Raw genomic sequence first — 50,890 nt, 5'->3', positions numbered from 1 at the left:
CGCACCGCCCGCCTGAAAATCCGCACAGGTTACTCGGGCGGGCGTACCCCGCGAGGTGAACAGCAGGTGAAGCCTCGCGACCACGCCGGGACGCCTCCCGCCACGGGAGCATCATGTCTGCGTGGATCCCTTCATCCTGCTCGCGCTCGTCGTCGTCACGGCCCTCGCCTTCGACTTCACCAACGGCTTCCATGACACGGCGAACGCGATGGCCACGTCCATCGCGACCGGTGCCCTGAAGCCCCGCACCGCCGTCGCCCTCTCGGCGTCGCTGAATCTCGTCGGTGCGTTCCTCAGCATCGAGGTGGCGCTGACCGTCACCAACGCGGTCGTGAAGATCCAGGACTCCTCCGGCGCACCCGATCCGGCCCTGCTGGAGGACGGTGGATCCGCTCTGCTGCTGATCGTGCTGGCCGGCCTCATCGGCGGCATCGTCTGGAACCTGCTGACCTGGCTGCTCGGTCTGCCCTCGAGCTCGTCGCACGCCCTCTTCGGCGGCCTGATCGGCTCCGCTCTCGCGGGCCTCGGTCTCAACGGCGTGAACTGGGCCGGCGACGGGACCAAGCTCGACGGCGTCGTCGGCAAGGTGATCCTCCCGGCGCTGATGTCGCCCGTCCTCGCCGGAGCGGTCGCGGCGATCGGCACCTGGCTCGTCTTCCGTGTGATCGGGAACCTCGCCGAGAAGAGCCTCCACCGCGGCTTCCGCTTCGGGCAGATCGGCAGCGCCTCCCTCGTCTCGCTCGCGCACGGCACCAACGACGCGCAGAAGACCATGGGAGTGATCACGCTCGCGCTGATCGCGGCCGGCGGCTGGAGCGACACCGAGTCGGTCCCCTTCTGGGTCAAGCTCAGCTGCGCGCTGGCCATCTCGCTCGGCACCTACATCGGCGGCTGGCGGATCATCCGCACCGTCGGCAAGGGCCTCGTCGAGATCGACACCCCGCAGGGCATGGCCGCCGAGAGCGCCTCCGCCGCGGTCATCCTCGCCTCCAGCCACCTCGGCTTCGCGCTCTCGACCACCCACGTCGCGACCGGCTCGATCCTCGGCTCCGGAGTCGGCCGACCCGGCGCGCAGGTGCGCTGGCGCGTGGCGCTGCGCATGGTGATCGCGTGGGTCATCACGCTCCCGGCCGCCGCCCTGGTCGGCGCCGTGATGTGGTGGATCGGCCACCTCGTCGGAGGCGCGGCCGGCGGCCTGCTGATGGCCGCGGTCCTCATCGCCGTCGCCTCCTTCATCTACATCCGCTCGCGCCGCGACAGCATCGGCGCGCACAACGTCAACGACGAGTGGCAGGACGCGGCGGCACGCCCCGCGCCCGAGACCGCCGGCGTCTGAGCGAAAGGATCCGCACCGTGCTCTCCCTCTTCCTCTCCGCCGCCGGCCAGGTGGCCCTCGTCGCCGTGCTCCTCGGAGCAGGCCTCCCCGTGCTCTTCGCCGTCGGCGTCCGCTCCTTCGCCGTCGCCGCCGGTGCTCCCGCCTCGGGCGGGTCCGACGCCCCCTCGGTCCGGAGCGGTCTGCCCGCACCGGTGCTGCGCGGGATCGGCGTGCTCTGCTTCGCGCTCGTCGTGGGCTCCGTCGTGATCGGCCTGAGCGTCATCATCGCGACGGGCCTGGGCCAGTCGGTGAGCTTCGAGCACGTGATCCCGACCTTCGTGCCCAAGGGCTGAGCATGGCCTCGACCGATCCGATCGCGGCGCGGGAGGGGATCGTCGCCCGCGTGGTCGGCTGGCTGCGCGCGGGCTACCCGTCCGGCGTGCCGGAGCAGGACTACCTGCCGCTGCTGGGCCTGCTGCGCCGCAGCCTCACGACCGACGAGGTCGAGCAGGTCGTCGCGCAGCTCCTGTCGGAGTCGGAGCGGGCCGAGACGGTCGTCTCGCGGGCTGTGGTGCGCGAGCGGATCGAGCAGCTGCTGCTCGGACCGGCGATGCCCGAGGACGTCGCCCGCGTCTCCTCGCGGCTCGCGAGCGCGGGCTGGCCGCTGGCGGGTCCGGATTCGCTGGCCGAGCCGGACACCCGCGAGGGCCTGGTCACGCGCATCGTCCGCTGGCTGCGCGCCGGCTACCCCGCCGGGCTTCCCGAGCAGGACTTCGTGCCGCTGCTGGCTCTCCTCCGACGTCGTCTGAGCGACGAGGAGGTCGCCGAGGTGGCCGCCGGTCTCGCCGCCGACGCGCCCGCCTCCCGCGCGGACGTCGGCACCGCGATCGCCGGAGTGACGTCGGAGCTGCCCTCGGAGGAGGACATCGAGCGCGTGCGCCGGTCGCTGGCCGCGCTGGGCTGGCCGGAGGAGTTCGCGAGCTGACGCGCCGCGGCCCCGGTCTCCGGCCGGAAGAGCCTGAGAGCCGCCCCGCCGCGATCCCGGGCGCTCGAGCAGGCGGAGCCGGCGCGTCGACGCGTCGCGCCCTCGGACCTCCGGCCGGCGGAGGGTGACCCCGCCGGGACCAGGACGCGGACGCTGCAGCGGGCCGGGCCCGCCGTGAGCGGGCGGGACGAGCGCTGGAGGGTGTCCTCGGGCGGGCGACAGGCGGCCGCCCGGTCGGCAGGGGAGTCGCGGGGTCACGACGCGCGCCGTCCGCCGCCCTAGGTTCGGCCCGGGTCCGGATCGGCTGCGCAGTCGGCTGCCGGACCGCAGACCGACCGGAAGGACAGACCCATGACCGCACCCACCATCGTCCTCGTCCACGGGGCGTTCGCCGACGCCGCGAGCTTCGCCCCGGTCACGCGGATCCTGCTCGACGCCGGCCACGCGGTGCGCGTCCCGGCCGTGCCGAACCGCAGCCTGCTCGGCGATGCGGAGTACCTCCGCTCCTTCGTGGAGCAGCTCGACGGGCCGGTCCTGCTCGCGGGCCACTCCTACGGCGGCGCCGTGATCACGGTGGCGGGCGCCGCGGAGAACGTGGTCGGCCTCGTCTACCTCGCGGCCTACGCGCTCGAGGAGGGGGAGAGCCTCGGGCAGCTGCAGGGAGCCTTCCCCGACTCCGACCTCCCGGCGAACCTCGTCTACACCCCGTTCCCGATCGACGGAGCGGAGCCGGGAACGGACGTGTCGGTCGCGGTGTCGGCGTTCCCGGAGGTGTTCGCGGCCGGGATCGATCCGGCCGAGGCGGCGGTGCTCGCGGTCGGCCAGCGCCCGCTCGCGGCTCTGGCGTTCGGAGAGGCCGCCCCGGTCGCCGCCTGGCGGACCCGGCCGAGCTGGGGCGTCGTCGCGGCCGCGGACCGGACGATCAACCCGGACGTCGAGCGGTTCGGCTACCGGCGGGCGGGCGTGCGGTCGGTCGTCGAGCTCGACGCGCCGCACCTGGTGATGCGCTCGCACCCGGAGGAGGTCGCGCGGGTCATCGCCGACGCCGCGGCGGAGCTGAGCTGACTGCGGAGCCGGCCCGACCGCGGAGCCGGCCCGACCGCGGAGGGGGCCTGACCGCGGAGGGGGGCGCCGAGTGCCGGTGCGCTCCTCCGCACCCCGCCGCGCACCGCCGCCGCCGCCACCGCCACCGCCCGGACGTCTCCGCCCCGCCGATCTAGGTACTCCCGCCGCGGATCTAGGTCGGCGTCCCGTGGAGCCGGGCCCGCCGCCTCCCTAGCCTCGAGGGGAGAGAAGGGCGGGATCGTGGACACGGACACCGCGCGGCTCGGCGCCTACCTCCGGGGGCACCGCGACCGGCTGCGCCCCGATGAGGTCGGCCTGGGGACCGACGGACGTCGCCGGGTCAGCGGGCTGCGCCGGCAGGAGGTCGCCGTGCTCGCGGGGATCAGCCCGGACTACTACCTGCGGCTCGAGCAGGGCAAGGACCGCCGCCCCTCGGCGCAGGTCCTGGACGCCCTGGCCCGCGCGTTCCGCCTCGACGCGGACGGGCGCGACTACCTCTTCCGGCTCGGCGGGCACGCCGCGCCGCGGCGCTCGCCGGGGTGGGCGCAGGCCGCGCCGACGCCGGCGCAGATCGGCAGCCTGACGAGCATGGTCTCGTCCTGGACCACGACGCCCGCCTACGTGGTGGACCGCTACCAGGACCTCGTCGCCGTGAACGAGCTCGGCCGTCTGTTCCTGCCCCTGGTCTGCGAGCAGGGGACCAACATGATCGAGGCCGTCGTCGACGCCGCGGCGCTCGAGACCGACGCCGCCCGGCACGAGGACTGGGACCGCACGATCGCCGTGATGACCGCGGCCCTCCGCTTCCACTCCGACCCGGCGGACCCGCGGCTGCGGGTGCTGGTCGCCTCGCTCGGGGGGCGCTCGCGGGTCTTCCGCCGCGTCTGGGCGAGCCAGGAGGCGTATCCGCTCCGCGAGGGCTCGTCGCCGGTGCGCGTCGACCCCTTCGGCTTCATCGCCTTCCGCTGGCAGACCCTGGAGGTGCACGGAGGCGACCACTTCCTGACCTCCTTCTTCGGCGCCGCCGGCAGCGCTGCGGCCGCCGCGATCGATTTCATCCGGGCCCGCCACCGGGTCGAGGAGTGTCTGCGCGAGGGTGCGATACTCGACGCGTGAAGCGGGACGCGCTCGTCGTCGGTCGGGGATCGGAGCTCGCGCGGCTCCGCCTGATGGTCGACCGCATCGCCGCCCACGGGTCGGCAATCGTCATCGACGGAGACGCCGGGGTCGGCAAGACCACCCTGGTCGAGGACGTCGTCGCCTACGCGCGCTCCCGCGACGTGCGGGTGCTGCGCACCGCGGGCTCCGCAGCGGAGTCGGGAGACCAGTACGCGGCGCTGCAGCTGCTCCTGCACCCGCTCCGCCCGGGCCTCGACGGCCTGCCCCTTCCGCAGCGGGACGCGCTCCGCGTCGCCTTCCATCTGGCGGAGGGAGTGCAGCCGACGCCGCTGCTGGCGGGCCTCTCGGCCCTGACCCTCCTGAGCGACGCCGCCGCCGATCGGCCCCTGCTGGTCGTCGTCGAGGACCTGCACCGGATCGACCCGGAGTCGGCGTGGGCGCTGCGGATGCTCGCCCGGCGCATCGGGGAGGACCGCGTCGTCGTCGTGATGACCACGAGGGACCGGCCCGAGGAGGACTCCGGCCTCGAGCACCTCCACCTCGGGCCGCTGTCGGCCGCCGACTCGGCCGCGCTCCTCGACACGCTCCCGCATCCTCCTCGCGGCGCCGCTCGGCGCGCTCTGCTCGACCTCGCCCGCGGGAATCCGCTGGCCCTGGTGGAGCTGACCGGGCGCGACCCGTCGGCCGACGAGGCGGAGGACCGCGCGGTGACCGGACGCCTCGAGTCGGCCTTCGCCGAGCGCTTCGCGGAGCTCGACCAGCCCTCGCGGCTCGCCGTGCTGGCCGTGGCGCTGGGCGACGTCGCGACGGCGGAGGAGGCGAGCCGGCTGGCGAACCTGGCGCTCGGACGCCACCCCGATCCCTCCTGGATCGACAGAGCCGTCGCCGCGTCGCTGCTCAGCTGGACCCCGGGGAGCGGCCTCCGCTTCCGGCACCCCCTCGTGCAGTCCGCGGTGACGAGCGTGAGCCGCCCCTCCGAGCGCGCGGCCGTGCTCCGCACGCTCGTGCAGGAGCACCGCGACGATCCGAGCCGGACGCTGTGGTGGCGCTCGGAGCTCGCGACGGGCTCGGACGGGCCGGTGGGCGAGGAGCTCGCCGGTCTCGCGGCGTCGGGCCTGGCGACCGGCGACGTCGTCCTGGCGGCCCAGGCGATGGAGCGGTCCGCGGAGCTGACCCCCGCCGGGCCGCTGCGCGTCTCGCGCCTGATCGACGCGGCCGAGTACTCCGGTCTCGCCGGCCGGACCGCGGAGGCGGCGCTGCTCGTGCACCGCGCGGCGGGCGAGACCGTCGATCCGGTGCTCACCGCCCGCGCCGCCTGGACGCGCGAGACGCTGCCGACCGGGCGGACGGCCCTCTCTCGGGGCGACCTCTCGCCCGCGCTCGCCGCGGTGACCGCGCTGCAGAGCAGCGGAGCCGTCGACGCCGCCACGGCCGCGCTCCTGCACCTCGCCGCCATCGCCTGGGACCACAACCGCGAGGCGTCGCCGGGGGAGCCGATGATCCAGGCGGTGCGCGCGCTCGCCCTCGACGACTCCGATCCGCGCGCCGTCCTGCTCGCGGCGGTGACCGAGCCGATCGCCCGCGGCGACGAGGTCGTCCGGCGTGCGCTCGCGGCGGCCGGCGGGGCGAGCGGTCCGGAGGAGGCGTGGTGGCTCGGCTACGCGCTCAACACGGCGGGCGAGGTCGAGGTCGCCCGGGAGCTCCTGGAGGAGGCGATCACCGGGCTGCGCGCGCGCGGCGACATCCGGATCCTCCCGCAGGCGCTCCTCGCCGCCTCGATGACCACGTCGCTCGCGGGCCGCTTCTCGCGCGCCCGCTCCTTCGCGGAGGAGGCGCTCGTCCTCGGCAGCGACCTGGGGGACGTCGGCTTCGAGACCGCGTCCCGGGCCTGCCTGGCCTGGTTCGACGCGATGGAGGGCGTCGCGCCCGATCCCGAGGCGATCAGTGCGGGCAGCGCGATCGGCGCGGCCGTCCTCTGCTCCAGCGTGATGCGGGCGACGCTCCGCGGATCGAGAGCGGCGGTGGCGGTCCTCGAGTCGCGGCCGGGCGACGCCGTTCCGGAGCTCCTGCCCCTCCTCGATACGGACGACGACTCCCTGAACCCCGGCTTCGCGATCCTGACCACGCCCGACCTCGTCGACGCGGCTCTCGCGACCGGAGACGTCGGAGTCGTGCGCCTGCACGCCGCGAGGCTGGATTCGCTCTTCGAGCGCTGGCACCAGCCGATGATCGAGGCGGCGGTCCGCTACGCGCAGGTCGCGGTGGCGCTCGCCGATGGAGCGCCGGACGCCGCGGCCGGGCTGCTGCGCCGGACTCCGCCGCCGCTCCCGTACGTGCGGGCGAGGGCGCTGCTGCTCGTGGGCGACGGGCTGCACAGGGCCGGCCGGGCGGCGGAGGCGCGCCCCCTCCTCCGCGAGTCGCTGGCGATGCTCGAGGAGCTGCCGATCCGCGCCTGGGCCGATCGGGCCCGCGACGCGCTCCGGGCCGCCGGAGGGAGGATCGCGGACGCGCCGTCACCGGCCGCGGCCACGCTGACCCCGCAGGAGCTGCGCATCTGCGCTCTCGCGAGCACGGGGCTGTCGAACCGCGCGATCGCGCAGAACCTGTTCCTCTCGCCGCGCACGGTCGGCGCGCACCTGTACTCGGCGTACCGCAAGCTCGGGATCGGCGGGCGGGGCGAGCTCGCCGCGGTGCTCGGCAGGGACGCCGGCGCCGACGCCTGAGGCGGGGGCCGCGGCCGTCCCGGTGTCCGCCCGTGGGCGCCCCGGCCCCGCAGACGCGCCCCGGAACGGCCGGGACGCGCCTGCGAGCGGCCCGCGCTACTCCTGGATGAAGGCCAGCAGGTCGGGGTTGATGACGTCGGCGTGGACGGTCAGCATGCCGTGCGGGTAGCCCTCGTAGATCTTCAGCGTCGAGTTCTGCAGCAGCTCGTGCTGCTTGAGCGCGGCGTCCTTGTAGGGGACGACCTGGTCGTCGTCGCCCTGGGTGACGAGGACGGGGACGGTGATCGCCTTCAGGTCCTCGGTCTGGTCCGTCTCCGAGAAGGCCTTGATGCCCTCGTAGTGCGCGAGCGCGGATCCGGTCATGCCCTGGCGCCACCAGTTGTCCACCACCGGCTGCGAGAGCTCGACGCCCTCGCGGTTGAAGCCGTAGAACGGACCCGCCGCGACCGCCTGGTAGAACTCGGCGCGGTTCGCCGCGAGAGCGTCGCGGAATCCGTCGAACACCGAGATCGGCGTGCCCTCGGGGTTCGCCTCGGTCTGCACCATCAGCGGCGGGACCGACGAGACGAGGACGGCCTTGGCCACGCGGCCCTGGGGCTCGCCGTACTTCGCGACGTAGCGCGCGACCTGGCCGCCTCCGGTGGAGTGGCCGATGTGGACGGCGTTCTGCAGGTCGAGGTGCTCGACGACCGCGTTCACGTCGCTGGCGTAGTGGTCCATGTCGTGTCCGGTGCCGACCTGCGTCGAGCGTCCGTGCCCGCGGCGATCGGTCGAGATGACGCGGTAGCCGTGCGCGTGGAAGAACAGCATCTGCGCGTCCCAGTCGTCGGACGACAGCGGCCAGCCGTGGTGGAAGACGATGGGCTGCGCGTCGGTGCTGCCCCAGTCCTTGTAGTAGATCTCGACGTCGTCGTCCGTGGTCACAAACGGCATCTTCGAACCTCCGTGCTCGTGTCGATCCCGAGCCCGGCCCGGGTCGTGTCCAAGGTGGTGCCTCCCCGGATGAGGGTGGGGAGCGGCTCCACGATAGGGGCGTGGGAGCGCTCCCTGAAGAGCGCGGGGAGATGTTCCGACGATCGTCCAGACCTGGTCGCCCGGGCGGTTCCGGGGTCGCCGGCCGCGCTCGTCGAGTGGGGTCGGATGACTCGTGACCGGCACCGCGGGCGCTGACAGGATCGCGGCGGACGCGCCCTCCCGCGGCGCGCGGACCGGAGGTCGCGATGCCCACGACGATGCCCCTGACGACGCCCCTGACGACGACGCCCCGGCCGGCGGTGCTCCGGTGACCGTCGAGGACCGCGTCCCGATCGAGCCGCAGGCGGTCGTCGCTCCGCTCAGCAGGTCCGCCGTCTTCCTCTCGCTCGACATCGTCGGCGGGCAGGACGCCGCGGACCGCGTGCGGGACGTCGTCGCGGACGTGGGCGGGATCCTCCGCGCGGTCGGCTTCCGCGACCTGGGCCTGCGCCTCTCGTGCCTGGTCGGGATCGGGAGCGACGCGTGGGACCGCTTCGGCGGGGAGGGGCGCCCCGCGCAGCTGCACCCGTTCCGGGAGGTGGTCGGCGCGGCGCACACGGCGGTCTCGACCCAGACCGACCTCCTGTTCCACATCCGGGCGGAGCGCGACGACGCCTGCTTCGAGTTCGAGCGCCTCCTGCTCGACGCGCTCGGCGAGGACGTCGTCGTCCGCGACGAGGTGGTCGGCTTCCGCTACTTCGACAACCGCGACCTGCTGGGCTTCGTCGACGGCACCGAGAACCCCACCGGGGAGGCGCTGCCCCGCGTCGCACTGATCGGCGCGGAGGACGCGGCGTTCGCGGGCGGCAGCTACCTGGTCGTGCAGAAGTACCTGCACGACCTGACGGCCTGGCACGCGCTCACCACCGAGCAGCAGGAGCGGGTCATCGGCCGGAGCAAGGCCGACAACGTCGAGCGCGAGGACGATCCGGCGCAGCTCTCGCACAAGGGGCTCGCGACCGTGGTCGACGCCGGCGGGACCGAGCACGACATCCTCCGCGACAACATGCCCTTCGGCCGACCCGGCAAGGGGGAGTTCGGCACGTACTTCCTCGGGCTGGCCGCCGACCTGTCGGTGATCGAGACGATGCTGACCCGGATGTTCGTCGGCGTGCCCGCGGGCCGGCACGACCGCCTCCTCGACTTCTCGACCGCGACGACCGGCGGGGTCTACTTCGTGCCCTCGCGGGACGTTCTCGAGGGCCTGGGCGGCTGACCCGGGCCGGTCGACGGGACGCGCGGATCGAGTCGGATGACCGTGGTGCGTCCCGATCCGGAGCGGTGGGATCGGAGCAGCGCAGGCGCGCAGGACGATCAGCAGGGAGAACGCCGTGGAACCCGACGACAGCACCGCTCCGCACCACGAGACCCCCGGATTCGGAGACCCGGACCTCCCCCAGGAGGGGATCGTGAACACCGAGGGCGATCCCTCGGCGAACACGATGACCGGCCCGCAGAACCGCGTTCTGGAGGGACTGTTCCCGAACCAGATCGCGGCGCCCGCGACCGACATCAGCACGCAGCCGTTCTTCTGGTCCTCCTTCAACATCTCGCCGCGGCGGGTGCAGCGGGGAGGCTGGGCGCGCGAGCTCACGCAGGCCGACTTCGCGATCTCGAACGAGATCGCCGGCGTGAACATGTACCTCGAGGCCGGCGGGATCCGCGAGCTGCACTGGCACCAGAGCGCCGAGTGGGCGCTGATGACCAGGGGGAACTGCCGCATCACCACGCTCAGCCGCACCGGCCGGCCCAGCGTCGACGACGTGCAGGAGGGGGACCTCTGGTACTTCCCGCCCGGGCTGCCGCACTCCCTGCAGGGCCTCGGCCCGGACGGGGCGGAGTTCGTGCTGGCGTTCGACGACGGCGAGCAGTCCGAGAGCAACACGCTCCTGCTCACCGACTGGTTCGCGCACACGCCGCCCGACGTGCTGGCGAAGAACTTCGGCGTCGCGCAGGAGGTCTTCCGCGACATCCCGCTGCACGACCTCTGGATCTTCCCGGGCGACGTGCCCGGCGACCTCCAGGCCGACCGGGCCGCGGCCGGGGTGCAGGACGGCGACGAGGCGGTGATCTTCCGGCTCTCCCGGTCCGAGCCGGTGCACCAGAACAGCGGCGGCCGGATCCAGATCGCCGACAGCACGAACTTCCCGGCCTCGCGCACGGTCTCAGCCGCGCTGACGACCGTCGAGCCCGGCTCGATGCGCGAGCTGCACTGGCACCCCAACGCCGACGAGTGGCAGTACTACCTCCGCGGATCCGCCCGGATGACCGTGTTCAACACGGGCCCGCACGCCAACACGACCGACTTCCACGCGGGCGACGTGGGCGTCGTGCGCCGCAACTTCGGCCACTACGTCGAGAACACCGGCGACGACACGCTCGTCTACATCGAGACCTTCAAGAGCTCCCGCTACGAGGAGGTGTCGCTCGCCCAGTGGCTCAGCCACCTGCCGCCGTCGCTGGTCGCGCAGCACCTGAACATCCCGGAGGAGGTGCTGGCGACCTTCCCGCCCGGCACGCAGGGGATCACTCCGCTGCGCTGAGACAGGGACGCGCGGAGGGGACGGGGGACGGGGACATGGCTGAGGATCACGAGGCGGCGCTCCTGCCGTGGGCGGGGAGGGCGGCGGTGCTGCTGGACCGGCACCTGCGGGTGCTGGCCGCGACTCCGCTCGCGCGGGCGCTCTCGCCCGCCTTCGCCGCAGGAGTGAGCATCGCCCGCTTCACCTTCCTGGACTCGTCCGAGGTCGAGGACCTGCCGTGCTGGGGTGCCGCCGCCGATCAGGTCGCGGCGATGCTCCGGGACTCGCTCGACCGGCACCGGGGGGATCGGGAGTTCCTGACGGTCGTCGGGGAGCTCTCGGCGAGGAGCCCGCGGTTCGCGGACTCGTGGGCGGTCGGGGCGGAGGCCGACGCGCGCGGGTCGGTCGTGTTCCTCGACACCGCGGTCGGCTCCGTGCCGATGGACTACCGGCTGGTCCGGGACGGCGCGCGCCTCCTGCTCCTGTTCGAGGCGGGTGGCGCGGCGGGTCGCGAGGCTCTCGCGCTCCTCGCCGCCACTGGTCAGGCGCCGGCCGGGGCGGTCAGCGCGGTGCCCGCCTCCGGAGCGGGCCGCAGCGAGGCGAGGTAGTCGACGGCCGCGGCCGCCGGAGTCCCCGCCGCCGCGAGGTAGGTCACGACGTACCGGCCCGGAGCGCCGGCGAGCTCCAGGGTCTGCATCTCGAGGTCGAGCCAGCCGAACGGCTCGACGTGGACGCGGATCCACCGGTGGGTGAAGGGGCGGACCTGGTACTCGGCCCAGATCGACCGGAACAGCGGATTCCCGACCGAGCACTCGCCGACGATCTCGTGCAGCCGCGGATCGTCGGGGTCGCTGTAGAACCGCAGCGCGGCGATCAGCTCGCGGAAGACCTGGCCCCACGCCTGCAGCTGGTCCGGCGGGTCGCCGTCCGCCACGGCGCGGGCGAAGCCGCGGGACGTGGAGAGCAGCATGTTGGCGTCGGGCGCGCCCTTGTCGGGGGCGAGACGGCTCATCAGATCGTTCGCGCCGAGGACGTCGAGGTTGCGGTCGAACGCGTACGCCGGCGTCCTCGGCCAGTGGGCGAGCAGCGACTCCACGCCCTGGCCCGGCGGAAGGGAGGCGGGATCGCGCGCGCCGGGGCGCAGTCGGGCCAGCCGGAAGAGGTAGGCGCGCTCGAACTCGTCGAAGGCGAGCGCCTCGGCGAGGGCGTTCAGCACCTGGTCGGACGGGGCGACGGCGTGCCCCTGCTCGACGCGGAGGTAGTAGTCGCGGCTGATGCGGGCGCGGTCGGCGACCTCCTCGCGGCGCAGACCCGGCACCCGTCGCCGGGTGCCCGCGGTCGGCACGCCGACCTGCTCCGGCTGCAGCGCCGCCCGTCGAGCGCGGAGGAACTCCGCGAGGGGGCTGCGAGAGCTCATCGTGCGACTCCATCGGTTCAGCCGCCGGGTCGAGCGGCGGTCGTGCGGGGGTGGGGCCGTACCGGTCGTCCGGTGGGACACAGAGTACCGTCGGGCACCCGCCGGGCCCACTGCCCAGCTGTGCCTGCTGTGCCCTCCTGCCTTCCGGTGCCCGGCCGCGCTCCGGAGGATCGCGACAGAGGGAGGAGAGCCCGGGAGCGCCCGAGGGTTCCGACAGAGGGAGGAGAGCGCGGCAGTGCCCGGCGGTCAGCATGGGGTCCTCGGAACCCGTCCCTCAGGAGTCGCGATGACGATCAGTGCCCTCTCCTCGCCGCCCGCGCAACCGAGCGCCCCCGAGGACGTGGTGGTCCGGATGCTGAGCTCGGCGTCGCCGGCGCGGGAGCGGCTCCTGGTGGTCGAGGGTGGGATCGGCTCGGGCCGGACGCACATGCTGCGCTCCGCCGCGGCCACCGCTCGGGCCGCCGGCTGCGAGGTCGTGGAGGTGCGGCCGGACCGCGGCGACGCCGTGATCGGCGCGTCCTCGCTCGCGCTGTTCGCCACGCTGATCGGCCGTCTGCAGCGGGTGCGCGACTCCTCGGCCTCGCCCTGCGACCCCGGCTTCCTGATCGTCGTCGACGACTGGGAGCGGTTCGACGTCGCCGCCCGCGAGACCCTCCAGGCCCTGGTGACCCGGCTGGTCGACGAGGTCGGCGCCGCCTGCCTCCTCGCCACCGGCGACCGCCGCGTCCTCGCCGGCTGGGAGGGCCTGAGGCACCGGCGCACGGAGCCCCTCGACGCGGAGGCGGCCCGCGGCTTCCTGCGCGCCCACGGCTGCCGGCGGCCGCTCGCCGTCGAGGCGCGCCTGCTGCGGGTCGCGGAGGGGAATCCGCTGCTCCTCGACGTCCTCGGGCGGGCCTGGGCCGACGAGGACGCTCCCTCGCACTTCCCGGTCTACCCGCGGCTCGAGCAGGCCGAGACCAGGGTGCTCGACCTGCTGGCTCCGCTGTCGGAGACGTGCCGGGAGGCGCTCCTGCTCGCGGCGGTGGCGGGCGCCGAGTTCCCGGAGGCGATCGGGTCGGCCCTCGGCGACGGGGACCGCGCCCTGGTGCAGGAGGGGATCCTGACGGCGGGCGGCCGTGCGTTCCGCGACCCGGTGGTCCGAGCGGTGGTGCTCTCGACGGCGTCGCCCCGAGCGCTGCGGACGGCACGGAGGCGTCTCGCCGATCGCCCGGAGTCGGCCCCGCACCTCCGCCTGCTGCTCGCGGCGGACGACGCGGCCGGGCCGGAGGAGCGGGCGCGGCTCCTCGAGGACGCGGCGGAGGAGCGCCTCCGCGCGGGCAGGCCGCAGGAGGCGCTGCTCCTCCTGGCCGAGGCGCGCTCGGGTGCGCGCGGTGGTGCTCTGCGGGAGGCGCTCGAGGCGCGCGCGGCCGCCGTCGCGGCCTTCACCGGCGATGCGGCGGCCCTCGAGCGGGTGGTGGAGCGCTCGCGGGAGGACGGCGCTGTTCCCGGGGCCGCCGTCGAGGCGGCCCGGCTCGCCGACGCGCTGCTCCGCACGGGTGACGTGGGCGGGGTCCGCCGCGCGGCCCTCCGGGCGCTCGGCGCTCGGGTCGGGCGTGGGGGCTCGTCTGCGGGCGGTGATTCGCCTGTCGGCGGTGACTCGCCTGTAGACGGTGCCTCCCGCGAGGACGGCGGCGGACTCCCCGCCGACCACGCAGCCCCGCGCGACGACGCCGCCGACCTGCTGGCGACCGTCCTCCACACCGCCTGCGTGCTCCGCGGCGATCCCGCGTGGTGGCAGGAGGCGCTCGCCGTCGGCGAGGAGCACTCCCTCGATCCCGTCCTGCGCCTCGTGGAGGCCAGCGCGCGACCGGTCACACACGAGGAGTGGGAGCGCCGCCTGCTGCTCGCCGAGGACTCCGCGGTCACGGGCGACCCGTGGAAGACGGTCGCGCTGCACCTCGCCTGGTCGCTGCTCGAGGTCTCGGACGAGCGCCGCGACCGCCTCGCCGGGCTCCTCGACCGCGGCGAGGAGGCGGACGGCCTGCCCGGCACCCTCGCCCTCCTCCGCCGCGGCACCACCGCCCTCGACCGCGGTCGCCTCGATGACGCCTCGGCCGACCTCGACCGCGCCGCCGCCCGCGTCGACGAGCTGCCCGCCGTCCGTGCGCTGATCGACGCGGCTCGAGCCCGGGTCCACGCGGTGCAGGGCGACCGGGCTCGCACTCTCGAGTGCGCCGAGCGAGCGTCGGCCTGGGCGCTGCGGCACGGAGCGGCGTCGGTCGCGCGCGCCACGGATCACGCCCTGTGCTCGCTCGACCTCGGCGGCGGCCGCTTCGAGGAGGCGCACGCCCGCTCCTCCTCCCGCGCCGGCCGCGACCCGCTGGAGCTCCTCGACGCCGCGGAGGCCGCCTCGCGCCTCCGCCTGCCCGGGCACTGCGCCGAGCTGGCGGCGGCCGCGGCGGAGCTCGCCGAGCGGCCCCTCGCTCCTCGCGGGCGGATGCTCGCCCTGGCGGCGACCGCGGTCCTCGATCCCTCCGGCGGCGCGGGCGCCCTCTTCGAGAGCTCCCTCGTCCCGGCCTCCGAGGAGTGGCCGTTCGAGCGGGCGCGCGTCCAGCTCTGCCACGGCGAGTGGCTGCGCCGCCGGATGCGTCCGCTGGAGGCGCGCACCCGGTTCCGCCAGGCCGCCGCGGGGTTCGCCGCGGTGGGGGCGGAGCTCTGGCTCGCCCGTGCCCAGCACGAGCTGCGGGCGGCGGGCGGCGCGGGGGAGGCGCCGGTGGCCGCCGACCTCAGTGAGCAGGAGCGGCGCGTGGTCTCCCTCGCCGCCGCCGGGCTCTCGAACAAGCAGATCGCCCAGCAGCTCTTCGTCTCGCCCCGCACCGTCAGCGGGCACCTGTACCGGATCTTCCCCAAGCTCGGGGTGACCTCGCGGGCCGGGCTCCGCGACGCGCTCCTCAGCCTCGAGGACGCCCGGAGCGCGTGACGGAGCCGCAGGATCGAGTCATCCGACCTGGTGCCTGCCGCCGCGGGAGGCGCATGCTGAGCGCATGACGTCGCAGCAGATGATCGACCCCTCCGTCCCGCCGAGCGGCCCCGGCTGCGTCGAGTGCGAGCAGTCCGGCTCGTGGTGGCTGCACCTGCGCCGCTGCGCGCTCTGCGGGCACATCGGCTGCTGCGACGACTCGCTGAACCGCCACGCGTCGGCCCACTACCACTCGACCGGCCACGCGGTCATCCGCAGCTTCGAGCCCGGCGAGGACTGGTTCTGGGACTACCGGACCGACGACTACGCCGACGGCCCCGCCCTGGCCGACCCGCAGAGCCACCCGGCGAGCCAGACCACTCCGGGGCCGAAGGACCGCGTGCCGCGCGACTGGCAGTACCTCCTCGCCGAGCGCGCCTGAGCCGTACCCCCCCCCGCGACAGCGCAAGAGTTGTCGCACTGGGCATGCGACTGCGACAACTCCTGGACAGTCGCGGCAGCCGGAGCCGCCGACGCCCAGCGCTCGTCCGCGAGAGCGCAGGAGTTGTCGCACTCGCGACCGACGACGACTTCCGGATGCTCGCGGCGGCCCGCCGGGGAGCGAGGGCCACGAGAGTCCAGGAGTCGTCGCACTGGGCATGCGAGTGCGACAACTCCTGGACAGTCGCGGGAGCAGTCGCGGGAGCAGTCGCGGGAGCAGGTCGAAGCCCGCCGACCGGCCGGCGGACGACGCCGGCCGGACCCCGTCACCGCCTCTCGACTCCGTCCAGCGCCTCCGCCTCGGCGATCCGCAGCCGCATCTGCCGGTACCGGTGGAACTGGTACACCCCGTGCAGCACCGCGAGGACGACCGCGGCCGCCATGCCGCACGCGATCGCGGGGACCTCGTCCGCGCCGCTCTGCGTCAGCGCGAGCGCGACTCCGGCGCCCGCCACGATCGAGTTGACCATCGCGATCGCCGAGGACATCGTGAAGAAGATGCCCCGCCAGCTCTGCCGCCGGCCGATCTCGAGCAGCTCGTTCGGCGCGTGGCGGCCGCGCGGCACCGCGAAGTAGGCGCCCGCGCCCGGCAGCAGGGTCCCGTAGTAGCGGCGGATGCGCTGGATGGCCGTCAGCGCGGCGATGTCCTCCATCGAGGTCTGCACCAGCCGCTCGTAGGTGAACACCCCCAGCAGCACGACGACCGGGATGATCACCGCGAGGAACCCCATCGCGTACCGGGTCGGGGCGAGGAAGCCGAAGGCCACGAGCGAGCTGGAGAGCATCGTCAGGTAGAGCGAGGCGCGGCTGCTCGACTCCGTCACGGTGATCCCGCGCGCCGACTCCAGGACGAAGTGCTCGGTCAGCAGAGCGTTGAGGAACGCGGCCGGCCGGTCGGGGAGCGACGCGGCGGAGACGGCGGCCTCGGGCAGCCCCGGCGTGCGGGGAGGCTCCCCCTCGTCGAGGCGGTCGCCCGGCTCCGGATTCACGACCGCGCCTCTCGCGAGGACGCCCCGCCACGTCCGCTCTTCGAGTCATCCGACTCGCGCACCGGCTCCACCCGCGCGCCTACCGTCGGACGCGACGCCGAGCACCGCCACCGGGGCGCGTGCTCTGACACCGAAGGGCCGTTCATGACCGACACCCGCCACCTCCACTCGAACCAGCGAGACACGCTCGAGCGGCTGCTCGAGGACTCGCCCAGCCACAACGTCCTCTGGGCGGACGTGCTGACGCTGCTCGAAGCCGTCGGCACCGTCCACGAGAAGCACGACGGCGCCTTCTCGGTGACGGTCGGCTCGACCACCGAGACCCTCCACCGGCCGCACCACAAGGACGTGGACGAGCAGCAGCTCGTCGACCTGCGCCGCCTGCTCCGCGGAGCGGGGTACGGCGCATGAGCGCCGGGACGCCCGCCGACCTCACCGGGTCGGCCGCCGAGCGCCTCCGCCGGCTGGACGCGCTCGACGCGGGGGCGCTGACCGAGGAGTGGCTCCTCCGCCAGCTGCGCCTCGCGCTCGGGGATCTCGCCGCGCTCGAGCCGGCCGCCGAGGCCGAGCAGGAGCGGCGCGAGGACTTCTGACGCGACGGGCGGCCGTCCGGGGTGCACACGGCCGGCACTCCGACGGCCGCCGCCCCGCAGCCTGAGCCCCACGCAGCGCCGCCCCGATCCGCCGCTCATCGCCCGGCCGCCGCGCTGCGGGCGCGCAGCAGCACGCCGGCCGTCGCGGTCGCCGCCAGCACCAGCGCCGCGAACACCGTCAGCACGGTCGTCGCGGCGACGAGGTTCAGCGCCGCTCCCGCCGCCAGCGCGGGCACCGCGAGCCCCGTGTAGGCGACCAGGAACACCACCGCCAGGGTCTCGCCCCGGCGGGCCGGATCCGCGAGGGCGACCGCCGTGCCGATCGATCCCTTGAAGAGCAGCCCCACCCCGAAGCCCGAGACGACGGCCCCGGCGAGGAACACCCCCAGCTGCGGAGCGATCGCTCCGGCCGCGACCGCCGCGAGCCCGGCCGCGCAGCCCGCCACCGCGATCGAGAGCTGCAGGCGCACCGCCACCTTCACGAGCAGCAGCTGGCCCAGGGCCGCGGAGGCGAACACGGCGAAGGACGTCGCTCCGGCGAGCAGGTGGTCGCGGACCTGGAACGTCTGCACCAGGAACGTCGGTGCGAGCGAGGTGAAGAGGCCGAGGACGGAGAAGGCCGAGAACGCTCCGAACGCCGCGAGCAGGAACGCCCGGCGCGCGTCCGCCGGCACCGAGAGCCGCTGCGGCCGGTAGGCGGGCGCCGTCTCCGGCACGTCGACCGTCTCGGGTACGAGGAGCAGCGCCAGGCCCGCCACGAGCAGCGCGACCAGGAACACCTGATGCGGCAGGAGGAGCGGATCGGGGAGGAACTCGGCGAAGACCCCTCCGAGCAGCGGACCCAGCGAGAGCCCGCCGAGGTTCACGGCGCCCGAGATCGACGCGGCGACGATCGTGTTCTCGTCCGGCCGGGCGCGGGCGCGCAGCTCGCCGAGGTGGGCGGTCGCGGTGGCGGTGAGCATCCCGATGCTGACGCCGTTGACGAAGCGGGCGACGATCAGCCCCGGAACCTCCGTCGTCAGCGAGAAGAGGACGGCCGAGATCGCCGAGACGAGCACCGCGATCAGCAGCACCCGGCGGCGGCCGAGCCAGTCGCTGACGTGACCGGCGAGGTACAGGCTCACGATCACTCCGACCGCGTAGGCGGCGAAGACGACGGTGATCACGAACGGCGGGAAGCCGTCGAGCTGCTGGTAGAGCGGGTAGAGCGGAGTCGGCACCGTCGAGTACGCCATCACGAGCAGGAAGGTCGCGGCGACGATCCAGAAGCCGACGCCGTGGCGCACCGTCGGCAGCCGGCGGCTCACGAGGTCTCCTGCAGGTGGCGGTGGGCGAAGGTGACGGCCATCGCGCCCTCGCCGACGGCGGAGGCGACGCGCTTGACCGAGCTGCGGCGCACGTCCCCCGCGGCGAAGGAGCCGGGGACGCTGGTCTCGAGGTAGAACGGCGCCCGCTCGAGCGGCCAGTCCGGCGCGGCGTGCTCGCCCGCGAGGTCCGGGCCCGTCACGAGGTAGCCGCCGGAGTCGCGGACGATCGCGGTCTCCGCCGCCCAGGTCGTGTCCGGTTCGCCGCCGATGCAGACGAACAGGTGCGAGGTGGCCAGCGCCCCGTGCGCGCCGGTCGCCGAGTTCTCGACCTCGATCGACTCGAGGGCGTCGGCGCCGTGCAGGCGGGTGACACGCGAGTCGAGGAGGATCGTCACGTTCGGCTGCCGGACGACGCGCTCCGCGAGGTAGGAGGAGAGGCCGTCGGCCAGATCCGGGCCGCGGACCAGCATGGTCACGTGCCGCGCGTGCGCCGAGAGGTTCATCACGGCCTGCCCGGCCGAGTTGCCGCCTCCGACGACCACGACGTCCTCGCCCTCGCAGAGCGGCGCCTCGCTCGTGCCGGCGCCGTAGTAGAGGCCGACGCCGAGCAGCTCGTCCTCGCGCTCGAGGCCGAGCCGGCGCCACTGGATTCCCGTGGCGCAGATGTTGGTGCGGGCGACGACGGTCGTCCCGTCGGCGAGCAGTGCGTGGATCCGGTCGTCGGCGAAGCGCCCGCGGATCCCCTCGCGCATCCGCAGGAGCTCGGCGCCGAACGAGACGGCCTGCTGCCGCGCGCGCTCGGCCAGGTCGGCTCCCGCGATCCCGTGCGGGAAGCCGAGGTAGTTCTCGATCAGGCTGCTGGATCCGGCCTGCCCGCCGATCGCCGAGCGCTCGAGGACGACGACCTTCAGCCCCTCGGACGCGGCGTAGACGGCGGCGGAGAGCCCGGCCGGGCCCGCGCCGTAGATGGAGAGGTCGTACTCGGCCAGCCGGGGTGCGCCCACCCAGCCCAGCCGGGCCGCGACCTCGGCGAGCGTCGGATCGGAGGCGCGGCTGCCGTCCGGGAACACCACGAGCGGGAGCGACGCGGTGGCGAGGGGGTGTCCGGCGACGGCGAGGCACTGCTCGTCCGTGTCGATCGGCGTCCACGAGAACGAGACGACGCTGCGCGAGAGGAGGTCGCGGATCTCCCACGCGTCGCGGCTCTCGCGCCGCCCGTAGAGGCGGACCTGCGGGACGTCCCCGGGCACGGTCACGAGGCCCGCCGCCGCTCGAGCCCGTCGCGGAACCTCATCAGCTTGAGGCAGAGGTGCAGCGTGCTGCGCGCGAGTCCGTCGTCGAGCGCCTCCCGGACCGCCTCGGGCAGGTTGTCGAGGCGGTAGTAGAGCGTGGTGCGGTGGATGTGCAGGAGCCCGCACGCCTCCCGCACGCTGCCGCGCACGTCGAGGTAGGCCTCGACCGTCCGCCGCTGCACCTCGTCGCCCCGCTCGAGCAGCGTCGCCGCGGCCGGCGAGAGCATGGCGAGCTGCGAGCTGTCCGCCCCGATCGAGGCGAGGAGCACCCACGCCCCCAGCTCGGCGATGTCGGCCCGGCCGCGGCCGTCGGGCAGGGAGCCGACGATGGTCGCGGCGAGGGCGGCCCGCTCGGCGGTCGGCAGGAGGTCGTCGTCGCGGACGTCGAACCGGGCCGAGCCGATCGCGTCGACGGCCGTGCCGCGGTCGCGCGCCTCCTGGTGGAGGATGGCGTCGGTAGCGGCCTCCGGCGCGTCGACGCTGACGAAGAACAGAGCGCCTTCCTGATCGCCGAGGAAGGTCAGGCCGGAGGCGGGGCTCGCGTCGATCCGCTTCGCCAGCGCCGTCCGCTGGAGCGAGCCGGTCGCGCCGGCGAGGCGCACCGCGCGGACGACGGTCTGGGCGTCCCGCCGGAGCCAGCGCCGCTCCACCGCCTCGGCGAAGGCCGAGCGCCGGATGCTGCCGTCCGCCGCGAGCAGCGCCGCGAGGACGTCCTCGCGGCGGGAGCTGCCGCCCGCCCTCGTCGACGGACCGAGCAGGCGCCGGATCGCGCCGACGGCCGCGTCGATGAGGGAGTACTCGGCCGGAGTGAGCGGCGCGGGCCGCTCCCGGGGGAGGAGGAGGGTCGCAAGCCGGCCCCGCGGATCCTGGACCGGGAACACGCCGTCCCGGGGCCCTCTGCCCGTACGGGCCGCGGCCAGGATCCGGTGCGACGGGTCCTCGATCGTCACCGGTCGGTCGAGAGCCTCGGCGAGCTCGTCGGCGAGGTCCTGCAGAGTCATCGGCGGGGATCCGGGTGAGGGGCCATGCCGTGATCCTCGCGGAGGGAGCCCTCCCGAAGCGTGGCCCTTCCGGGCCCACCTTCCGCGTCGGATCCGCCGCCGGCCGCGAGGAGACGCTCAGCCTCCGCTGCCGGGGCCGTCCCCGGGGAACCCGTCCGCGAGGAGGCGGTCGAGGACGTCCGGCCAGTCGAGCAGGACGCCGATGTGGCCTCGACCGGGCCGGATCGTGAGCTCCGCGGCCGGGTGGAGGCGGCGCCCGACCCGGCGGGGATGCGGCGTCTCGTCGTAGGGTCGACGGGAGGGTCGGTGGGCCCTCGGACGGGAGGGGTCCGCATGTCGATCGACGAGGTGTCCGACGGGATCGAGGCGGCCGCCGCGCTGCCGCACGTGCGCTCCGGCGTCTCCGGCGCGACACCGTACGAGATCGCGCAGCGCTTCGCCGCGGGGGAGCTGACGCGGGAGCAGGCCGTCGACGAGCTCGGCCGCCGGCGCTACCGGCCCGGGTCGCCGAGCGACGGCTTCGACTGGACGACCCTCGACCCGGGGGAGTTCGAGGAGGTCCGCCGGGCCCTGTCCGATGGTCTGCTCGACGCCGCGATGTACGACGAGGTCCTCGACCGGTACAGCGGGCAGAGCTCCTCCGGCGATGGTGTGCCGAGCGCATGAGCGTCGGGCCGATGGACGTCGCCTTCACCGCTCCGATCGGCGTCGTCGTCAAGGGCGACCTCTGGTCGTGCGTCGAGGTGCCCGGCTCCGTCGAGCTGTTCGGCACGGGGAGGTCCGTGAGGGTGGTCGCCACCGTCGACGGCGAGCCGGTGACCGCGGGCCTGCTGCCGACCGGCGCCGGCGGCCACATGCTGTCGATCAGCGCGAAGCTGCGGAAGACGATCGGCAAGGACCTCGGCGACGTCGTCATCGTCCACCTGGCCGAGCGCCTGAGCTGAGCTCCGGAATCGGACGGAGACCCGTGGGCGGAGCGGAGAAGCCGGCCTGGGCGAATCCCGAGCCGGAGGTCCATCGGGCGCTCGCGCGGTGGGCGGCGGAGTGCGCGGAGCGCGCCCTCCCCGCGTTCGAGGAGTGGGATCCGAGCGATTCCTGGCTTCGGCGTGCACTCGACGTCCTCCTCGCCTGGGAGAGGGGCGAGGCGCCGATGACGGAGTGCCGCACAGCGGCCTTCGCGGCGCACGCCGCAGCCCGCACCGCGACGCAGGCGGGAGAGCCCGCCGCCACCGCTGCCGCGCGGGCGGCCGGTCAGGCCGCGGCCGTCGCGCACATGGCGGATCACTGCTCGCACGCCGCCGTGTACGCCGCGAAGGCGGTCGGACTCCGGGGGAGTGACGCCGACCGGGACGCGGAGCGGCGTCACCAGTGGGAGAGCCTCGACCCCGCGCTGCGCCCCCTCGGCTTCCCGAAGGGGCTGTGACTCCTCCGCACGAGAGCGACTCCACTCGGACCGCGACCGTCTGCCCGCAGGGGCGTCACTTCTCGGGCCGCACCACCAGCCCGACGCCGCCCCCGCGCCGTACGGGCTCGGCGACCGCGGTCATCCGCCCCGAGGGCTCGACCTCGATGGCCGCCACCGCGCCGATCTGCGCGGCCGACGTGAAGGTGTCGCCGGAGGGGACCAGCTGCTGGCCGAAGGGCGCGAGGTCGTCGGCGTACGCCTCGATGAACTCCGGCTCGGCCGAGGTGGTCGCCCCGTTGCGCTGGGAGGCGCGGGGAGCGGCCACCGCCTCCGGCAGCGTCATGCCGAGGTCGATGCGGTTGACCAGGGTCTGCAGGACCGTCGTGATGATCGTCGATCCGCCCGGCGAGCCGACGACGAACCGCACGTTCCCGCCGTCGAGCACGATCGTGGGCGACATCGACGAGCGCGGGCGCTTGCCCGGCTCGATCCGGTTCGGGTCCCCGTCGACGAAGGTGGGGGAGAAGTCGGTCATCTCGTTGTTGAGGAGGAAGCCGCGGCCGGGGACGGTCATCGCCGAGCCGCCGGTCTGCTCGATCGTCAGCGTGTAGGAGGCGGCGTTGCCCCACTTGTCCACGACGGAGAGGTGCGTCGTGGAGATGTTCTCGGTGTCCGACTCCTCCACGGCGGGGGCGGTCGAGCATCCGGAGCCGTCGAGAGCGCCGGGCGCGACCGGGCGGACGGAGGCGGTCGTCGGGTCGATCGTGCAGTCGCGCGAGTCCGCGAACTCCTGGCTGAGGAGCGTCTCGGTGGGCACGTCGACGAAGGCCGGGTCGCCGACGTAGGCGCCGCGATCAGCGAAGGCACGGGCGGACGCCTCGAGGTAGAGGTGCAGGGCGCTGCCGGTGTCCTCGGCCGCGAGGTCGTGGTTCTCGAGGATGTTCAGCGCCTCGCCGACCGCGATCCCTCCGGAGGAGGAGGGGGCCATGCCGTAGACGTCGAGTCCGCGGTAGGAGACGCGGGTGGGCGCCTGCTCGGCGACCGAGTAGGCCGCGAGGTCCGCGGCGGTCATCGTGCCGGCCGGAGCGGGGAGATTCGCGCCGTCCGCGAGCTTCGGGTGCTGCACCGTGTCGGCGATCTCGGCGGCCAGCGCGCCCTCGTAGAACGCGTCCGGCCCGTGGACGGCGATGGAGGTCAGAGTCTTCGCGAGGTCGAGGTTGCGGAACGTGCTGCCCACCTTCGGCGCGTCCCCGCCGGGGAGGAACAGCTTCGCGGTGTCGGGGAACGCCTGGAACCGCTCGAGGTTGTCGAGAGTCTGGTTGCGGAAGGTCTCGTCGACTCGGAAGCCCTTCGCCGCGAGCGCGATGGAGGGAGCCAGCACGACCGGGAGCGGCAGGGTTCCGAAGCTGTCGACCGCGGTGTCCCAGGTCGCCACGGTGCCGGGCACGCCGACCGCGACGCCGGACGAGACGAGGTCGGGCGTGAACGGGTAGGGAGCGCCCGTCGCGGGGTCCAGGAAGGCGTCCGAGGTGATGCCGGCCGGCGCGGTCTCGCGCCCGTCGATGGTGCTGACCTCGCCGGACGCCTTGTCGAAGTAGACGAAGTACCCGCCGCCGCCGACACCGGCGCTGTAGGGCTCGCTCACGCCGAGGGCGGCGGCTGTGGCGACCGCGGCGTCGGCAGCGTTGCCGCCGCGCTTCAGCACTTCCAGGCCCGCCCGGCTCGCGTTCGCGTCGACCGACGAGACCGCGCCGCCGTAGCCGACCGAGGTCGACGGCGAGACGATCGGCCCGCCGAGGTAGTCGACGATCCTCTCGGGTGTCACCCCTTTGTCCTTGAGGTACCCGGAGATCGGCCTGTCGAGAGCGGACGCCGGTGCGGCACCCGCCACTCCCACCGAGACGACCGCGACCAGCGCGATCGCGATCCTGCGGAGCACGGGTGTCGTGGCCATGGCGTTCCTCCATCGGAACTCAGTGGTGCGCGGTCGGCGATGCGGGTCCCCCCAACTTAGGGGTGCGATTCGCTGCGGCATAGGGGTGGAGGGTCGGGTCCGACCGTCGGCACGCGTTCCGCGGGGCGTTGCTCAGCCCGTGACTTCCCGCGTGCTCGAGTAGACACGTTGCTCGGGCCTCCCGCGCCTTTGCCCAAACAGTAAGAAAGATGCCTGAGGGGTGGATTCCGGCTGAGGCGTCCGGCGAATACCTCATCGAGACTAACCGTCAGAGAGACTTGTCCGAATGGCAGCATGGTCGACGAAAGCCGAGAAGGCGTCGCTCCCGCGAGGAGTGCTGCGGCCCCTTGCGACTGCGCCTGAGCGGCGTCGCAACGCGCCATTCTCTGGCAACCGTTGGAATTTCGGCACTCCCGATCTACAGTGAAGCGAGGCGCCTCGGAAATCCCTTACAAGGTTGAATCGAAGTGCAGTGCTGACGGTGAGGATCAATGATGATAGTGGTTGTTGTGTTGCGCGTCCTCGTCGGGGTCTTGATCGGTGTTGCGGGAGTCATCAAATACCGCGAAGGACGCGAACAACTCCGCTTGTCCATCGCCGCCTTCAAGGTGCTGCCGACGAAACTGCTGACTGCGACAACGTGTCTTCTCCCGCCTGTCGAGCTGGCTGTCGGAGTGGGCATCATCGCGAACCTCGGCTGGTTCTGGACTGTAAGCGGACTCGGATTGCTTACGACCTATACGGCCGCTATAGTCAGCGCGCTCATTCGCGGGATCGTCAACGATTGTGGTTGTTTCGGTGCTGTCCTGCGGCAACGATCGAGTCCTACTCTCGTCGCCAGAAACCTACTGTTCATCGTCATGTTGGCGCCGAGCTTGTGGCAGGAGCCTCGATCATATTCCGAGGCGTGGAGCCTCGCGATTGTCGCTGGCGTCGTAGCACTCGCTGGCTGGCGTCTCGCCGAAGCGAAGCGTGGAAAGACGGCTGCCCTCGTCCCGTGAGGCGGCCGTTCGAGTAGTCGACCCGGAAAACAATGGAGGAGAAGGGATTTTCTATCATGCGAATCAATAGAAGGACTATCTTCGGTGCTGGCGCGGGGGCCCTCATCGCGACTCTTTTTCCAGAGATCGCGCTTGCCGACGGCCGGGCTTCCCGATCGATCACATCGACGAAAAGCAACGAGGGGGAGTGGTTCTCCGATCTGACGCGCCCAGTTACGGACGACGAGCGTTCGGCCTACATGCAGTACTTCGAGGACGATCTGAGCGCGGCAGGAATCCGTTACGGCGGCTTCGCCGGTGATCCCATCAATATGTCGATAATCAGCGGTTCGACCGTCGTGCTCGCCTTGAGCACCACGCTCCTCGGGGACCGAGTCTATATTCGTCGCATACGTCTCTCAAGTTCGAGGCAAGTTTTGAAGTCGACCGTCACTGTTTTCGATGTCGATACGGCCGAGAACACGGCAACCATGTCTGCAATCGGAACGAACGCGTTGTCAGCGGTCACCCCAGCGAGCGCATTCGCGGCTTGTGGATCAGGCACGCACTCATGCCGGACCTGTACGACGTTCGACACTGGGAGGATCGTCACTTGTTGCGGGGGTTGTGTCTTCACGGGAAATGTCGTCGCTTTCACGGCGTGCGCCATGATCTTCTGCTCGTTATGCATGTCTCAGAATTGTCTTGGCTGGACCTACGCGTGTTGCTCTAACTGACTGATCCAGCAGAACGAGAAAGGGTTGCCTGCAATGGGCAGTGTGCGCTTGGACCACGATTCGGCGAGAAAGGTGCGGGTGGCTTCGCTCGCGGGCTTGGCGGGAACCCTCCTCTTGACGATCGGTTACCTCCGTCTGGGATCCCTTCCGGGCGACGGTGGAATCCTCCTCATGCTTGCAGTGCTATGGCTCCTATGGGTACCGACAAGCGTCGCCTCCTGCGCGATGAGGCCGACGGAGAAGTGGCTCGTGCCCATCAGGATCGCGCTGGGCTTGAGCTTCGGTGTCGCCGCCGCCGGATTCTACCTACTCGCCTGAGTGGCGAAAGCGTCCCCGTACGACCTGCCGCGCTTACGCGAAACCCCCAGGCAGAACCGAAGGCAGTCGGCGGCCGGGTGCGACTACCCGCTCGCGTCGCTCGCCGCTGGCGTCCTGCTCCAGCCTGCTCAATGCCGTATTCCCGCCGGGACGCTAGGCAGCGGGTCGGCCTCGGGAACCCGACCCGCGGGATCCTGCCGGGGACAAAAGCGCGATCAACGAGCGCGCCCGCAGACTCTGCCCGTCCTGCGCCGTGTCCACCCTCGTCATTGCCGGGTCATGATCGGTGGCGGGCGAAGTGACGAAGACGCGTTGGTGGCCGCCTGGACGCCGTCGGTAGAGGACTCGAATGCCATCCGGCCTCGCGCTGCAACTGTGGCCAGTACGGTGTCCACTGCCGAGTCCCCGAGGATGCGACTACGGCGGGGGGTAGGGGGTGCTCGGTCGAGCTCGCCGCCGTCGCTCAGTCCCGGCTCGGTGCTGACGGCCCGTCGGGGATGGCGGGCAGTGCGTCGGTCGGCGGTATCGCGAACCAGAAGACCCCGTCCGCGAGCCGCGCGCGTTCCAGGGGCGCGCCGAGGGGCTCGGCCGTGTTCAGCGCCGCATCGACTCCCGTCGAGACGGGATCGTCGTTCGCGGCGTGCGGTGGGAAGCGGAAGCGCTGACCGATCAGATGGTCGCCGTCGAGACGGCGCCGGTAGACGATGCAGACGCTGTTCGGGCTCTCGATCCAGGTCCGGACCACGTCCACCACGGAGGCGTAGTTCTCGAGGATCTCGTCCTCCAGGACCCTCTTGACGACGGCAGCCTCGGTCGAATCGTGCATGGGCGATCCCTCCTCGGGTGGCGGACCGAGGAACTCGGCCCGCCACGGACGGTAGCCGAACCATTTTCGGCAGGGCGGAGGAGGCGCGCTCGAGCTCCGGAGCGGCGCGCGCCCCTCCTGGCCGGCAGGCCTGCGTCGGTACTGCTGACGGAGTCGTCGGGGCTCCTGATCCGGCCCGCGTGTCGACTCGTCCGGCAGCCGCTCTTGACATGCGAGCGAAGTAAGTGTTCGATCAGTCACATGCCCACCCCCTCCTCCCGCTCCACCGCTGAGGCGCAGCGCGAGCGGATCACCGAGGCCGCGCTCCACGTCTTCGCGCGCACCGGGTACGCCGCGACCCCGATCACCGACGTCGCTGCCGAGGCCGGGGTCTCGCCCGCCTACGTCTTCCGCCTGTTCCCGGGCAAGCTCGGCGTCTTCGTCGCCGCGGTCGACCGCTGCTACGAGCAGGTGGCGTCCACGCTCGCGGCGGCGGGGGAGGCCTCGCTCTCCTCGGACCCGGCCGACCGGCTCGAGGCGATGACCGTCGCCTACATCGACCTGATCGCCGACCGCGACCTGATCATGCTGCAGTCGCAGGCGCAGAGCGCGTGCGAGGTCCCCGAGATCCGCGAGGCGGTGCGTCGCGGGATCTCCTCGGTCGTCCGGACCGTCACCGTCGTGTCCGGAGCCGACGGCCCGGCCGTGCAGCGCTTCATCGCCTACGGGCAGCTCTGCCACCTGATCGTGCAGACCGACCTCGGCGGCGTCGACTCCGAGTGGGCCCGCATCGTCTCCGCGGGCATCCGGCACCGCGACTGAGTCCGCGGTCCTCCCCTCTCCTCCTCCTCTTCGCCACTCTCCCCTTTTCACGCCCGCAGATGTGACTGTCCAGTCACTCACTACCACCCCCAGGAGCCCCTCGTGTCCAGCACCCTTCCCCGCACCACTACCCGCGTCGTCCTCCCCGGGATCGTCGAGCCGTCCGGACTGCTCCTCGAGCAGGCACCGGTCGAGCCGCCGACGGCCGGCGAGCTGCTCGTCGCCGTCGAGGCCACCGGCATCTCGTTCGCCGAAAAGTCGATGCGCCGAGGCCGCTACTTCGCCCAGCCGCCCTTCCCCTTCACGCCCGGTTACGACCTCGTCGGCCGGGTCCTCGCGGTCGGCCCCGGCGGCGACGCGTCGCTCGAGGGCCGCCGCGTCGCCGCCCTCACCAAGACCGGCGGCTGGACCGGCCACGCCCGCGTCGCCGCCCGCGACTGCGTCGTCGTCCCCGAGGACGTCGCGGCGGAGGACGCCGAGGCCGTCGTGGTCAACGGAGTGACGGCGTGGCAGATGCTGCACCGCTCGGCCCGGGTCTCCCGCGGCGACACGATCCTCCTGTTCGGCGCGAACGGCGGAGTCGGCGGCCTCGTGCACCGCCTCGCCCGCCTCGAGGGGATCCGCGTGATCGGCGCCGCCTCGCCCCGCCACCACGAGGCCCTCCGTGCGTCCGGAGTGGAGCCCGTCGACTACGCCGATCCGGACCTCGCTGCCCGCGTCCGCGGGCTCGCACCCGGCGGGGTCCAGGCCGTCTTCGACAACGTCGGCGGAGCGACGACGCGGCTGGCGTGGTCGCTGCTCGCGCCCGGCGGCACCCTCGTCGCCTACGCGATCGTCAGTGCGAGCACCGGCAGCATCTGGCCCCCGTTCCTCCGCCAGCTCGCGCGGATCCAGGCCTACCAGCTGGCCCCCAACGGCCGGCGCGCGGTCTTCTACGACCTCTGGGCGGGCCACTCGCTGCGGCCCGCGCGCTTCCGGGCGCGGCTCGAGGAGGACCTCAGCCGCGTGCTCGGACTCCTCGCCGACGGCACGCTCACGGCCAACATCGCCGCCCGCTTCCCGCTCACCGGGATCGTCGAGGCGATGGAGCTCGCCGAGTCCCGGACCCTCGACGGCAAGGTGATCCTCCTGCCGTGAGCCCGGGCCGCCCGGGCGGAGGGTTGTTCCGACGCGGAGGCGGTCGGGCGGCGAGCGGGGGAGAATGGCGCGGTGGACACGGGACTGGTCGAGGTGCTGAAGGCGCTGGGCAATCCCACGCGACTGCAGATCATGGAGTGGCTCCGCTCTCCCGAAGCGTCGTTCAGCGAGTACGAGCCGATCGCCGACCGCGCCGAGTTCGGGGTCTGCGTCACCCATCTCGCCGCGAAGAGCGGTCTGGCGCAGTCGACCATCTCGTCGTACATGGGATCCCTGGAGCGCGCGGGCCTCGTCCGATCCACGCGCGTCGGGAAGTACACGCACTACCGGCGGAGCGACGCCGACGTCGACGGGCTCCTCACGCGACTCGGAGCCTCGATCTAACGACGTATCGCGAATCATCGATATGATCGGCCGCATGACCGATGCTCCCGAGGCCGTCCCCGCTCGTCGCGCTCTGCTCGTCCACGCCCATCCCGAGGCACGGTCGTTCTCCTCCGCGCAGGCGGACGCGGTCCTCGAGCAGCTGAGGGCCGACGGCATGGAGGTCCGCCGGCTCGACCTGTACGCCGAGGGCCGGGACCCGGTTCTGCACCGCGACCAGTTCGCCCCCGGCTCCGGCTACTTCAAGCCGCAGGCGCAGCAGATGACCGCGGTCCTCGAGAAGACGCTCGGGGAGCCCGTCGCGAGCGATCTCGACGAGCTGCTGCAGGCGGATCTACTCGTGCTCTCGTTCCCGCTGTGGTGGTTCTCGATGCCGGCGATCCTGAAGGGCTGGATCGACCGCGTCTTCGTGATGGGCGCGACGTTCGGAGGCGAGCACGGCGTCTTCGCCGAGGGCGGCCTGCGCGGCAGGAGCGCCATGCTCCTGCTGACGACCGGCGGCGGCGAAGCGGCCTTCGCGCCCGGCGCCGCCGACGGATACGGCGATCTGCAGTCGTTCCTCTTCCACATCCATCGCGGGATGCTCGAGTTCGTCGGCTACGACGTCCTGCCCCCGGTGGTCACCTACGGTCCCGCCCGCCTCGACGCGGCCGGACGCGAGGACGCCCTGCGGCGCGCTCGAGCGGAAGCGTCCGCATCGACGGCCCGGCTGCGAGGCGCCTAGCCTCCGCCGCGCGCCGGGGCGGGAGTCAGCCGCCCGCCCGCAGCGCCGCCACGGGCTGCTGCAGGTCGGACGCGTGGTCCCGCTTCCACCGGCGGAACGCGGGAGTCTCCTTCGGGTCCTCGGACGCGGAGACGTACTCCACCACGGCCACCTCGAGGACGGTGGCGAACACGTCCTCGTCCGGCTCCGTCGACGTGCCGGCGACGGCGACCGTCGCGGTGTGACCGATGCCTGCTCGGGAGAGGGTGATCCTCCACAGCTCGATCGGACCGTCGGGCGTCCGGGTCGCGTCACCGGTCCTCGCGTGGACGACCTCGATGACGACTCCGCCCACCGTGCGCTGCATGGCCCGAGCGTACTCAGCGGATCCGCGCGTGGCCGAGTAGTCCTTCGCGGGGCGGCGCAGCGCTGCCGCGTCCGGCCGTCAGCCGAAGAGGAGCGCCGCGCCGATGACGATCGCGGTGAGCCCGAGGATCGCGAGGAGGACAGCGCCGCATTCGCTGACCGCGAACCAGGCGGCCCCGCGCCCCCCGAGCGTGGCGGGCTGCCTCACGGCCAGCACCCCGACGATCAGGCCGGCGATCGCCGTTCCCACGACGGCGACTCCGAGCATCAGCGCGCCCCAGCGGGCCCAGGTCGCGCCCGCTGCGAGGAACAGGAGAAGCAGGAGGAGCGCGATGCCGACGCCCAGGATGCGCGTCAGCATGAGCGCCGCGGCGGCTCGGCGGTTCTGGGCGGGGCGGACGAGACGCGTCCACTCCTGCTGCAGGGAGATCGCACTGCCCCAGGGGACGCGCGCCGAGACGGTCGACCACGACGAGCCGTCCCACCACCGCTCGAAGCCGGGCCGGTCGGGATCCGGAAGCCACGCGGGACCCGCGGGGCGGACGTCCGTGCGTGCGGGCTCGGCTGCAGTCATGAGCTCACCCTGGCAGAGCGTCGCGCCTGCTGTAGCGTCGATCATCGCGCGGGAGACGGGAGGGATTCCCGCCCTCACTCCCGCGACCGGCTCGCGTGCGCGCGGGCCTTCATCCGGTTGCCGCACGTCGCCATCGAGCACCACTTGGCGGTGCCGGGGCGGCTGCGGTCGAGGAGGAAGAGGTCGCACTCGTCGTTCGCGCAGGCGCGGAGGCGCCCGGGGAACCGGGCGTTCACCGCGGACCAGGCGAGGACCGACTCCACGGCGAGGCGATCGGACTCCGGGGCGTTCAGCTCCCACACGACGCCCTCGCCGGTGACGCGCGGGGTGCGCACGGCGTGCGCGACCAGGCCCGCGAGCTCCGCGACGGCCGCGGGCGCGCCCGAGCGCACGACGGCCTGGAGCGTCCGGCCACGTCCGGAAGAGGGCGCTCGGGCGGGCGTCCTTCGTCGGCCCCGCTCGGCTGATCCTGTTCACAACTCAGGAAGGATGAGGATCCGGCACCCGTTCCGCGCGGATCGCGGGGCCCTGGAGCAGATTCTTCCTGCGTTGTGAACACCGTCTGGACGAGGTCCGGCGTCGCCGATGCTCCGAAGCCCGGCTTCGACCTCCTCAGGACCCGAACCCGGCTCCCGTCGGCGCCTCGGCGTTCCGGATGACGGTGAGCAGGAGGTCGTTCAGCTGCCGGGCGGCGGGGGCGCTCAGGCCGACGTCGCTGAGGTCGTTGGTCGCGAGAGCGACCGCGCGCGCCGCGGTGAGGACGCGCTCCCCGTCAGCGGTCGTGCGGACGGGGGTGCGTCGGCCCTTCCCGCGGACTCCGACACGCTCGATCAGCCCTCGCCGCTCCATGCCGTCGAGGACCTCGGACATCGTCTGCGGGCGGACGAAGACCGCGCGGGCGATCTCGGCCGAGGTCAGCTGCGCTCCGCCGGTGAGGCAGGAGAGGACGCCGAACTGCACCAGGCTCACGTCGTGCTCCGCGAGCCCGGCGGTGATGCGCGCGCCGATGATCCGCGCGACCTTGACCGCGTTCCAGCCGAGGACGGCCTCGAGTCCCTCGTCGTCGTCCACGCCGACATCCCTCCCGGGTAATTCAAAGAAACAGGAACCTGCTTCACGAGGTAGCCTGCAGGGACCTGCTTCTGCAGTCCCCTCCCTGGAGTGTGCACCACACCCCGGACCGCATCGATCCGACAGGACATCCCATGACCGGCACGCAGCTCCCCGACGACCGAGGCCGATGGGGCGCGGAGGACGAGCTCGGCACACTCACCCTCATCGACGACGCCGCCCGGCGACGTGCCGCGGAGCAGGTGAGGACCGGCCGCTGGGTCTCGCTCGCCCTCCCCGTGGCTCCCGCGTCGATGCTGGGCGGCCCTTTCGCGCCCGCCGCTCCGCCGTCGCCCCCGGTGCAGCAGGCGCTCCTCTACACCGGCACCCCTCCGATGGGCATGTCCGAGGTGCTGATCGTGACTCCGCACCACCCGGCGATGACCCACCTGGACGCGTTCGCGCACCTGCCCGTCGACGACGGAGTCGTCTACCCGGGCCGGCCTCTCGCCGAAGCCGTCACCGCCGGCGGAGTGATGCACGGATCCACCAGCTCGTTCGCCGAGGGCATCGTCACGCGCGGAGTCCTCCTCGACCTCGCGCCGCAGGGGAGGCTGCCGGCGGCGCACGCGATCGTCGCCGCCGACCTCGACGCGGCCGAGCGCCGAGGAGGCGTCCCCCTGCAGTCCGGCGACGCGCTCGTGGTCCGCAGCGGGTGGGGCTTCTCCTGGGACTCGGAGGAGCAGGCCCCCGGCATGACCGTCGACGCCGTGACCTGGATGCACGAGCGGGGTGTGGCGCTCTACGCGGGGGACGTCGGCGACAGCTTCCCCCCGCACGATCCCGAGATGCCGATGCCGATGCACAGGGTCGCGCTCGCCCGGCTGGGCATGCCCCTGATCGACAGCGCGGACGTCGAGCGGCTCGCCGTGGTCTGCGCCGAGCTGTCCCGCTGGTCGTTCCTGCTCAGCGTGGCCCCACCGCGCCTGCTCGGGCTCACCGGCGTTCCGGTCAATCCGATCGCCGTCTTCTGAGGTGCACCGCCGCCGCCCCGCGGATCGCCGCCGAGCCCCCCGCTCGCCTCTCAGCGGCTGAGGAGGGCGACGAGGTCGGTCGCGATGCGGTGCTCGACGTCGGCCGGGACGGGCTGCACGACGGCGTCGAGGTCCGCGGTGACGACCGCGGCGAGGCTCCGGGCCTGCAGGGTCAGGCCGAGGTCCATCGCCTGGATCGGATTCCCGCCGGCGGCGGTGAGGTTGATCATCCGGCCGTTCTCGAGGCGGATGATCTGCTTGCCGTTCTTCAGGCGGATGCCCTGCCGGCGCCGGCCGTCGGCGAACTCGGTGGTCGACTCCGTGGCGGCCGCGAGGGCGTCTTCGTCGATCTCCCACGGGAAGTGGCCGACACCGGCGATCACGGCGCCGTCGGCGAACGCGTCGATCTCCGCGGCGCCGATGACGCCGGGTGCTCCGGTGGCGGTGAAGACGAACTGCGCGTCCGAGAGGACGTCGGCGACGGGTCCGACGCGGTGGCCGCGGAGGATCGCCTGAAGCGAGCGGATCGGGTCGACGTCGGCGACGGAGACCCGCGCTCCGAGCTGGGCGAGGGTGTCGGCGACTCCGCGTCCGCACGGGCCGTAGCCGATGACCGCGGCGCGCGTGCCGGGGATCATGAGGTTCGTGGCGTTCATGAAGCCCTGGACGACGCTCTGGCCGACGCCGTACTCGTTCTCGACGATCAGCTTGAGGGGGGAGTCGTTGATGACGACGACGGGCCGGGGGAGGGTCGCGCTGCTCTCCCGCAGGCGGATGCCGCCGGTGGTGGTCTCCTCGGTGCCGCCGAGGTAGTGGTCCGGGACGCCGGAGTCGAGGAGCCGGAGGGTCAGGTCGGCGCCGTTGTCGAGGGTGAGGTCGGGGTCGTGCTCGAGCACCTTCTCGATGTTGCGGAGGTGCTCCGCCTCGCCGTCGCTCTGCTTCGTGTGGACGCGCACGCCGAGAGCGCGGAGGTCGTCGGCGACGTCGTCCTTCGTGGTTCCGGGAGAGCCCGTCAGAGCGATGTCCATCCCGGCCTCGACCAGGAGCGAGACGAGAGCGGCGGTCTTGGGCTCGACGTGGAGGCAGATCGCCAGCTTCTTCCCGGAGAGCACCGGAGCGAGCTCCTGGACCGCCTGCGCGGTGAGGGGCATGTGGTCCAGTGCCCAGCGGCTCGCCGGGTGGGAGAGGGAGGAGGAGGTCACCAGCGAAGGCTATCGGCGTCGTCGGGGCTCAGCAGGAGCGCTGAGGTGCGCCGGTGCTCGCCTTCGGCGGTCGCCGCGGCGCGAACGGCGCGCTCGACGCAGGAAGCACAGGAATGCCCCGATACCGAGAGCGGGCCCGACGGAGCGCCGACGCTACCCTGACGCCATGCGCCGCAGCCTCGACGACCGTCTCCGGAACCGCGACCGCGCCGGCTCCCCGGCCGTCGCGTCCACCTGATGGAGCGGCGACGGGCGGACCGCTCGGAGCCGGTGCGCGAGTTCCGGCCCTCGAGGGCCCGGCAGAAGAACGAGTCGAGGCGTCTGCGACCGGTCGCTGTCCTTCCCGCGCTGGTCCTGCTGGCGGGGAGCGTCTGGGGAGTCGTGGTCGCCGACGACCGCGGTGCGGCGCTGGCCGTCTACCTCGGGCTGTTCGGCTTCGCCACCGCGGTGGCTCTGGTGATCATCGGAGTCCTGGGGCTCCGCAACCGGCGGTTCCTCGCCACTGCGTCCCTCCGGATCTCGGACCGGGCGATCGAGTGCACGGACGCTCGAGGCAGGGTCGTGACCTTCGAGCGCGCCGACCCGTCGGTGAGGGCGCTGCTCGCGTGGGTGCCTGCCGGCCCGAACAGCGAGGGGATCCACCTGCCTCCCTCGCTCGTCCTGTTCCTGTCGGACGGTACCCGGTCGCTGCGGCTCCGCGGGGCGGACTGGGAGATCGAGGATCTGCGGGCCGTCGTCGCAGCCGTGGAGACGCCGCTCGTGCCGGCGGCTCGTGGAGTGCGCGCCGGTGGCCGGAGCGTGTGGGCGCGCCTGCTGGCCGGAGCCGCTCGCCGGCGGCAGATCGAGGCGCCGCCCGCCGCCGAGAAGACGTTGAGCCCCGCCGAGATCAACGAGCTGATCCCCGGGACGATGAGCGTCCGCGAGACCCGTCCGCTGACGTTCGCCCTCCTGATCGGATCCGGCTCGGTGGCTCTCGTGCTGGGCGTCGTCGTCGGGGTCGCCCTCGTGGTGCCCGGGTAGGGGAGGAGGTCGGCAGGCGTGCCGGGGACCGCTGAGCGGCAGACGCGTGCGACAGGCCGCCGTGCCCGACCGGTGACCTCGCCGGGTGATCCCGCTCGCGCCCTAGGCTCCGTGCATGACACTCACCCAGGACTCCGGCTGGATCTGGTTCGGACTCGCGATCGTCACCGCCGGTCTCGCCGAGCAGAAGGGCCGCTCGCGCTGGCGCTGGTTCGTGCTGGGGCTGCTCCTCGGGCCGATGGCGACGGCCCTGGTCGTGCTGTGGGCGCGTCCGGAGGGCGGAGTGGCCACGGACGTGCGCTGGAACTTCGCGATCGGCGCCGGCGTCGCCGCGGCGGCGCTCGTCCTCGTCGCCGTGACCTCGGCCCTCTGGCTGCTGCTCGTCCCGGCGGCGGTCGCGGCGCTCGCCGCCGGGCTGCTCGCCTGGCTGAGCCGCCGCGTCCCCTACGAGCGCCTGCCCCGCTGAGGACCGCTGCCTGGTCGAGCAACGGGGTCTCGAGATCCCGCGGAGTGGGCTCGCGGCCGCGTCACTCCTCGGATCGGATCGACGACCTCGCGCTGGTCGGCCGGGCGCGGCGTCGGCGTCAGCGTTCCGGCCAGGCCTCCCGCACCCCCGCATCCCCCTCCGGATACGCGTCGTGCGAGAAGCACAGCCGCACCCCCGACGCCTCCACCCGCTCGAGCAGCTCCGACGTCCGCTCGTGCGCCCGCGCGTCGTCGCTGATGAACCGCGGCAGCCGGCGCAGGCGCGAGGACCAGCCCAGGAACTCCCGTCCCCACGCCGCGTCGCCGGCCACCAGCACGCGACCCTCGACGAGCACCCCCAGGTGCCCGCGCGCGTGCCCCGGCAGGGGCACCACGAGCAGCGATCCGTCGCCGAACAGGTCGAAGCCGCTCACCCCCGCGATCGTCGTCACGGGCTGCTCGTCCGCCACGATCCCGGCCGCGAACCACGGCGGCAGCAGCGCGCGGAAGATCCCCTCCCGCACCCGGTTCCGCCGCACGGAGGCGATCTGGCCCGACGACAGCACGAAGGTCGCGTCGGGGAACCAGCGCACCCCGCCCACGTGGTCCGGGTGCAGGTGGGTCAGCACCACGAACTCCACGTCGGCCGGGGTCAGTCCGAGGGCGAGCAGCCGCTGGTCGACGGTCTCGCCGTCCGCCACCGTCGCGGGCAGGATGCGCTCGTACAGCCGTCCGACGAGGCCCGTCCCGCGGAACGTCGGGGGGTAGCCCGTGTCCACGAGCACCCGTCGGCCGCTCGGGTGCGTGTAGAGGAAGACGTTCGAGGGGAAGACGCGGCGGGGGAGCCCCTTCCCCCGGAACACGCGGGACAGCGGGAAGACGGTGCTCCCGCACGCCATCACCTGCAGCGACGACTCAGCCACGCGTCCCCCTCAGGTGCTCGCCGACCCGGCGGATCCCCTCGGCCAGCGGCACGGTCGGCTCGTAGCCGAGCTCGGCCCGCGCCCGCGAGATGTCGAGGGTCTGCGCGTACGCGAGGGTCGCCACGGTGTAGCGGGTGAACGGCGGCTCGCGGCCGGGCAGCAGCCGGTAGACCCGCTCCAGGATCTCGGCGAGCCCGGTCAGCACGCGCAGGTCCACCCGGATGAAGCGCGGCTCCTCGCCCATCGCGGCGAAGAAGCGCTCGAGCAGGTCGCCGAGCGGAGCGGGCTCGCCGTTGGTGATGTTGTAGACGCCGCCGTCGGCCACGGGAGCGTCGGCCGCGAGGACCAGCGCGTGCGCGGCGTTCTCGACGCAGGTGATGTCGACGGGGTTCCGGCCGCCGTCGAAGAGGGGGATGCCGCGGCGGCGGCTGGCGGCGACGAAGCGGGGGAGGAGGCTGGGGTCGCCGACGCCGATCAGGCCGCGCGGGCGCAGGATCACGAGCTCGGGGATCCGGCCGGCGCGGTGCGCCTCCTGCAGCAGCCGCTCGGCCTCGATCTTGCTGCGGATGTAGAGACTCATCCGGCTGCCGGTGTCGACCTCCTCCTCCCGCACCAGGTACTGGTGGCGGCGGGCGGAGTAGATGCTCGGCGACGAGACGAAGACGAAGCGGCGGATGCCGCAGCGCTCCGCGAGGGCGATCATCGACTCCGTGCCCGCCACGTTCGCGCGCTCGAACTCGCTCCACGTGCCCCACGGGCTCGAGAGGGCGGCGGCGTGCACGAGGACGTCGGCCTCGACGGTCATCGCTCCCAGCTCGGCGAGGTCCGCGCGGAGGACCGACGCGCCCTCCTCCTCCAGCCGCGCCAGCGCCCCCGGGTCGCGTCCTGTGGCGAGCACGTCGTCGCCCGCCGCCAGGAACTCGCGCACCGCGTACCCGCCGAGGAAGCCCGTCGCCCCGGTGATCAGGACGCGTCGCTCAGCGGACATCGACGACCTCCAGTCCGCGCTTGCGGCCCCAGTACCAGAGCAGGATCCCGAGGTAGCCGAGGGCCTTGCCCTTCCGGATCGACATGAGCACGACCGCGTGCCTGTCGAGCAGCGCCTCGCTCCGCCCGATCACCTGGCAGACCTTGAGGTGCAGCTCCAGATCCTCGTCGGTGTCGTCGATGCTCGAGCGCGGGAAGCCGTCGACCTGGAGGTACAGAGCGGCGTCGATCGCGAGGTTGCAGCCGGCGGCCATGAACATCCGGTACCGCTGGCCGGGGCGGCGGTAGAAGACGGCCGGCGCGTGCTCCATCAGGCGGATCAGCGCGGTGCCGAGCACGCCGTCGTACCAGCGGTAGACGGCCTCGTCCCGCCGCGGGGACAGGCGGCCGCCGACGAAGCGGGCGCCGCCGCGGAGGTCGGCCTTGAGGCGCGCCACCCAGTCGGCGCTCGGCAGGCAGTCGGCGTCGGTGCGGGCGACGGCCGACGCGCCCTCAGCGATCGCATGGCGGAAGCCGGTGTCGGAGGCGGCTCCCGTGCCCTTCTGCGCCTCGTCGATCACGGCGACCTGCCGCTCCGGGCGTCGGCGGCGGAACTCCTCGATCACGGCGCGCGAGCCGTCGGTGCTGCCGTTGTCGACGAGCAGGAGGGTGAAGTCCGGATCGGTCTGGCGGGCGAGCGCGTCGAGGGCGCCGCCGAGCAGCTTCTCCTCGTCGAGGAAGGGCACGACCACCCAGAATCCGTGCGCGTCCATCCGTCCCCCGCTCCGGGACCATGGTGTCGGCGGGCGCCCGTGCCGTCAAACCGCGCCGAACAGTGCGCGCGGAGGTGCAGAGGCGCGCTATACAGGGATTCGCTCCGCACGTCCCGGGGCAGGAAGGGGCCCGCGTGCCCGACCTCCTCCCGCTCCGCGTCCTCGGCACGGGCGAAGCGCTGCCCGAGCGGATCGTCACGACCGCCGAGGTCGCCGCGCTCTGCGGCCTGCCCGCCGACGAGGCCGAGCGCCGCTCCGGCGTGCGCACCCGTCACTGGGTGGCCGACGACGAGGACCCGCTCGAGCTCGGCCTGCTCGCCGCCCGCCGGGCGCTCGCGGCGGCCGGTCTCGACACGGTCGACGTGGTGCTCAACGCCTCGGGGACTCAGCTGCAGGCGATCCCGGACGGAGGCGCGCTTCTCGCCGCGGGCCTCGGCCTCGACGACGTCTCGGCGTACAGCGTCGGCGCCACCTGCCTGTCGTTCCTCTTCGCTCTGCAGGAGGCGGGCTTCCTCCTCGCCACCCACCGCGCCGACACGGTCCTCATCGTCTCGACCGACTGCGGCAGCCGCGGCATCGACCCGGGCCAGCCCGAGAGCGCCCTGCTCTTCGGCGATGCGGCCGCCGCCGTCGTGATCGGCCGCGCCGAGACTCCGGGCCAGGGCCTGGTCACCACGCACTTCCGCACCCGCCCGAGCGGCGTGCGCCACGCGGAACTGCGCGGCTTCGGCTCGCGCATCCGCATCGACGAGGCGCCCGACCGGCTCGCCGACTTCCGCTTCGACATGCAGGGCAAGGCGCTGCTCGTCGACGCGCTGAGGCACTTCCCGGCGTTCCTCGAGGAGGTGCGCCCCGGCCTCTCGACCGGGCTCCCCGGCATCGACCGGGTGGTCCCGCACCAGACCAGCGCGGCCGGGCTCGAGGGCATGGCACGCCTCTGGGGCCGCGACCGGATGACGGTCACGCTCGGCGAGGTCGGCAACACGATCGGCAGCGCGATCCCCCTGGCCCTGCACCGCTCGCGCGTGCAGCCGGGGGAGTCGGTGCTGCTGGTCGGCACGGGCGCGGGCACGCACTACGGCGCGGTGGTCCTGCAGGCGTAGGCGGCGTCTAGCCGAGGAGCGACAGGGCCGAGAGCCCGAGGAACGGGGCCGTCACCAGGAGGCAGATCGCGGCGGAGTGCCGGAACCCGTGGTCGGAGTCGCGCCCGCCGACCAGTCGGGTGAGCAGCCCTGTGACCAGCGGCGGGAGCAGGAACAGCAGCAGCCACGGAGCCAGGACGCCTGCGCTCGGCGCCGTCCAGTCGGGCTGGTCGTCGCGGTCCAGCGGAGGGAGCCGCACGAGGAAGAACGCGGCCGTCAGGACGAGGGACGGGAGGACGGACAGGCAGGTGAGCGTGATCGCGGTGAACCTCGCCCCGTCGTCCCGGGAGTACCGTGCCCGGTCGGGATCGGGTGCCAGGCCTCGGTCGGTGTCCTCGTCCCAGCCCGGACTGCTGAAGCGGATGCGTCCCATGAGGCGATCATCCCGTCTCCGGGCGGAGCCCTCGACCCGCGGAGGAGCTCACCCTCACGCGGCCGGCGCGAGTGCGACGGAGCCGAGCGACGGGTAGTCGGGGCCCTGGTAGTCCATCGCGGTGAGCGTGCGGATCTCCGGCATCGTCGCGGCCCCCGGGATCGGGATCTCCTGATCGGGCAGGTCCGGGTCCAGCGCGGCGATGTCGAAGGAGTAGCCGGCGGTGTCGACCCAGTTGCCGGAGGCGTCCTGGTCGAGCGCACCCTCCTTGAGGGACAGCCGGAGGTCGGAGGCGTCGCCGGTCGAGAAGCCGGTGAGGACCGCCCACGTCGATCCGTCCGCCCGGCGCTCGATCCGCACCGAGCCGGTCGTCGCGGTCTGCTGGCTGACGAAGTCTCCCGAGAGGGGGAGCTGCTGCTCGAAGGCGCTGAGCGGCGACGCCGCGGAGGGTGGTGCTACGGAGGACGTGGGCGGAACGCCGTCCGCCGCAGCCGACGGCCCTGCGGTCGGCTCCGCAGCGGTGCAACCGGAGAGCAGCAGCCCGCCCGCCAGCGCCGTGACCGTGACCGTGACCGCGAACCGTGTTCCGCTCATCCCCATGGAGCGATCCTGGCACGCGGTCGGCCGGCGCACGCGGGTGCTCTCACCCTCCGATGCGCCACCACCGCCGCCCGCCGCGGTCCAGGCGGACCCGAGCGCGAAGAGCGTCGGTGCTCCGTAGTGCTCCATCGTGGCGGCGACCCGGCGTCGTCCGGTCCGGGGGTTCAGGCCGAGGCGGTGCGACGCGCCCTCGAGGGTGTTGCCCTGCTGCATCAGGCGGAGGAGCGCCGACCACGGCTGCTGGTCCGCTCCCACCGGCTCCGCCCGCCGCCACAGCTCGTCGAAGGAGGCGCGCAGGATGTTCGCGAGGCCTTCGTGCCGGAGTCCCAGGACGCTCGTCGGCACCGCCTCTCCCCAGACGAACGGCAGCGCGATGGTGTCGCCGTCGACCCGGTCCCGGCGACCGCCCGGATGCGGCGGTCGATCCGCCGGCGCTCCTCCTGGAGCACGTCGAGGTGCCGCTCGAGAGCGAGCACCGGCTCCGTGTCGCGCCGCAGGATGCGCCCGATCTCGGGCAGCCCGAGGCCGAGGTCGGGCAGCAGCAGGCCAGTCGCGCCACCTCGTGCAGGGTCCACTCCTGCTCCACAGCGCGCTCCGTCTCCCCGTCGCCGGGGACTCCGGCGGCGAGGGAAGCGACGGTACGGGTCGACGCCGCGTCACGGTCACGTGCGCGGAACCGCTAGTGGGCGCCGCTCGGCCCCGTCTGCGCTCCGCGCCCGGCGACGAGCGTCAGCCGGGTCCGGATCACGACGCTCACCGGTCGCCTTCGGCGAGGAACGCGCCGCGCGCTTCCAGCAGCCGCCGCAGGTGCCGGTCGAGCACCAGCCGCTCCGCGATCCTCCCGAGGACACCGAGCGGGGCGGAGTAGGTCAGCCGGTCGATCATCACGGAGCCGGAGCCGGAGCCGTCGGGCTCGAAGCGGTGCTCGTGGCGGAACGCGGCGAAGGGCCCGCGGGTCTGCTCGTCGACGAAGGAGTGCGGGGCGTCGAGCGCGGTGACGGTGCTGGTCAGCCGGAGCGGGACGCCGAAGTGCCGGGCGCTCCAGGTCACGTGCTCGCCGAGCCCGATCAGCCCGGTGGTCGTCCCGGACACCGCGCGCTCGCGGGCGCCGGACTGCGAGCGCGTGTGCAGGTCGATGTCGCGCGCCCGGTCGAACATCTCGGCGGCCGGGCGGGGGGAGCGGGTCACGACCTGGAGGAGCACGGTGTCGATCCTGCCCGCTCCGCCTGCCGCCTGCCGGGAGCGCGCCGGTCCGCCCACCTCACCAGCTCGTCACCACCGTTCGCGTGATCACCCACCCCTCGTCGCGGCGGACGAGGCGGCTCGTCAGCTGGAGGCGCCAGGTCGCGTGCAGGCGGCCGATGGTCGCCTCCGTGATCGTGCGGGAGGTGAGCACCGGGTGCGCGGCGCCGCCCGAGAGGGCGCTCTCGACGTGGTCGATCTCGTGGTACTCCTTGCGCGCCTCGTCGATGTCGGCGAGCCACTCCTCCCGGGACTGCACGAGGCCGGTGGGGTGCTCGATCACGAAGCGCTCGTCGAGCAGCGCCTCGAGCGCGGGCAGGTCCACCAGCTCCAGCGCGTCGAAGAGGGCGGCGTGCACGGCGGCCGGGCCGTCGTCCTCGAGGTCGTCGCCCCTGCCGGCGGTCCCGTCGTCGCTCATGCGGGCGGCCCCGTCGTCGCCCGGCGGACGAGCTGGGTCGGCAGCTGCACGTGCAGCGAGCGCGGCTCGCGCCCGGCCATCAGGGCGATCAGCATCTCGGCCGCGGTCGCACCGAGGGTCTGCATCGGCTGGCGGATCGTCGTCAGCGGCGGGTCGAAGCGCGCGGCCTCGGGCACGTCGTCGAAGCCGATCACCGACAGGTCGTGGGGCACGGCGAGGCCCAGGTGCGCGGCGGTCTCGATGATCGCGAGCGCCGAGACGTCGTTCGCAGCGAAGACCGCGGTCGGCCGGTCGGGCAGCGACAGGAGCGAGGAGGCGGGCCGCCGAGCGGTGTCGCGGTGGTAGTTGCCCACGCGCAGCAGCCGCTCGTCGAAGGCGATGCCCGCCTCCGCCAGCGCCGCCCGGTAGCCGGCCTCGCGCAGCCGCGCCGAGCGCAGGTCGCCGCGGCCCGCGACGAAGCCGATGCGGCGGTGCCCGAGGGCGACGAGGTGGCGGACGGCGAGCAGGGCGCCGCCGAAGTTGTCGGACTCGACGGTCGGCAGGTCGGCGCGACCGGTGTGCGGGTCGACGGCGACGAGCGGGATGTCGGAGGGGGCGCTCACCACGCTCGGCGTCACCATGATCGCGCCGTCGATGAGGGTGCCGCTGAGCCGGCTCAGCGAGCGCCGCTCCCAGCCCTCCTGCTCGCCCTCGTGGGAGCCGGAGTAGGCGAGCAGGTCGAACCGCGACTCCGCCAGCACCGACCCCACGCCCTTCAGGATCTCGGCGCTGAACGGCTCGAACCCGGCGACGAGCACGCCGATCACGCCTGTGCGCCGGGAGCGCATGCTGCTCGCGACGAGGCTCGACTCGTAGCCGAGCTCGCGCACGACCTCGAGGACGCGGGTGGCGGTGGAGGGAGCGATGCCGTAGCGGCCGTTCACGGCCTTCGACACCGTCGCCACCGAGACGCCGGCGGCAGCGGCGACGTCGTGGATGGTCGGTCGGGTGGTCATGTGGCCGACTGTAACCCGTGCTTCGAAACCCATTTCGAAAACGTTTGACCACTTTCGCAACCACTGCGGACACTGACTCCACCCGCGAAGGCGGGAACCCCCACGGCGCCGGTGCACCAGGCGGCGCCCTCGATGAAGAGAACGGTTGGACGATGAAGTTCAGGAAGATCGCAGTGGCGACAGCAGCCCTGCTCGGCACGGTCGCGGCCCTCACCGGCTGCTCGGCCCAGGATTCGGGATCGAGCGACGGCACCGTCGCGATGACCCTCTGGCAGAACTCGACCACGGGCCCTGGCCAGGAGTTCTGGGACAAGACGATCGCGGACTTCGAGGCCGCGAACCCCGGAGTGACCATCGAGTCGCAGGCCATCCAGAACGAGGACCTCGACGGCAAGCTCCAGACGGCGCTCAACTCGGGCGACGCCCCCGACGTCTTCCTCCAGCGCGGAGGCGGCAAGCTCGCCGCCATGGTCGCGGGCGGACAGCTCAAGGACCTCACCGGAGGCATCTCCGACCAGGCGCGGAGCGAGATCCCCGAGGGCTCGTTCTCGGCGAACACGCTCGACGACAAGGTCTGGGCGATGCCGGTCGCGGTCCTCCCGGGCGGCCTCTTCTACAGCCAGGACGTGTTCACCGCCGCCGGAGTCACCGAGACCCCGAAGACGATCGACGAGCTCGACTCCGCGATCACGAAGATCAACGGCAGCGGAGCCCAGGCCGTCGCGCTCGGCGCGAAGGACGCCTGGCCCGCCGCGCACTGGTACTACTTCTTCGCGCTGCGCGAGTGCAGCGCCGACACCATGGCCGAGGCGGCCGACACCAAGGACTTCTCGGACGACTGCTGGGTCCGCGCGGGCGAGGACCTGCAGGACTTCGCGGCGACCGAGCCGTTCAACGAGGGCTTCCTCACCACCGCCGCCCAGCAGGGCGCGGGCAGCTCGGCCGGACTCCTCGCCAACCACCAGGCGTCGATGGAGCTCATGGGCGCATGGGACCCGGGCGTGATCGCCTCCCTCACCCCCGACGAGAAGCCGCTGCCCGACCTGGGCTGGTTCCCCTTCCCCGAGATCGACGGCGGCGACGGCGAGGCCGGCGCGATCATGGGCGGCGTCGACGGCTACTCCTGCTCCGCGGGTGCTCCCGACGAGTGCGTCGACTTCCTCAACTACCTGGCCACCTCCGACGTGCAGAAGGAGTACTACGCGGCCTTCAACGCGCCCCCGGTGAACACCGTGGCGCAGGAGGCGGTCACCGAGCCGTACCTGCAGCAGATCCTCGAGGCCTACAACTCGGCCCCGTACGTCTCGCAGTGGCTCGACACCGTCTACGGCCTCAACGTCGGCAACGCGCTGAACGTCGGAGTCGTCGACCTGCTGGCCGGCAAGAGCGACCCCGAGCAGCTGGTCGAGGCCGTCAACGCCGCCGCGGCGAAGGCCTAGCCACCATGGCACTCCGCGAGAGCCCGCTCCTCGGAGTGGATGAGCCCCGCGGGACCGCGCGCACCGGAGGCGTCCCCTCGACGCCTCCGGTGCGCCGGCGCCGCCGCAGCGTGGGCTGGGCGGGGCGCTTCGAGATCGCGCTCCTGGTCGGCCCGGCGCTGATCGTCTTCCTCGCCTTCGTGATCTTCCCGGTCGTGATGGCGGCCTACTACGGCTTCTTCAGCTGGCAGGGCTACGGAGTGCCGACGGACTTCGTCGGCTTCCGAAACTACCTGACGATCCTGCAGGACCCCACCTTCCACGACGCCCTCGCGCACAACGGCATCATCGTGGTGCTCTCGCTCGTGCTCCAGGGGCCGGTCGCGATCCTCCTGGCGCTGCTGCTGAACCGCAAGCTGCGCGGGCAGTCGATCATCCGCGTCCTGATCTTCGTGCCGTACGTGATCTCGGAGGTCGTCGTCGGCACGGGATGGAGCCTGATGCTCCAGACCAGCGGCGCGGTCAACGGCCTGCTCGAGAAGGTCGGCCTCGGCGCGCTGAAGCAGGACTGGCTCTCGGATCCGGCGATCGCGATCTGGACGCTGATGCTGATCATCACGTGGAAGTACATCGGCTTCGCCGTGATCCTCTTCCTCGCGGGTCTGCAGGGCATCCCCGAGGAGCTGTCCGAGGCCGCGGCCATCGACGGCGCCTCCTACTGGCAGGTGCAGCGGCGGATCACCCTGCCCCTGCTCGCGCCGACCCTGCGGATCTGGGCGTTCCTGTCGATCATCGGCGCACTGCAGCTGTTCGACCTCGTCTACATCATCTGGGGCCAGTACGTGTCCTCGACCGCGGGCACCTCGACCATGGCGATCTACCTGGTCACCAACGGCCGCAACGCCGGCAACTACGGGTACGGGAACGCCGTCGCGGTGGTCCTGTTCCTGATCTCGCTCGTGGTGGCGCTGATCTACCAGCGCTTCGTGCTCCGGCGCGACACGGCGGGCGCACTGACGGGAGACAAGCGATGACCGGCACGACGATGACGGCCCCGCCGATCACTCCGGAGACCCCTCGGCCTCTCGCGGTGAAGCGGCGCCGGCAGCCCCTGGGCCGCGGCACCACGATCGCCTACGTCGTGGCGATCGTCGTGATCGCGCTGATGCTCGCCCCGGTGGCGTACATCATCCTCGGCGGCTTCCGCACGAACGCGCAGATCACCACCGACCCGGCCGGCCTGCCCTCGCCCTGGAACGTGCAGAACTACCTCGACGTGATCACCGGCGGCGTCTTCTGGCAGGAGGTCGGCAACTCCACCATCGCCGGCCTCGCGACGACGCTCGGCGTGGTCGTGCTCGGCCTGATGGCGAGCTACGTCCTGGCCCGGTACGACTTCACCGGCCGGGGCGTGTTCTACGCGCTCTTCGCTGCCGGCCTGATGTTCCCGATGACGGTGGCGATCACTCCTCTCTACCTGGTGATCAAGAGCCTCGGCCTGATGAACTCGCTCGCCGGAGTGGTGCTGCCGCAGATCGCGTTCGGCCTGCCGACCACGATCATCATCCTGGTGCCGTTCCTCCGCGCGATCCCGGACGAGATCCAGGAGGCGGCCTTCATCGACGGCTGCAGCCGGATCGGCTTCTTCTTCCGGATGGTCGTGCGCCTGGCGATGCCCGGCGTGATCACCACGGGGATCCTCGCGTTCATCGCGAGCTGGAACAGCTATCTGCTGCCCCTGTTCATCCTCAACAACGAGTCCACCTTCACGCTCCCGCTCGGAGTGCAGGCGTTCTCGTCGCAGTACTCGGTCGACACGGCGAAGGTGCTCGCCTTCGTGTCGCTGTCGATGATCCCGGCGCTGATCTTCTTCAGCGTCTTCGAGCGCCGCATCGTCGGCGGGCTGACGGGGGCGGTGAAGGGATGAGCGGATCGCTCCGCCCATCCGCCGCGTCCCCCGTCCCGTCCGCACCCGTCACCCCACCCGCAGAGAGGGTCGCACCGTGACCGCACCGCACGCACCAGAGGAGCCCCAGGCCCCGTCCGCCCGCACCACCGAGCTTCTGGGCCGGATGACGCTGGAGGAGAAGCTCTCCCAGCTGGTCGGCTACTGGGTCGACCAGGGCGGCGAGGTCGTCGCCCCGCTCGCCGGGGAGATGGCCACCTCGACCGGATACGCCGAGGCGACCCGCGAGGGGATCGGCCAGCTGACCCGCGTCTACGGCACGCGCCCCGTCGATCCGCTCGAGCGCGCCCGATGGCTGTGGGCGGAGCAGCGCCGCCTCGTCGAGGAGACGCGGCTGGGCATCCCGGCGATCGTCCACGAGGAGTGCCTGACCGGGCTCGCCGCCTGGCAGGCCGCGACGTTCCCGACTCCGCTCGCCTGGGGCGCCTCCTTCGACCCCGAGCTCGTGGCCGAGCTCGGCGCCGTGATCGGCGGCTCGATGCGCGAGCTCGGGATCCACCAGGGCCTGGCGCCCGTGCTCGACGTGATCCGCGACCCCCGCTGGGGCCGGGTCGACGAGTGCATCGCCGAGGACCCGTACGTCGTCGGCACGATCGGCACCGCGTACGTGCAGGGCCTGCAGTCCACCGGCGTCGACGCGACGCTGAAGCACTTCATCGGCTACTCCGCCTCCCGCGGCGGCCGCAACCACGCGCCGGTGCACGCCGGACCGCGTGAGATCGCGGACGTGCTGCTGCCGCCGTTCGAGATGGCGATCCGCGACGGGGGCGCCCGCTCGGTGATGAACTCCTACGCCGAGATCGACGGGGACCCGGTCGGAGCGACGCCCGCCTACCTCACGGGCGTGCTGCGCGAGCGCTGGGGCTTCGACGGCGTGGTCGTCGCCGACTACTTCGCGGTCGCGTTCCTCCACCTCATGCACGCGGTCGCCGCCGACCTGGGCGAGGCGGCCGAGCTGGCGCTCGCCGCGGGGATCGACGTGGAGCTGCCCACCGGTGACGCGTTCCTCGCTCCGCTGGCCGCGCGCATCCGGGCCGGAGAGGCCGACGAGGCGCTCGTCGACCGGGCCGTGCTGCGGGTGCTCGCGCAGAAGGAGCGGCTCGGCCTGCTCGACGCGCGCTTCGACGACGCCCCCGAGTCGATCGACCTCGACTCGCCGGCCCACCGCGACATCGCCCGCCGACTGGCCGAGGAGTCGGTGGTGCTGCTCGCCAACGACGGCGTCCTGCCGCTCGCCCCGCAGCGCCGCCTCGCCCTGATCGGCCCCAACGCCGACAGCGCGCCCGCCCTGATGGGCTGCTACTCCTTCGCCAACCACGTGCTGGCGCACCACCCGGGCGTGCCGCTCGGGTTCGAGATCCCGACCGTCGCGGACGCGCTGGCGGCCGAGTTCGGCCCGGCCGAGCTGCTGCTCGCCGAGGGCTGCTCGGTCGAGGGCGACGACGCCTCCGGGATCGCCGAGGCGGTCCGGGCGGCCGCCGACTCCGACGTGGCGATCGTGGTCGTCGGCGACCGGGCGGGCCTGTTCGGCCGCGGCACGGTCGGCGAGGGCAACGACGTCGAGAGCCTCGAGCTCCCCGGGCGCCAGCGCGAGCTGGTCGAGGCCGTCGTGGCGACCGGGACCCCGGTCGTGCTCGTGCTGCTGACCGGCCGCCCCTACGCCGTGGGCTGGGCGCTCGACGGACCGGCGGCTCCCGCCGCGGTGCTGCAGGCCTTCTTCCCGGGGGAGGAGGGCGCCGGCGCGATCGCGGGCGTCGTCTCGGGCCGGGTCGACCCCTCCGGCCACCTGCCGGTCTCGCTGCCGCGCTCCGCCGGGGCGCAGCCGTTCTCGTACCTGCACCCGATCCTCGGCGGGCCGTCGGACGTGACCTCCGCCGACAGCACGCCGGTGCGGCCGTTCGGCCACGGCCTCTCGTACACGGCCTTCGCCCGGACGGAGCTGGCGGTCGAGGAGTCCGCCCCGACGGACGGCTCCTTCACCGTGACCGTGCGCGTGCGCAACACGGGCGAGCGGGCGGGCACCGACCTGGTGCAGCTGTACGCCCGCGACGTGTTCGCCAGCGTGACCCGGCCGGTGGCGCAGCTGCTCGGCTACGCGCGGATCGCGCTCGAGCCCGGCGAGCAGGCGGAGGTCCGCTTCGAGGTCCCGGCCGCGCGCCTGGCCTTCACCGGCCGCGAGGGCGTTCGGATCGTGGAGCCCGGCCGCATCGAGCTGTGGGTGGGCCCGGACTGCGCGACGCGCGAGACGGAGGCGGCGCTCGAGCTGGTCGGCCCGGCCGCCGCCGTCGACGCCTCCTCGCAGCGCCTCGTCGGCACCCGGGTCCAGCGGGCGGGAGCGGGCGTCCCGGCCTGACCCCGTTCACAACGGAGGAAGGATCGCTTCGGCGTCCCGTGGATCCGCGGATCCCGGAGCCCGCGGGGCGATCCTTCCTCCGTTGTGAACAGGTCGGGGCTCCGGCCCGTCCCGGTGCGGCCCGGCCCGGCCCGGCCCGGCCCGGCCCGGCCCGTCCCGGGCGCGGTTCGAGCGCGGTTCCGGAATCGCTCCGGCGACGGGTTCGGCGGGCGGGAGCGGGCGTTCCGGCTCATCCCGTTCAGGACTCAGGGCGACCGCTCCGCTGACCCGTGGATCCGGGTGCCCGCGGGGCGATTCCTCCTCCAGTGTGAACACGGCCCGGCCTCGTCTCCGCCTCGTCACGGCCCGGGCCCCACCCCCGGGCCAGGGCCCCGGCCCGACGTCGACCACTCCTGGGCGCAGTCCCGGCCCTGCTCCGAGCGACGGGCTCAGCGTGCGGAGCGGGCGTTCCGGCCTGATCCCGTTCGTCACGGAGGAAGAATTGCTTCGGCGGGCCGTGGATCCGCGGATCCCGGTGCCCGCGGGGAGATCCTTCCTCCGTTGTGAACACGGCGCGGCCCCGGCGCGTCCCGAGCGGGGGTTCGCATCACTCCAACGACGGGTTCGGCGGGCGGCAGCGGCCGTTCACGCTCGAGTCCGTTGAGGACTCAGGACGGATCGCTCAGGCGGCCAGTGGATCGGAGGGCCTGATCGTGTTCAGAACTCAGGACCGATCGCTCCAGCCGCCCGTGGATCCGCGGATCCTGGTGCTCGCGAGGAGATCCGTCCTGCATGGTGAACATGTCACGGCGTCGGCAGGGCGCGGGCGCGGTCGGGGTACTGCTCTGGCGCGGCTCCGTCGGGCGCGGCAGGCTGGGGGGATGAGCGACGACGCGAAGCAGACCCTCCTCCGCTACCTGCAGGAGGGGCGCGACGCCCTGCTGCAGAAGCTCGACGGGCTCGACGAGTACGACGTGCGGCGGCCGCTCGTCGCGACGGGCACGAACCTGCTGGGCCTGGTGAAGCACGTGGCGGGCACCGAGGCGGGCTACCTCGGCGCCGTGTTCGGCCGGCCGTTCCCCGAGCCGATGCCCTGGATGGAGGACGAGTCGGAGCCGAACGCGGACATGTGGGCGACGGCCGACGAGTCGCTGGCCGATGTCGTCGCGCTGTACCGCCGCGTGTGGGCCCACTCCGACGCGACGGTCGCGGGCCTCCCGCTCGACGCTCCCGGGCAGGTCCCCTGGTGGACGGGCCGCGACGTGACGCTGCACCGGATCCTCGTCCACATCACCGCGGAGACGCACCGGCACGCGGGTCACGCCGACATCGTCCGCGAGCTGATCGACGGGCGGGTCGGGCTCCGGACGCCCGGTGACAACCTCCCGCCGGTGCCCGAGGAGTGGTGGCCGGAGTACCGGGAGCGCCTCGAGTCGCTGGCGCGCGCCGTCCGCGACCGGGGCTGACGTGCCGGCGTCCGTCGGCACCACGGTCACGTCCGCGCGCGCGGCGCGGCTGATCGACGAGCTCGGTCCCGCGGCGGAGGCGGCGCTCGACGCGGCCCTGGGCGGTCGCGGTCGCGGCCGGGCCGCCCTGGAGCGGCGCCGCGACGGGGCGTCGCCGGAGGAGCGGAGGCGGTGGGTCGAGTTGGAGCGCCGGGCGTTCAGTGCAGAGGCGGACCCTGCGGCCCTCGAGGAGCTGGCGCTGCTGCGCGCGCGGCTCCGCGAGCGGGATGGGGCGCTCGACGCCGCGGTCGCCGGACTGGCGGCGCCTGCCGGACCCGCAGTGGCACAGGATCGGGTCGGCCGCGCGACGGCGAGCGGCTGGGACGAGACCGGCTGGGACGGGACCGGCCGTGACCGGACCGGTCGGGACGTGACCGGTCGGGACGAGATCGGCCGAGACGAGACCGGCCGTGACGAGACCGGTCGGGACGAGACCGGCCGGGACGGGACCGGCCGGGACGAACCGGGCCGAGGCGAACCAGGCCGAGACGCGCCGCCCG

The 50,890-nt window shown here is 73.2% G+C and carries 53 protein-coding genes and 1 pseudogene; 32 read left to right on the top strand and 22 right to left on the bottom strand.

Going from position 1 to position 50,890, the window contains the following annotated elements; translation table 11 throughout:
* Nucleotides 1-121: 121 nt before the first annotated feature.
* From C5C24_RS10595 to C5C24_RS10570, 6 genes are all read left to right on the top strand, one after another.
* Nucleotides 122-1,336: an inorganic phosphate transporter gene (locus tag C5C24_RS10595; protein WP_104304936.1), complete on the top strand. Its 1,215-nt coding sequence runs from the start codon at nt 122-124 to the stop codon at nt 1,334-1,336.
* A 17-nt stretch (nt 1,337-1,353) separates the two neighbouring features.
* On the top strand, nt 1,354-1,668 hold the full coding sequence (locus C5C24_RS10590) for a hypothetical protein (RefSeq protein WP_104275758.1): 315 nt from the start codon (nt 1,354-1,356) through the stop codon (nt 1,666-1,668).
* Between the two features lie 2 nt (nt 1,669-1,670).
* Nucleotides 1,671-2,300 carry a DUF3349 domain-containing protein gene (locus C5C24_RS10585; RefSeq protein WP_104275759.1) on the top strand — a complete coding sequence of 210 codons (630 nt, stop codon included), beginning with the start codon at nt 1,671-1,673 and terminating at the stop codon, nt 2,298-2,300.
* Nucleotides 2,301-2,651: 351 nt separating this feature from the next.
* On the top strand, nt 2,652-3,365 hold the full coding sequence (locus C5C24_RS10580) for an alpha/beta fold hydrolase (RefSeq protein ID WP_104275760.1): 714 nt from the start codon (nt 2,652-2,654) through the stop codon (nt 3,363-3,365).
* Between the two features lie 240 nt (nt 3,366-3,605).
* The gene (locus C5C24_RS10575; RefSeq protein ID WP_181110066.1) at nt 3,606-4,481 is read left to right on the top strand and encodes a helix-turn-helix domain-containing protein; all 876 of its coding nucleotides are present in this window, start codon (nt 3,606-3,608) and stop codon (nt 4,479-4,481) included.
* Nucleotides 4,478-7,207 (top strand): AAA family ATPase, encoded by a 2,730-nt coding sequence (locus C5C24_RS10570; protein ID WP_104304935.1) that lies wholly within the window; start codon nt 4,478-4,480, stop codon nt 7,205-7,207. The genes C5C24_RS10575 and C5C24_RS10570 overlap by 4 nt, the downstream gene beginning before the upstream one ends.
* Before the next feature lie 96 nt (nt 7,208-7,303).
* On the opposite strand, the gene C5C24_RS10565 is transcribed toward C5C24_RS10570, so the two are convergent.
* Nucleotides 7,304-8,140, bottom strand: coding sequence for an alpha/beta fold hydrolase (locus C5C24_RS10565; RefSeq protein ID WP_104304934.1), 837 nt, complete (start codon nt 8,138-8,140; stop codon nt 7,304-7,306).
* 349 nt (nt 8,141-8,489) lie between these two features.
* Here C5C24_RS10565 and C5C24_RS10560 point away from each other — a divergent pair, with 349 nt between their 5' ends.
* From C5C24_RS10560 to C5C24_RS10550, 3 genes are all read left to right on the top strand, one after another.
* The gene (locus C5C24_RS10560) at nt 8,490-9,437 is read left to right on the top strand and encodes a Dyp-type peroxidase (RefSeq protein ID WP_104275763.1); all 948 of its coding nucleotides are present in this window, start codon (nt 8,490-8,492) and stop codon (nt 9,435-9,437) included.
* Nucleotides 9,438-9,552: 115 nt separating this feature from the next.
* Complete coding sequence (locus tag C5C24_RS10555) at nt 9,553-10,764, top strand: cupin domain-containing protein (RefSeq protein WP_258065165.1); 1,212 nt, start codon at nt 9,553-9,555, stop codon at nt 10,762-10,764.
* 35 nt (nt 10,765-10,799) lie between these two features.
* Nucleotides 10,800-11,351, top strand: coding sequence for a hypothetical protein (locus tag C5C24_RS10550; protein ID WP_104304933.1), 552 nt, complete (start codon nt 10,800-10,802; stop codon nt 11,349-11,351).
* Here C5C24_RS10550 and C5C24_RS10545 read toward each other — a convergent pair.
* Nucleotides 11,285-12,160 (bottom strand): helix-turn-helix transcriptional regulator, encoded by an 876-nt coding sequence (locus C5C24_RS10545; RefSeq protein WP_104304932.1) that lies wholly within the window; start codon nt 12,158-12,160, stop codon nt 11,285-11,287. The genes C5C24_RS10550 and C5C24_RS10545 overlap by 67 nt on opposite strands.
* A gap of 286 nt (nt 12,161-12,446) precedes the next feature.
* On the opposite strand from C5C24_RS10545, the gene C5C24_RS10540 reads away from it, so the two are divergent.
* Nucleotides 12,447-15,119 (top strand): LuxR C-terminal-related transcriptional regulator, encoded by a 2,673-nt coding sequence (locus tag C5C24_RS10540; RefSeq protein ID WP_104304931.1) that lies wholly within the window; start codon nt 12,447-12,449, stop codon nt 15,117-15,119.
* Between the two features lie 64 nt (nt 15,120-15,183).
* Nucleotides 15,184-15,540 (top strand): UBP-type zinc finger domain-containing protein, encoded by a 357-nt coding sequence (locus C5C24_RS10535; protein WP_104275767.1) that lies wholly within the window; start codon nt 15,184-15,186, stop codon nt 15,538-15,540.
* Between the two features lie 325 nt (nt 15,541-15,865).
* Here the strand turns inward: C5C24_RS10535 and C5C24_RS10530 are convergent, their stop codons facing one another.
* Entirely contained in the window at nt 15,866-16,588 is a 723-nt protein-coding gene (locus C5C24_RS10530; protein ID WP_104304930.1) for a hypothetical protein, read from the bottom strand.
* A 144-nt stretch (nt 16,589-16,732) separates the two neighbouring features.
* Here C5C24_RS10530 and C5C24_RS10525 point away from each other — a divergent pair, with 144 nt between their 5' ends.
* Together C5C24_RS10525 and C5C24_RS10520 are read left to right on the top strand one after the other, a co-directional pair.
* Entirely contained in the window at nt 16,733-16,999 is a 267-nt protein-coding gene (locus tag C5C24_RS10525) for a hypothetical protein (protein ID WP_104257441.1), read from the top strand.
* Nucleotides 16,996-17,181 (top strand): hypothetical protein, encoded by a 186-nt coding sequence (locus tag C5C24_RS10520; protein ID WP_104224778.1) that lies wholly within the window; start codon nt 16,996-16,998, stop codon nt 17,179-17,181. The genes C5C24_RS10525 and C5C24_RS10520 overlap by 4 nt, the downstream gene beginning before the upstream one ends.
* A gap of 95 nt (nt 17,182-17,276) precedes the next feature.
* Here C5C24_RS10520 and C5C24_RS10515 read toward each other — a convergent pair whose 3' ends face one another.
* The 3 genes from C5C24_RS10515 to C5C24_RS10505 are packed head-to-tail and all read right to left on the bottom strand — an operon-like array spanning nt 17,277 to nt 20,781.
* On the bottom strand, nt 17,277-18,488 hold the full coding sequence (locus tag C5C24_RS10515; protein ID WP_258065163.1) for an MFS transporter: 1,212 nt from the start codon (nt 18,486-18,488) through the stop codon (nt 17,277-17,279).
* Complete coding sequence (locus C5C24_RS10510) at nt 18,485-19,744, bottom strand: NAD(P)/FAD-dependent oxidoreductase (RefSeq protein ID WP_181135518.1); 1,260 nt, start codon at nt 19,742-19,744, stop codon at nt 18,485-18,487. Before C5C24_RS10510 ends, C5C24_RS10515 begins: the two co-directional genes overlap by 4 nt.
* Entirely contained in the window at nt 19,741-20,781 is a 1,041-nt protein-coding gene (locus C5C24_RS10505; protein ID WP_104304929.1) for a helix-turn-helix domain-containing protein, read from the bottom strand. The genes C5C24_RS10510 and C5C24_RS10505 overlap by 4 nt, the downstream gene beginning before the upstream one ends.
* Before the next feature lie 333 nt (nt 20,782-21,114).
* Between C5C24_RS10505 and C5C24_RS10500 the strand changes: the two genes are divergently transcribed.
* From C5C24_RS10500 to C5C24_RS10490, 3 genes are read left to right on the top strand one after another with little or no spacing between them, the layout of a single operon-like run.
* Nucleotides 21,115-21,447, top strand: a complete 333-nt coding sequence (locus tag C5C24_RS10500) for a hypothetical protein (RefSeq protein WP_104275771.1) — start codon at nt 21,115-21,117, stop codon at nt 21,445-21,447.
* Entirely contained in the window at nt 21,444-21,725 is a 282-nt protein-coding gene (locus tag C5C24_RS10495; protein WP_104304928.1) for a DUF1905 domain-containing protein, read from the top strand. Before C5C24_RS10500 ends, C5C24_RS10495 begins: the two co-directional genes overlap by 4 nt.
* A gap of 23 nt (nt 21,726-21,748) precedes the next feature.
* Nucleotides 21,749-22,204 carry a putative immunity protein gene (locus C5C24_RS10490; protein ID WP_104304927.1) on the top strand — a complete coding sequence of 152 codons (456 nt, stop codon included), beginning with the start codon at nt 21,749-21,751 and terminating at the stop codon, nt 22,202-22,204.
* A 55-nt stretch (nt 22,205-22,259) separates the two neighbouring features.
* Here the strand turns inward: C5C24_RS10490 and ggt are convergent, their stop codons facing one another.
* Nucleotides 22,260-24,140 carry a gamma-glutamyltransferase gene (gene ggt / locus C5C24_RS10485; RefSeq protein ID WP_104304926.1) on the bottom strand — a complete coding sequence of 627 codons (1,881 nt, stop codon included), beginning with the start codon at nt 24,138-24,140 and terminating at the stop codon, nt 22,260-22,262.
* A gap of 491 nt (nt 24,141-24,631) precedes the next feature.
* Here ggt and C5C24_RS10480 point away from each other — a divergent pair, with 491 nt between their 5' ends.
* Nucleotides 24,632-25,141, top strand: coding sequence for a MauE/DoxX family redox-associated membrane protein (locus C5C24_RS10480; RefSeq protein ID WP_104275774.1), 510 nt, complete (start codon nt 24,632-24,634; stop codon nt 25,139-25,141).
* A gap of 376 nt (nt 25,142-25,517) precedes the next feature.
* Here the strand turns inward: C5C24_RS10480 and C5C24_RS17665 are convergent, their stop codons facing one another.
* Entirely contained in the window at nt 25,518-25,811 is a 294-nt protein-coding gene (locus C5C24_RS17665; protein ID WP_146082585.1) for a hypothetical protein, read from the bottom strand.
* 124 nt (nt 25,812-25,935) lie between these two features.
* On the opposite strand from C5C24_RS17665, the gene C5C24_RS10475 reads away from it, so the two are divergent.
* Nucleotides 25,936-26,175 (top strand): hypothetical protein, encoded by a 240-nt coding sequence (locus tag C5C24_RS10475; protein ID WP_181135517.1) that lies wholly within the window; start codon nt 25,936-25,938, stop codon nt 26,173-26,175.
* Between the two features lie 463 nt (nt 26,176-26,638).
* Here C5C24_RS10475 and C5C24_RS10470 read toward each other — a convergent pair whose 3' ends face one another.
* Nucleotides 26,639-27,001, bottom strand: coding sequence for a hypothetical protein (locus C5C24_RS10470; RefSeq protein ID WP_104224922.1), 363 nt, complete (start codon nt 26,999-27,001; stop codon nt 26,639-26,641).
* 240 nt (nt 27,002-27,241) lie between these two features.
* On the opposite strand from C5C24_RS10470, the gene C5C24_RS10465 reads away from it, so the two are divergent.
* From C5C24_RS10465 to C5C24_RS10450, 4 genes are all read left to right on the top strand, one after another.
* Nucleotides 27,242-27,802, top strand: a complete 561-nt coding sequence (locus tag C5C24_RS10465) for a TetR/AcrR family transcriptional regulator (RefSeq protein ID WP_104275776.1) — start codon at nt 27,242-27,244, stop codon at nt 27,800-27,802.
* Nucleotides 27,803-27,904: 102 nt separating this feature from the next.
* Nucleotides 27,905-28,939, top strand: coding sequence for a medium chain dehydrogenase/reductase family protein (locus C5C24_RS10460; RefSeq protein ID WP_104304924.1), 1,035 nt, complete (start codon nt 27,905-27,907; stop codon nt 28,937-28,939).
* Between the two features lie 72 nt (nt 28,940-29,011).
* The gene (locus tag C5C24_RS10455) at nt 29,012-29,323 is read left to right on the top strand and encodes a helix-turn-helix transcriptional regulator (RefSeq protein ID WP_219812865.1); all 312 of its coding nucleotides are present in this window, start codon (nt 29,012-29,014) and stop codon (nt 29,321-29,323) included.
* Nucleotides 29,324-29,357: 34 nt separating this feature from the next.
* Nucleotides 29,358-30,047, top strand: a complete 690-nt coding sequence (locus tag C5C24_RS10450) for an NAD(P)H-dependent oxidoreductase (RefSeq protein ID WP_104281963.1) — start codon at nt 29,358-29,360, stop codon at nt 30,045-30,047.
* A gap of 25 nt (nt 30,048-30,072) precedes the next feature.
* On the opposite strand, the gene C5C24_RS10445 is transcribed toward C5C24_RS10450, so the two are convergent.
* From C5C24_RS10445 to C5C24_RS10430, 4 genes are all read right to left on the bottom strand, one after another.
* Nucleotides 30,073-30,393: a hypothetical protein gene (locus C5C24_RS10445; RefSeq protein ID WP_104304923.1), complete on the bottom strand. Its 321-nt coding sequence runs from the start codon at nt 30,391-30,393 to the stop codon at nt 30,073-30,075.
* Between the two features lie 78 nt (nt 30,394-30,471).
* Nucleotides 30,472-30,966, bottom strand: a complete 495-nt coding sequence (locus C5C24_RS10440) for a DUF2510 domain-containing protein (protein ID WP_181135516.1) — start codon at nt 30,964-30,966, stop codon at nt 30,472-30,474.
* Between the two features lie 74 nt (nt 30,967-31,040).
* Nucleotides 31,041-31,358: a CGNR zinc finger domain-containing protein gene (locus C5C24_RS10435; RefSeq protein WP_104281937.1), complete on the bottom strand. Its 318-nt coding sequence runs from the start codon at nt 31,356-31,358 to the stop codon at nt 31,041-31,043.
* A gap of 220 nt (nt 31,359-31,578) precedes the next feature.
* A complete protein-coding gene (locus C5C24_RS10430) occupies nt 31,579-32,037 on the bottom strand; it encodes a MarR family winged helix-turn-helix transcriptional regulator (RefSeq protein WP_104304921.1) in 459 nt (152 codons plus the stop codon).
* A 134-nt stretch (nt 32,038-32,171) separates the two neighbouring features.
* Here C5C24_RS10430 and C5C24_RS10425 point away from each other — a divergent pair, with 134 nt between their 5' ends.
* Entirely contained in the window at nt 32,172-33,050 is an 879-nt protein-coding gene (locus C5C24_RS10425; protein ID WP_104304920.1) for a cyclase family protein, read from the top strand.
* Between the two features lie 50 nt (nt 33,051-33,100).
* On the opposite strand, the gene C5C24_RS10420 is transcribed toward C5C24_RS10425, so the two are convergent.
* Nucleotides 33,101-34,252, bottom strand: a complete 1,152-nt coding sequence (locus C5C24_RS10420) for an adenosylhomocysteinase (protein WP_219812864.1) — start codon at nt 34,250-34,252, stop codon at nt 33,101-33,103.
* Nucleotides 34,253-34,489: 237 nt separating this feature from the next.
* On the opposite strand from C5C24_RS10420, the gene C5C24_RS10415 reads away from it, so the two are divergent.
* Both C5C24_RS10415 and C5C24_RS10410 read left to right on the top strand, forming a co-directional pair.
* Complete coding sequence (locus C5C24_RS10415; protein WP_146082584.1) at nt 34,490-35,272, top strand: hypothetical protein; 783 nt, start codon at nt 34,490-34,492, stop codon at nt 35,270-35,272.
* A gap of 115 nt (nt 35,273-35,387) precedes the next feature.
* Nucleotides 35,388-35,738 carry a hypothetical protein gene (locus C5C24_RS10410; RefSeq protein WP_104304918.1) on the top strand — a complete coding sequence of 117 codons (351 nt, stop codon included), beginning with the start codon at nt 35,388-35,390 and terminating at the stop codon, nt 35,736-35,738.
* Nucleotides 35,739-35,856: 118 nt separating this feature from the next.
* Here C5C24_RS10410 and C5C24_RS10405 read toward each other — a convergent pair whose 3' ends face one another.
* The 3 genes from C5C24_RS10405 to C5C24_RS10395 are packed head-to-tail and all read right to left on the bottom strand — an operon-like array spanning nt 35,857 to nt 38,399.
* On the bottom strand, nt 35,857-36,660 hold the full coding sequence (locus C5C24_RS10405; RefSeq protein ID WP_104304917.1) for an MBL fold metallo-hydrolase: 804 nt from the start codon (nt 36,658-36,660) through the stop codon (nt 35,857-35,859).
* A complete protein-coding gene (locus C5C24_RS10400) occupies nt 36,653-37,648 on the bottom strand; it encodes an NAD(P)-dependent oxidoreductase (protein WP_104304916.1) in 996 nt (331 codons plus the stop codon). Before C5C24_RS10400 ends, C5C24_RS10405 begins: the two co-directional genes overlap by 8 nt.
* Nucleotides 37,638-38,399 (bottom strand): glycosyltransferase family A protein, encoded by a 762-nt coding sequence (locus C5C24_RS10395; RefSeq protein WP_104304915.1) that lies wholly within the window; start codon nt 38,397-38,399, stop codon nt 37,638-37,640. The genes C5C24_RS10400 and C5C24_RS10395 overlap by 11 nt, the downstream gene beginning before the upstream one ends.
* Before the next feature lie 134 nt (nt 38,400-38,533).
* On the opposite strand from C5C24_RS10395, the gene C5C24_RS10390 reads away from it, so the two are divergent.
* Entirely contained in the window at nt 38,534-39,502 is a 969-nt protein-coding gene (locus C5C24_RS10390) for a 3-oxoacyl-ACP synthase III family protein (RefSeq protein WP_219812863.1), read from the top strand.
* A gap of 7 nt (nt 39,503-39,509) precedes the next feature.
* Here the strand turns inward: C5C24_RS10390 and C5C24_RS10385 are convergent, their stop codons facing one another.
* The 5 genes from C5C24_RS10385 to C5C24_RS10365 form a co-directional block, all read right to left on the bottom strand.
* Nucleotides 39,510-39,914: a hypothetical protein gene (locus C5C24_RS10385; protein WP_104304913.1), complete on the bottom strand. Its 405-nt coding sequence runs from the start codon at nt 39,912-39,914 to the stop codon at nt 39,510-39,512.
* 54 nt (nt 39,915-39,968) lie between these two features.
* Entirely contained in the window at nt 39,969-40,859 is an 891-nt protein-coding gene (locus C5C24_RS10380; RefSeq protein WP_104275789.1) for a hypothetical protein, read from the bottom strand.
* A gap of 408 nt (nt 40,860-41,267) precedes the next feature.
* Entirely contained in the window at nt 41,268-41,717 is a 450-nt protein-coding gene (locus C5C24_RS10375; RefSeq protein WP_308470828.1) for an SRPBCC family protein, read from the bottom strand.
* Between the two features lie 58 nt (nt 41,718-41,775).
* Entirely contained in the window at nt 41,776-42,174 is a 399-nt protein-coding gene (locus C5C24_RS10370) for a nuclear transport factor 2 family protein (RefSeq protein WP_104275790.1), read from the bottom strand.
* Nucleotides 42,171-43,169 carry a LacI family DNA-binding transcriptional regulator gene (locus C5C24_RS10365; RefSeq protein WP_104304912.1) on the bottom strand — a complete coding sequence of 333 codons (999 nt, stop codon included), beginning with the start codon at nt 43,167-43,169 and terminating at the stop codon, nt 42,171-42,173. The genes C5C24_RS10370 and C5C24_RS10365 overlap by 4 nt, the downstream gene beginning before the upstream one ends.
* Nucleotides 43,170-43,321: 152 nt before the next feature.
* On the opposite strand from C5C24_RS10365, the gene C5C24_RS10360 reads away from it, so the two are divergent.
* From C5C24_RS10360 to C5C24_RS18245, 6 genes and pseudogenes are all read left to right on the top strand, one after another.
* Nucleotides 43,322-44,608, top strand: coding sequence for an ABC transporter substrate-binding protein (locus C5C24_RS10360; protein ID WP_104304911.1), 1,287 nt, complete (start codon nt 43,322-43,324; stop codon nt 44,606-44,608).
* A gap of 5 nt (nt 44,609-44,613) precedes the next feature.
* The gene (locus tag C5C24_RS10355; RefSeq protein ID WP_104304910.1) at nt 44,614-45,621 is read left to right on the top strand and encodes a carbohydrate ABC transporter permease; all 1,008 of its coding nucleotides are present in this window, start codon (nt 44,614-44,616) and stop codon (nt 45,619-45,621) included.
* Entirely contained in the window at nt 45,618-46,514 is an 897-nt protein-coding gene (locus C5C24_RS10350; RefSeq protein WP_104224899.1) for a carbohydrate ABC transporter permease, read from the top strand. The genes C5C24_RS10355 and C5C24_RS10350 overlap by 4 nt, the downstream gene beginning before the upstream one ends.
* A 145-nt stretch (nt 46,515-46,659) precedes the next feature.
* Nucleotides 46,660-48,906, top strand: a complete 2,247-nt coding sequence (locus C5C24_RS10345) for a glycoside hydrolase family 3 N-terminal domain-containing protein (protein WP_104304909.1) — start codon at nt 46,660-46,662, stop codon at nt 48,904-48,906.
* Between the two features lie 860 nt (nt 48,907-49,766).
* Nucleotides 49,767-50,351, top strand: a complete 585-nt coding sequence (locus C5C24_RS10340; protein WP_104304908.1) for a DinB family protein — start codon at nt 49,767-49,769, stop codon at nt 50,349-50,351.
* Nucleotides 50,352-50,532: 181 nt separating this feature from the next.
* Nucleotides 50,533-50,890: pseudogene (locus C5C24_RS18245) on the top strand (hypothetical protein); the annotation flags it as partial.

This window comes from Rathayibacter sp. AY2B3, assembly GCF_002931755.1.
Taxonomy (GTDB): domain Bacteria; phylum Actinomycetota; class Actinomycetes; order Actinomycetales; family Microbacteriaceae; genus Rathayibacter.
The sequence above is the reverse complement of the archived record's forward strand: the minus strand, read 5'-3'. Positions and strand labels throughout refer to the sequence as shown.

Bases quoted from the DNA above. Each gene is read 5' to 3' on its own strand.
- C5C24_RS10585 (WP_104275759.1), top strand. From the start codon at position 1,671: ATGGCCTCGACCGATCCGATCGCGGCGCGGGAGGGGATCGTCGCCCGC.
- C5C24_RS10580 (WP_104275760.1), top strand. From the start codon at position 2,652: ATGACCGCACCCACCATCGTCCTCGTCCACGGGGCGTTCGCCGACGCC.
- C5C24_RS10565 (WP_104304934.1), bottom strand. From the start codon at position 8,140: ATGCCGTTTGTGACCACGGACGACGACGTCGAGATCTACTACAAGGAC.
- C5C24_RS10550 (WP_104304933.1), top strand. From the start codon at position 10,800: ATGGCTGAGGATCACGAGGCGGCGCTCCTGCCGTGGGCGGGGAGGGCG.
- C5C24_RS10545 (WP_104304932.1), bottom strand. From the start codon at position 12,160: ATGAGCTCTCGCAGCCCCCTCGCGGAGTTCCTCCGCGCTCGACGGGCG.
- C5C24_RS10540 (WP_104304931.1), top strand. From the start codon at position 12,447: ATGACGATCAGTGCCCTCTCCTCGCCGCCCGCGCAACCGAGCGCCCCC.
- C5C24_RS10535 (WP_104275767.1), top strand. From the start codon at position 15,184: ATGACGTCGCAGCAGATGATCGACCCCTCCGTCCCGCCGAGCGGCCCC.
- C5C24_RS10525 (WP_104257441.1), top strand. From the start codon at position 16,733: ATGACCGACACCCGCCACCTCCACTCGAACCAGCGAGACACGCTCGAG.
- C5C24_RS10520 (WP_104224778.1), top strand. From the start codon at position 16,996: ATGAGCGCCGGGACGCCCGCCGACCTCACCGGGTCGGCCGCCGAGCGC.
- C5C24_RS10505 (WP_104304929.1), bottom strand. From the start codon at position 20,781: ATGACTCTGCAGGACCTCGCCGACGAGCTCGCCGAGGCTCTCGACCGA.
- C5C24_RS10500 (WP_104275771.1), top strand. From the start codon at position 21,115: ATGTCGATCGACGAGGTGTCCGACGGGATCGAGGCGGCCGCCGCGCTG.
- C5C24_RS10495 (WP_104304928.1), top strand. From the start codon at position 21,444: ATGAGCGTCGGGCCGATGGACGTCGCCTTCACCGCTCCGATCGGCGTC.
- ggt (WP_104304926.1), bottom strand. From the start codon at position 24,140: ATGGCCACGACACCCGTGCTCCGCAGGATCGCGATCGCGCTGGTCGCG.
- C5C24_RS10480 (WP_104275774.1), top strand. From the start codon at position 24,632: ATGATGATAGTGGTTGTTGTGTTGCGCGTCCTCGTCGGGGTCTTGATC.
- C5C24_RS17665 (WP_146082585.1), bottom strand. From the start codon at position 25,811: ATGCATAACGAGCAGAAGATCATGGCGCACGCCGTGAAAGCGACGACA.
- C5C24_RS10470 (WP_104224922.1), bottom strand. From the start codon at position 27,001: ATGCACGATTCGACCGAGGCTGCCGTCGTCAAGAGGGTCCTGGAGGAC.
- C5C24_RS10465 (WP_104275776.1), top strand. From the start codon at position 27,242: ATGCCCACCCCCTCCTCCCGCTCCACCGCTGAGGCGCAGCGCGAGCGG.
- C5C24_RS10450 (WP_104281963.1), top strand. From the start codon at position 29,358: ATGACCGATGCTCCCGAGGCCGTCCCCGCTCGTCGCGCTCTGCTCGTC.
- C5C24_RS10445 (WP_104304923.1), bottom strand. From the start codon at position 30,393: ATGCAGCGCACGGTGGGCGGAGTCGTCATCGAGGTCGTCCACGCGAGG.
- C5C24_RS10440 (WP_181135516.1), bottom strand. From the start codon at position 30,966: ATGACTGCAGCCGAGCCCGCACGCACGGACGTCCGCCCCGCGGGTCCC.
- C5C24_RS10425 (WP_104304920.1), top strand. From the start codon at position 32,172: ATGACCGGCACGCAGCTCCCCGACGACCGAGGCCGATGGGGCGCGGAG.
- C5C24_RS10415 (WP_146082584.1), top strand. From the start codon at position 34,490: ATGGAGCGGCGACGGGCGGACCGCTCGGAGCCGGTGCGCGAGTTCCGG.
- C5C24_RS10410 (WP_104304918.1), top strand. From the start codon at position 35,388: ATGACACTCACCCAGGACTCCGGCTGGATCTGGTTCGGACTCGCGATC.
- C5C24_RS10400 (WP_104304916.1), bottom strand. From the start codon at position 37,648: ATGTCCGCTGAGCGACGCGTCCTGATCACCGGGGCGACGGGCTTCCTC.
- C5C24_RS10395 (WP_104304915.1), bottom strand. From the start codon at position 38,399: ATGGACGCGCACGGATTCTGGGTGGTCGTGCCCTTCCTCGACGAGGAG.
- C5C24_RS10385 (WP_104304913.1), bottom strand. From the start codon at position 39,914: ATGGGACGCATCCGCTTCAGCAGTCCGGGCTGGGACGAGGACACCGAC.
- C5C24_RS10370 (WP_104275790.1), bottom strand. From the start codon at position 42,174: ATGAGCGACGACGGGACCGCCGGCAGGGGCGACGACCTCGAGGACGAC.
- C5C24_RS10365 (WP_104304912.1), bottom strand. From the start codon at position 43,169: ATGACCACCCGACCGACCATCCACGACGTCGCCGCTGCCGCCGGCGTC.
- C5C24_RS10360 (WP_104304911.1), top strand. From the start codon at position 43,322: ATGAAGTTCAGGAAGATCGCAGTGGCGACAGCAGCCCTGCTCGGCACG.
- C5C24_RS10355 (WP_104304910.1), top strand. From the start codon at position 44,614: ATGGCACTCCGCGAGAGCCCGCTCCTCGGAGTGGATGAGCCCCGCGGG.
- C5C24_RS10350 (WP_104224899.1), top strand. From the start codon at position 45,618: ATGACCGGCACGACGATGACGGCCCCGCCGATCACTCCGGAGACCCCT.
- C5C24_RS10345 (WP_104304909.1), top strand. From the start codon at position 46,660: ATGACGCTGGAGGAGAAGCTCTCCCAGCTGGTCGGCTACTGGGTCGAC.
- C5C24_RS10340 (WP_104304908.1), top strand. From the start codon at position 49,767: ATGAGCGACGACGCGAAGCAGACCCTCCTCCGCTACCTGCAGGAGGGG.